Raw genomic sequence first — 56,748 nt, forward strand, 5'->3', positions numbered from 1 at the left:
ACAGCAGGCGCAGCAGTTACAGCAGGAGAGTGAGCAGGCTGATGCCGCGTTGCAGCAGGCCCAGTCCGCATCCCAGGCGGCAGAGACGGACCGCCAGCGGCTGGCTCGCAGCGAACCGGCTGAAAAGCTGCGGATAAAACTGCAGCAGCGCGATGCATTACGCACCGAACAGCAGCAGATCGAGAGCCACTGCCAGCAACTGACCGCATCGGCGCAGCAGGCGCAGAATCAACAGCAGCAGCATCAGCAAAATTACACTGCTGCTCAGACGGCCCGCCAGCAGGCGCTTCAGGAACAGCAGCAGCAGGAGAACCTGCTGACGGAACAGGTATTGCCGCTGGATCAGCGAATCACGACGCTGCAGCAGCACTTTGCAGAGCAACAACAGGAAAATGCCCGCCAGCAACAGCAGGCTGACCAGACGCAGAACAGACTGGCGGAGCAGAAGCGTCAGGTCACGTCAGTGCAGCAGGCGATGACTGAACAGCATCAGTTACGTGAGCAGCTTGCCGATCTGGCGCATTGGGGCGCTTCACTGCCGGTATGGCAGGAGAACTTTGCCCTGCTGGCACAGCGTGAGGCGACGCTGGCCGAACTGCAGCAGCAGTGCGAACAGCAACAAAAACAGATCGACGCCCAGCAGGCGAAACAGCAACATCAGGCACAGCAGGCCCTGCCGCGCCAGCAGGCGGAGCAACAGGCGCAACAGGCGTTGTTGCAGGCGGAGCAGGCACTCACTTCGCTTCATGAACAGCATCCGCCCGCTGCACTGCGGCAGGCATTAAGCCAGTTGCAGACCAGCCGTCCGGCCCGTCAGCAACTGTTGCTGCTCTCCATGCAGTGGCAGCCACTGTATCAGCAACTGGGTCAGCGCCAGCAGCGTCTCACCGCGCTTGAAAAAGGGCATCAGCAGAGTGAAGCGGAACTTCAGACCCTGCGTGAAACGTGGAAACGCGAAAAACAGCAGCTGGATGACGTTGAAAAAATTTGTGCGCTGGAGCAGCAGATTATCGATCTCAGCGATTACCGCGCCCGGCTCACCCCCGATCAGCCGTGCCCGCTGTGCGGCTCCTGCACCCATCCGGCCATTGAAACCTACAGCACGTTGGAAGTGAGTGCTAACCAGCAACGCCGGGCTGCGCTGCAGCAGCAAACTGAGGCGTTGCGTGAAGCAGGAACGGCAAAAAGCGAACAGCTAAAACAATCTGCCGTTCAGCAGCAGACTCTGCGTGACGAAATCGCGGAAATGCAGCGTCAGCTTGACCAGCTTGAGCAGCAATGGCAGGCACTAAGCGGTGAGCTGGCACTTACCTTCACCCTTGCCGACCGCGAAGCGTTAGCCGCGTGGCAGCAGCAGCAAAGCGAACACGAAAGCCAGCTTGAGCAACAGCGACAGGCACAGGAAGCCGCCGAACAGGCACGTCAGGCCGCGAAAGATCACCATCTTCAGCAGTTGCAGGCCTGGCAGCAACATCTGCAGGCAGAGCAACTGGCGCAGCAGTCGCTGATCAGCCTGCAGCAGGCGCTGGATGCGCTGCAACAGCGGAAGCAGCAGGAACAGCAGGCCATGGCGCAATTGCAATCCCGTTTAGCCCAACAGTTCAGCGCCCACAACCTTGCCCTTCCCGATGCTGCGGATCGCGACACGTGGCTGGCGGAACAGCAGAGGCGCTGGCAGCGCTGGCAGGAGAGTGAGCAGTTGCTCGCTAACCTGCAGCCGCAACTGTTAAAAGGCGAAACCCAGCTCACCGCCCTGCAACAGCAGGCAGAGCAGGAACAGCAGCAACTGGCCATCCGTCAACAGCAGCAACAGCAGAACCAGACACTGTTAGGTGAAATGCGTCAGCAGCGTCAGGCGCTGTTTGGCGATCGCGAAGTCACCCTCGCCCGTCAGCAGATGCAGGCCCGTATTCAGCAGTCTGATGAACAGGTGGCGCAGCAGCTCGCTGCCCTGCAGCAGGCGCAGGCTGAGGTCAGTCGCCTGCAGGGTGAGCTGTCGGGACTGGAAAATCAGCGTCAGACGCTCAGCGGCAAACTGACAGAGGCAGAAAGTGCACTGCAGCAGTCACTGGAGAGTGCCGGATTCGCGGATGAAGCCAGCCTGCGCGCGGCGCTATTGGATGAGCAGACCGCGCTGAAACTGCGTCAGCAACTGCAGCAGCTCGATCAGCAATGCCAGCAGCAGCAGGCGCGACTGGCGGATCTGCGCCAGCGGCTCAGCGTTCATCAGCAAGCGAAGCCTGACGCGATGCCGGAATCCGCCGAAGCGCTGGCACAGCAGCTTGAGCAGTTACGGCTGGCACTGCGCGACAACGCCAGCCTGCAGGGCCAGGTTCAGCAGCAGCTGCACAGCGATGCCAGCCTTCGCGCCCGTCAGCAGAGCCTGATGACGCAGATTGAACAGGATGGTGTGGTGCTGGCGCAGTGGAGCCGGCTCAACGATCTGATCGGTTCCGCGACCGGCGATAAATTCCGGCGCTTCGCCCAGGGCTTAACGCTGGATCATCTGGTATCGCTCGCTAACAGGCAGCTCGATCGGTTGCATGGCCGCTATCTGCTGCAACGCCGGGCGCAGGATTTGCTGGAGCTGGATGTGGTCGATACCTGGCAGGCTGATGCGGCACGCGACACCCGCACGCTGTCGGGAGGCGAGAGCTTTCTGGTGAGTCTGGCACTGGCGCTGGCGTTATCGGATCTGGTCAGTCATAAAACGCGTATCGAATCGCTGTTTCTGGATGAGGGATTCGGCACGCTGGATGCTCAGACGCTGGATACCGCGCTGGATGCGCTGGACGCGCTTAACGCCAGCGGTAAAACTATTGGGGTGATCAGCCACGTGGAAGCGATGAAAGAGCGTATTCCGGTGCAGATTAAAGTGCGTAAGATGAATGGGTTAGGCTACAGCCAGCTGGAACTGCCGCAGGGATAACGGGCGCCAGCGCGCCCGTCTGAGTCTGATCAGCGGGCGCTAACCAGCGTGTAGCGTGGGCCGGTAAGTAACCCGCCCTGCTCGTTCTGGGACAGCAGTCGATTGCTGGTCAGTCCGGCCACGGTGTGCGCTTTATCAGTGACGTTGCTGGCAATCTGTTTGATCGCCGCGTTCACCAGCATCCCCACCAGTCCGCCATTGTTATTGTTGTTATCTTCACTGTCGCTGGCAGTGGCCTTACCCTGCCAGATCTCTTTGCCGCTGCGCAGATCCACCAGCCGTGCCTGGGCCGTTACGGTCGTCACGCTGTCAATGACCCGATAGCTGCTGCCATATTCGCTGATCGAGATATAGAGCGCGCTGTCGGCATGGAAAATCTCATTCAGACGCTTCGCGCTGACCGCCTGGGCGTCAGTGGCGCTGGTCACGCCATTCTGCTGAAAGGTCTCTTCAACAACCGCCACCGGGAAGACGTAGTAACCGGCTTCGGCCAGCGGACGCGTCACCAGCGAGTTCAGGCTGTGAGCAGCGTTGATATCCGGTGATTTATTATCCGCAGGCAACACCAGAATTGAGGCGGGCTTGCTGGCACGAAACGCGCTGTAATCATAAGGTTTTTTCGGGTGCGCACAGCCGGTCAGCAACAACACCATCAGCGCGCCGCTCAGGGCAATCAGTTTTTTCACTGAACCACTCCTTGTTTTTTACTCATCAGAAAATCCATGTAAGGTGCCGATTCGGGAAACAGTTGCTTCTCGATGGCAAACTGCTCAAAGGCTTTATTGGTGTTGCCGGTTTTGGCAAAGAGCAGACCCAGCTGGGCATGCAGGCCAGGCGCAACCGGCTGGTTAACAGCACGGGCTTTTTCGATATCCAGATTCAGCGCATCAATCTGCTTCAGCGGATCGCTGCCCGGCTGATAGTAGCTGTAGACCTGCTGCTGATAATCGCCCCAGTAGTAGATCGTCTTCGGCGCTTTTGGCGCACAGCCGGCCAGCAGCGCTGCGGCAATCAGCAGGCTGCTCAGTGTCATCATCTTCATTTACTGCTTCCTTATTTAGCCGGACGCCATGCGCCGTTGTTGATTCCATCCACTAAACGATCGACCGCTTCACGAATCGCCAGATCCATAACTTTGCCGTTCAGCGTTGAGTCATAGCTGCTGGTGCCGCCAAAGCCGATGACTTCACGCGCCGAAAGCTGGTACTCGCCTGCGCCCTGGGAGCTGTAGACCACTTCTGAAGTGGTGACATCCACCACATTCAGATTCACTTTAGCATAGGCGACCTGCGTTTTGCCGCGGCCCAGAATGCCCCACAGCTGCTGATCGCCCACCTCTTTGCGGCCAAATTCGGTGATATCGCCGGTGATGATGTAGTTCGCGCCTTTGATATTCTGCTGGCTGCGTTTGAAACCCGACTCCTGCTGCAGCTCTTTCAGGTTGCTGCGATCCAGCACGCTGAAACGGTTGGTCTGCTGCAGATGGGTAATCAGAATGGTTTTCGACTGATTGCCCAGCCTGTCGACGCCATCAGAGAAGATGCCGTTCATGTAGGAGGAGCGATTATCAAACTGGCCTACCGCAATCGGGCTGCGCACGCCCTGGTAAACCGGCTGACTGGCTGCGCGAACCTGCGGGGCCTGAATAGCGCGGGAAGATTCGGTGGCACAGCCGCTGATCAGCGACGCCATTAACAGGGAGAGTGCCGCAAAGGCATAATTTTTCTGCATTTCTAATCCATGAAGTAAAAGAGATGTAATCCGCGCCAGGGCGGTAAATTCTGGTTCTGTCGACAGTCGGAGTAATGCCATAGCATTCATGATGCCGGTCTGTAGACTGTCGGCAGCAGACAGGAAGATCTTTAAGGAAAATTGGCCAGTTAAATGAATTTAATTAATATGAAGATGAGAATATTGCTGGGGATGATTATTGCAGTGTCGCTCAGCGCCTGTCAGCAACCTGTGACAAAGCAACAGGATAGTGTGGCAAATCTTTGTCAGCCTGCGAAAGGTCCGGACAGCAAATCCTGTCACTGGACTAATCAAATGCAGCCGGTGCTCAACAGGCAGTTCACGGATGCGGCACGTTATGCCGGCCAGCAATGTCTGGTACGGATGGAGTGGCAGGAGCACAGCAGACATTATGCGGTGACCCAGACTCAGGGTGATGAAGCGCTCTGCCTGCGTGCCTGGCAGCTGGTGGCGCAGACCCGCGATCTGCCGCCGCCACCGGAGCCCGGGCAGCCGGCGTGGTTCGGCTTTGCGCCGCGCGGTTAGCTGGCCAGACCTTCCTGACGCCACTGGCGCGGACTGATGCCAAACCAGCGGCGAAACGCGCGTGAGAACGCACTGACTTCCGAATAGCCCAGCAGCAGCGCCATCTCTGAGATCGGCAGCTGCTTTTGCTGCAGATAATACGTCGCCATTTCGCAGCGCACCTGATCCACCAGCGCGGTAAAGCTACTGCCCTCTTCGCGCAGCCGCCGCTGCAGTGACCAGCTCGACAGCCCGAGTTTATCCGCCACCTCTTCCAGCACCGGCTCACCCTGCATCAGCGATAAATTAACCTGCGATCGCGCCTGTTGAATCATGCTTTGCTGTGACGTACCACGATTAAGCCGCCGGATCGCATCCTGCATCACCATTAACAGGATCGGCTCGCTTTCAGGCATTGCGCGTAGCAGATCGCGCTTCGGGATCACCAGCGAATTAAACGGCTGATCGAACCAGACCGGCGCATCAAACACTTTACAGTGATCGTGCCACTGGCCAGGACGCGGATGTTCAAAGTGAACTTCACGAGGTGCCCAGTGCCTGCCTGCCACGTGACGGATCAGATTCATAAACATGCCAAGCGTCAGCTCGGCGTCCTGACGGCGCGACAGGATTGCGCCATGTCGCACCTGATAGTCGAGCCGCCAGCACTCACCCTTATCCACCAGCCGGGTTAAGGTGTCGTGCTGATGCCAGGGAAACGCATTGACCACATTGTGCAGCGCCTGCTCCAGCGTGTCGGAGCACAAGCCGATGTAGCCAATCAGGCCTAATGACTGCGGTTTAAACTGCCTGCCGTAGTGCAAACCGAAGTTATCAAAACCAGAGTGGCGCGCCGCCTCTTCCAGTACCCGACAGTAGTTAACCAGTCCCAGACTCAGCGTCGGGCTGGCCAGGCGCTCGGGATCGATGCCGCTGATGCCGAAGATGCGATCAACATCGCCGCCCTGGGTATGAATAAAGTCGCTTAAGCCGGTCGCCGCCGCTGCCAGCACGCCGTGATTGCCTGCTCCCGCCGCTGCAGAACAGGCCGCAAAGGCATCAGGCTTTATCAGTATGGGATTCATGGTCGCCTCTGTCAGAATTCAGGTGGATCACCCGTCACATGATCAGAGCAAATTCCATACCAGGTCCCCGATGCCTGCCATGCCGCCTGTGGGGGCGTCAGGCTCCGCACGGGCATCGCATCGGGCACTGCGGCGGCGCAGTCACGCCCGCCGCTGGTGCATCAGACGCCAACCGGCAGCTGCTGACCGTCCAGATAGCGGCGGCAAAGACGAACCGAATGGCTGGCCCACTCCGGACCCAGACTGTGCGCCATTTCAGTCTCGGCATGGGATCCCACCCATGCAGTGAGCTGGATGCGACGCTGGATCAGCAGCGCGGGTAACATGGCCATCTCCGCGTCGCTGATATGCGCCACCTGCTCGTAACCGCGAATCCAGTGATCGATCCACTCTGGCGCGCGCGGATGATGCTCAACAAAACTGATCGCCGCCGCCAGATCGTGCAGATACCAGCCAAGTCCGCAGTCATCGAAGTCGATCACCCGCGTTTCACCCTTGTGCAGCAACAGATTGGTGAGTCGCAGATCGGCGTGGATCAGGCCATAACGATCCGATCCTTTGCCAAACTGCGCCATCGACGCACCCACCTGACTTATCGCCTGCTCGACCACGCCGTGATCGGCGGGATTCAGATTGGGCGCATCCTGCCAGCGTCCCCAGTGACTCTCGCTACTCGTCATGGTGTGGTGATCCCAGATAATCCGCTGGAAACCTGCAGGCGGCTGCCACTGTTTACTGTGCTGATGCAGCCGCGCGGTAATCCTGCCCAGCTGCTGAAAAGCGCGGGGATCGACGTCGGTGGTTGGCATCTCGCCATCAATCCAGTGAAACAGCACCACGTAGCGCTCACCGCCATCCGGCAGTCGCAGCGTCAGTACGGTTTCACCCTCTTTGTCCGGCACCGCTTCCGGCACCATAATGCCGGTTTCACGCAGCGCATCGAGCCACAGCAGCTCACTCACAATGTCCGCTTTTTGATGGTAATCGCCGCGATGCAGCCGCAGCGCATAACGCCGGCCTGCTGCCTGCAACAGGAATGTGGCATTCTCTGAGCGGCACAGCAGGCTGAGATCTCCCTGCAACGCGGCGGGATAGCAGGCCAGCGCCTGCTGCGCCATCAGGGTGAGTTGGGAATCAGTCAGGTTGTCATATTGTTTAGCGCTCATCAGTCCGGCTCCTTTTCACTTGCGTTATCTCAGCATGCGTTGCCAGAAGGTGAGCTGCTTGACCTCAGAAGAGACAAAGTTGACCGCAGCGTGCATCCGGCCCGGTTGTTGCCTGTGAGTTGACCGTGGAGGACAGAAGTCACTGCGCCCGCGTCAAGTCGTGGTGAGTAATGCAACGGCATTATCACCTTACTTTAGTCGTAATGGCGGTGTAACGCCGCGTGCGACCAACAACGACGGGGATAACAGTATGACAAACAGACTCAAGCCCACGCTGGGCACCCTGCATCTGTGGGGGATTGCGGTTGGCCTGGTGATCTCAGGCGAATATTTCGGCTGGAGTTACGGCTGGGCTGTGGCGGGCACGCTGGGATTTCTGGTCACTACCGCGCTGATCGCCACGCTCTATACCTGCTTTATCTTTAGCTTCACCGAACTGACCACTGCGATCCCTCATGCGGGCGGGCCGTTTGCCTACAGTCGTCGCGCCTTTGGCGAAACCGGCGGACTGATTGCCGGTCTGGCGACGCTGATTGAGTTTGTCTTTGCGCCACCGGCGATCGCCATGGCGATTGGGGCTTATCTCAATGTGCAGTATCCCCAGCTCAACCCAAAAACTGCGGCGGTCGGGGCTTACCTGGTGTTTATGACGCTGAATATTCTGGGTGTAAAACTGGCGGCGATGTTCGAACTGGTTGTCACCGTGCTGGCTGTCATTGAGCTGCTGGTGTTTATGGGCGTGGTCTCACCCGGCTTTAGCCTGGCGAATTTTGCCGCGCACGGCTGGGCAGGCAGCGATACCTTCGGCATGCCCGCCTTCTCCGGTATTTTCGCCGCCATTCCCTTCGCCATCTGGTTCTTCCTTGCCATTGAAGGTGCAGCGATGGCCGCCGAAGAGGCAAAAGATCCCACACGAACCATTCCCCGCGCCTACATCAGCGGGATTCTGACGCTGGTGGTGCTGGCGATTGGCGTGATGCTGATGGCAGGCGGCGCGGGCGACTGGCGCAAACTCTCAGACATAAACGATCCGCTGCCGCAGGCGATGAAAATGATTGTCGGCGAACACTCTAACTGGATGCATATGCTGGTGTGGATTGGCCTGTTTGGTCTGATTGCCAGCTTCCACGGCATTATTCTCGGCTATTCACGGCAGTTTTTTGCTCTGGCACGCGCGGGCTATCTGCCGCCTTCTCTGGCAAAACTGTCACGTTTCCAGACCCCGCATCGGGCGATTATTCTCGGTGGTGTACTGGGTATCGCGGCGATTTACAGCGATGGCGTGATTAATCTGCAGGGAATGACGCTGACGGCGGCGATGATCACCATGGCGGTGTTTGGCGCGATTGTGATGTACATCATGAGCATGCTGAGCCTGTTTAAACTCCGCCGCAGCGCGCCGGAAATGCCCCGCAGTTTCCACGCGCCGGGCTATCCGATTGTTCCGGGCATCGCCCTGCTGCTGTCGGTGGTCTGTCTGCTGGCGATGCTGTGGTTTAATCCGGTAATTGGCGCACTGTTCTTTGCCATCATGCTTGTCGGCTATATTTACTTCCTCGCCACCAAAGCGCAGCGCGACCGGGCGCCACAGGACACGATGCTGGTGGGCGAATAAACGCGGCGCGGCAGGATGCCGCGCCGTGGGTTACGTTCAGCGCCTGAAATCCAGGCGCTGAACGTCAGCGGATGTGCGGGACACTCAGCCGTTAAGCGGCCAGAGCCACGCGGCACCGCGTACGCCACTGGAGTCGCCATGCTGCGCCTTCAGCACCGGCGTTTCACACTCCCCGCCGAATACCCACTGCTTCATCAGCACCGGCACGGTCTGATAGAGCCGATCCACATTGCTCATCCCGCCGCCCAGCACGATCACATCGGGATCGATCAGGTTCACCACCTGCGCCAGCGATTTTGCCAGACGCAGTTCATAGCGGCTCATTGCCAGTTCGGCGATCGGATCCTGCTGCGCCAGCAGCGAGACGATCTCCGCGCCCTTGCGATGTACGCCGCTCAGCCGCTGATAGTCGATACCAAAACCGGTGCCTGAAACAAAGGTTTCGATACAGCCCTGCTGCCCGCAATAACAGGGCACTTCCTGACGATAACGCAGCTCATCCTCATCCATCCACGGCAGCGGATTGTGGCCCCACTCACCGGCATTACCGTTGCCACCGATGCGCGATTCACCGTTAATCGCGACACCTGCACCCGATCCGGTACCGATAATCACGGCAAACACCAGCGACTGTCCGGCACCGGCACCGTCGACCGCTTCCGATACAGCCAGGCAGTTAGCGTCGTTGGCGATGCGCACTTCCCGGTTCAGCGCCTGAGCCAGATCTTTATCCAGAGGCTGGCCGTTAAGCCAGGTGGAGTTCGCATTCTTCACCCGCTTACTGAAAGGCGAAAGCGAGCCGGGAATGCCCAGGCCGACCGTACCGGTCTCGCCAGTTTTCTGCTCCGCCAGCGTGACCAGATCAACAATTGCCTGCACCGTTGCCTGATAGTCGTCACGCGGGGTATTCACGCGGTGACGGAACAGCTCCTGTCCCTTATCTGACAATGCAATCACTTCTGTCTTGGTGCCACCCAGATCTATGCCTATGCGCAAGGTTACTTCCTCGTTATTCGTTCAGGTGAGAGATACAGTAAAAGGCGGCTGCCTTAAAGGCAATGAAACCACTCCGATGTTTCGCTATCATGCGCGCTGACTCTCGCAGACTTGTGCGCCCGATCGCGCCACGGTAAGGAATCCCGATGTTGTGGTTTAAAAATATGATGGTTTATCGTCTGAATCGTGACATTCCGCTGTCCGCAGATGAGATGGAAAAACAGCTCGACGCCTTCACTTTTTCACCGTGTGGCAGTCAGGATATGAGCAAGACCGGCTGGGTCTCGCCGATGGGTAACCGCAGCGACGCGCTGACCCACGAGAATAAAGGCCAGATTGTGATTTGCGCCCGCAAAGAAGAGAAAATCCTGCCTTCGCCGGTCGTCAAACAGGCGCTGGAAGCAAAAATCGACAAGCTGGAATCTGAGCAGAGCCGCAAGCTCAAAAAGACCGAAAAAGATTCGCTGAAAGATGAAGTGCTGCATAGCCTGCTGCCGCGTGCTTTCAGCCGTTTCAGCCAGACCTATTTGTGGATCGACACGGTCAACAACCTGATTATGGTGGACTGTGCCAGCGCGAAAAAAGCGGAAGATACCCTGGCGCTGCTGCGCAAAAGCCTGGGTTCACTGCCGGTGGTGCCCCTAACGCTGGAAAATCCGATTGAACTGACGCTGACCCAATGGGTGCGTTCAGGCGACCTGCCAGCCGGGTTTGCGCTGATGGATGAAGCGGAGCTGAAAGCCCTGCTGGAAGATGGCGGCGTCATCCGCTGCAAGAAACAGGATCTGGTGTGTGATGAGATCGCCAACCATATCGAAGCCGGCAAGGTCGTGACCAAACTGGCACTCGACTGGCAGGAGCGTATTCAGTTCGTGCTGGCCGATGACGGTTCAGTGAAGCGTCTGAAGTTCAGCGACACCCTGCGTGATCAGAACGATGATATCGACCGCGAAGATTTCGCGCAGCGCTTTGACGCGGACTTTATTCTGATGACCAGCGAACTGGCGGCACTGACCAGCAATCTGGTGGAAGCGTTAGGCGGCGAAGCCCAGCGTTAATCTCTGCCCGGTAAAATCATCCGGACAGAGGATGTTGCCCAAAAAAAGGGCCGCTTAGCGGCCCTTTTTTTAATCTTTATCTTTCAGGTAACGGCAGAGATAAGAACTTGGCTCGCCAACCTGCAGATGAAACTCGCTGTGACCCGGCACATTAAACACCGAACCCGCTTCAAACCATTTCCACTCGGTCTCACCTGGCAGCAACACCTTAAGCGAGCCGCTAACGACAGTCATCTCTTCCGGCTGGCCGGTACCAAATGTGTATTCACCTTCAGACATCACGCCGACGCTGGCACGACCGGTGCTCGCACTGTCAAAACCGATAGATTTAACTTTTCCGTCAAAATACTCACTAACGTTGAGCATAATAGTTCTCCAGAGCACATGTTGTGTGTCTGGCAGTGTAGAAGGGAACCCGCTGATCTGTCACGCGAAATGATGGTCGTTTGTGATCTGTTCCGGCGGGAGAGATCAGACGCGCAGAGAGAAAAAGCGTTAAGCCAGTGTTCCCGGCAGCTATGTTGTGCGTCGGCAAGGGGATGTCGGGAATAAAGTGGTGATGGGCATAACTCAGACAACGTACTGACAAACGGCGAAATGACGCTGAATATCAGGCTGGCCTCCCTGCCAGCCGCAATGCTTTACTCTTTTTCGACGTCTTCGTAGCGCGCTTTAGCATCGTGCGCTTCTTCTTCCGTCTCATGCTCACTGATTAATGAATTCGGTTTGGGATGATCAGCACGCAATTCATAAAAGGTTACCTTATTACCTTCAGGCCCCTTTTCAACAGTCACAATTTTCGCTTCACGCGGGTACGGCGGTCTGGTAGGCATACTGTGTCCCTCTTGTCTGAACAACATTCCACAGGACAGGCTGCTGCCTGTCATAGGATAAGTATAGACAATGCCATCTGAAGCGGGATCAAAGCGGGAAAAATCTGAGGGTTAGCTGGCGCGCGCCAGAGAAAGTGACAGCAGAATCTCTTCCACCACACACTCCGGTGCCTGCATGGCATTCACCTGATGATGGGCCGCCGCCTGGTAAAGGTGCGCGCGTTCACGCAGCACATCACTCATCTCGTCAGCGATCGGACGTCCGGTTAAGGTCGGACGCTGGGCCGCTTCAGGTTCGCTTTCCAGTCGCTCTGCCAGCACCTCAGGTGATGCACTCAGCCAGATCACCTGCCCCTGCTCCTGCATAAAGCGGCAGTTCTCTTCAGCCAGGATCATGCCACCGCCCGTGGCAATGACCGTCCTGGGGGCCGTCACTGCTTTCAGCGACTCCGTTTCACGGGCGCGGAAACCTTCCCAGCCTTCCGCCTCGACAATCTCCGTTACGCTGCGTTGCGTGCTGAGTTGCAGATGGTGATCGGTATCCGTAAAGGCGTAGCCCAGCGCCTGCGATAACGCTTCGCCGACCGTGGTTTTGCCGCAACCGCGAGCGCCAATCAAAAAGATGGGTAGTGACATCAGGGCCGTTCCTCCGCCTGACCGCGCGATGCGGCTGCATGGTTAGCTGATTAATGCGACGCATAATAACTGGAAATTATTATGGCCTCCACCTGTCAGGCATGATTTACGCTTTTTCCTCACCTCAACAGCGATAATCTCTCTATTTTCAAGGGGAAATGCATGCACGTTTTGTGCATCAGGTGAGAAACCGGGCGCTAAAAAACGCATAAAACGGCGGCTAAAATGGGCTGGCAATATTTGCTTACCGCCCGGATTTTACTTTTCGTGTTGACGCCCCCATATACTGATAACAATCGCCACAGGAGAGTCATCATGCAACGCGAAGAACAACAACTGATTGATGGGCTGTTCAGCCGTCTGAAACAGGCCGAAAGCCAGGCCGTGGCACGCGATGCCGCTGCCGAACAATTGATTAACCAGCATCTTCAGGCGCAGCCAGGCGCACCTTACTACATGACGCAGGCAATCCTGATTCAGGAAGCGGCGCTGAAAAAACTCAATGAGAAAGTGTCAGCGCTGGAAAGCCAGGTGGCACAGTTGCAACAGCAGCAGCAGCCTGCACAGAGCAGCGGCGGCTTCCTGTCGGGACTGTTTGGCAGCGGTTCGCGTCAGCAGCCTCCCGTTCAGCAGCCGCAACAACAGCAACAGTCGCCGTGGAACAGTGCGCCGCAGCAACCGGCACAGCAACAGTATGCCCCTGCCCAGGCACCCGCGCCACGCGGCACCGGTTTCCTTGGCGGCGCTCTGCAAACTGCCGTGGGCGTCGCGGGTGGTGTCGTGATGGCCGACATGCTGACCAGCATGTTCCACCATTCACAGCCAGAAGAGATTGTGAATATCATCAATGAGCCGCCGCTGCCGGAGGTGAATGATAATCTCAACACTTTCAACGGTGGCGATGACAATGCCGATAACTTTAACGGCGGTAACGACAGCGCCTTCCTCGACCAGAATACGGGCTGGGACAGCAATTATGCCGACAACAGCGATCTCAACGATTTTGGCGGCAACGATTTCGACGACGACGACAGCTTCGTTTAAGTTGAGCGTTTCTGCTGGGTGAGCCAGCTATCCAGTTCATTCGCAAACTGCTGGCGGTCACGCGGACTCATCGTCGCGGGGCCGCCGGTCTGCACGCCGCTTGACCGCAGTGTATCCATAAAATCACGCATCGTCAGACGTTCGCGTATCGTCGCTGGTGAGTAACGCTCGCCGCGCGGATTCAGCGCCGCTGCCCCCTTCTCAATCACCTCAGCCGCCAGTGGAATATCGGCAGTGATCACCAGATCGCCGGGCTGACAACGTCTGACAATCTCATTGTCCGCCACATCAAAGCCAGCAGGCACCTGCAGCGTGCGCAGATAAGGCGATGGCGGCACACGCAAAAACTGGTTCGCCACAAAAGTGACCGTGGTCGCGGTACGATCCGCCGCACGGTAGAGCACCTCTTTGATCACATTCGGACAGGCATCGGCATCGACCCAGATAAACATCATGATTCCTTACAGTCAGAGAAGCCTGAGATCTTGCCGGGTTCCTCTTAAATGGCAAATTTAATTTGCGCCACGCTTTCCAGCGCGCTTGCAGCTGACTTGTTATTCGGGCTGGCTGAAGTAAGCTAGCTCACTGAGAAAAACGAATAATGTCCTAAGGAGATGGCGATGCTGGCAAAGAAAATCGGATTTATCGGCGGGGGAAATATGGCGAAAGCCATTATCGGCGGACTGGTCAACAGCGGCAAAATTGCCCCATCTGATATCTTCGTTTACGATCGCAAAGCTGAGACCAACCAGGCGATGGCAGAGCAGTATGGCATCAACGCAGCAGAGAGCGCGGATGCGCTGGCGCGTGAAGTGGACATCCTGTTCGGCGCAGTAAAACCGAATGTCATTCTGAAAGTATTAAAAGAGCTGGCAGGCTGCCTGAAAAAAGAGGCGCTGGTGGTGTCGATTGCCGCTGGCGTGACGCTGGACTCGCTCTCATCCGTGCTGGGTTACGATCGCAAAATTGTCCGCGCAATGCCGAATACGCCCTCACTGGTGAGCGAAGGCATGACCTCGGTAACGCCTAACGTGCTGGTTGAGCAGGCGGAGATCGACGAAGTCGTGGCGATTTTTGAGAGCTTCGGCAAAGCGGCCGTGGTGGATGAATATCTGATTCACTCCGTGGTCGGCGTAAGCGGTTCTGCACCGGCCTACGTGTTTATGTTTATCGAGGCGATGGCGGATGCAGCCGTACTGGGTGGCATGCCGCGTGCTCAGGCCTATCAGTTTGCTGCGCAGGCGGTGAAAGGCGCGGCGCAGATGGTGCTGACCACCGGTAAACATCCGGCTGAACTCAAAGATATGGTCTGCTCTCCAGGCGGCACCACCATTGAAGCGGTGAAAGTGCTGGAAGAAAAAGGGATGCGCTCGGCAGTGATGGAAGCGATGCAGCAGTGCATGGCGAAGTCAGAGAAACTGAGTCGCAGCTAACCGGTGAGAAAGTACGCAGGGCGGCCCGTCAGCCTGGTCCGCCCTGCGTGCAGCTTAACTGATTTTCGCCTGACAGCGCGCTACCGCGTCAGAAAGCGTCATGGGGTGCTGCATCTGCTCCACCAGCTCAGCGGTCAGCGTATACATACCGCATGAGCAGATCGCCGCCAGTTGCCCCTGCTGACCATAAAACGCCATAAACTTTTTATCATCCAGCGAACCGATTAGCTGGAATTCATCCCATTCTGCCGCGTGGCCAACATACTCATAACGAGTGCCATACTGGGTCGTCCAGAAGAACGGCACCCGATCAAAAGCGACGTTTTGATCCAGCATATTCCATGCGGCAGTCTGTCCCTGCTGATGTGCAACGCGATAGTGCTCAATACGCAGCGGCCCCTGTGCCGCCGGATATGTGGCGATATCCCCCGCCACCCATATATTATCAGCGACCCGCAACTGATCATCCGCCTGCAGGCTGCCATCCTCTGCCAGCGGCAGATCGTGAATAAAGTCGGTGGCCGGTTTAACCCCGGTCGCGAACAGCACAACGGTAGCATCCAGCTTGCGTCCGCCCTTCAGCTGCACGCCATTTACCTTCTGGTCACCCTGCAGTGCTTCGATCTCGCCCTGCACCCACTTCACGCCGTTTTGCTCATGAAGCTGGTAGAAATAGCGACCAATCTGCTCGCCAAACCGTTTAGCAAAAGGCAGTGCCTGGCGGGCAATGACTGTGACGTCGATATCGCGGTTACGCAGTGCCGACGCCAGTTCGGTACCGATAAAACTGTTGCCGATAATCACGATTTTATGGCTGGCATCCACCGCCTGAAGCAGCTCATCGGTCTGCGCTTTGCTGCGCAGCAGATGAACCCCGTCAAGATCGCTGCCCGGCAAATCGGGAAGAACAGGCGTCGCGCCGCTGGCGATCAACAGTTTGTCGAACGCAAGCGTCCCGCCATCCCCGAAGATTAACCGCTGCTGCTGTGCATCCAGCCGGCTCACTGTAGCCTGGAGTCGTTCAACGTGGTCCATCACATCCGCTTTCAGCAGCTGCGGCACTTCGTTAATATCCATTTTTCCCGACGGCACAAATTTGGTCAGCGCGGTGCGGTCATAAGGTGCATCTGCTTCACGCTCGACCAGTATCAGGCGGCCTTTAAAACCTTCATGACGCAGACGCCATAGCGCTGCGCTACCCGCCGCGCCGCCACCCACGACCACATAGACCGGTGCATCTGCCCCGCTGCCAATGGATGCTGCGGGTGACATCGCTTTGGGGTTTATCAGTACCCGGCCCTCTTCAATGCGAAGCGGGTACTGTTTGAGATCGGCTAACGCCAGCGGTTCACACATTTTGCCATCGGCGATATCAAACGCGGCTTTATGCCACGGGCAGACCAACCGATCGCCGCAGATTGCGCCCTGTTCAAGCGGTGCGCCAGCGTGTGGACATTTCGCCTGAAAAGCACGGACGTTGTCACCGTCGCGAATCAATAATAGATCAACATCGCCGAGCGTCTTTTTAACCGGCTGTCGCTGCGGCAGATCGTTCAGGTCGACGGTAAATTGATAGTTCACGGCATGGCTCCTTTTATTGTTTCTGGTCTTATGCTGCACGGCAAAAAAGCCCGTTGCGCAATCCCCTACAAACAGTAAGTGTGGCAAAGGAACCGGGAAGCCTGATGAGGAATCTGTTTCAGAAAGATAACCTGCTGTTGTGGCAGGTAATTTAATCGGCGTTGAGGGGGAAGTGAATCCGCATCGGGCGGCAGAGAGAAGCGGCCACCTGCGTGGCCGTGGGCATCATCAGCTCTTTTTCAGGCACTGACTCATAAAGGTTTTACGGGCATCGCCTGCCAGTTTTTTATCACCGGCTTCACCGTTACAGCTTTTCATTTTCATCTGCTGCGGTGACATCTGCGACATCTTGCTGTCCTTTTTCAGGCATTCACTCATAAAGGTTTTGCGCGCATCCCCTTTGAGATCCTGTGATTTCGCATGCTGGTTACACATCGTCATTTTCTCCTGCTGCGGGGTCTTCTCCGCCGCACCTGCCAGCCCGCTGACCAGCAGGCCCGCCATCATCATCGCCATTAAACCGACTTTCATCTTGATAACTCCACAGTGGATTGTCCTCTATTATTCTGGCAGCGAATAAGCAAAGCAGAAAATGTTTGAGGTCAAAGTGATGGGAAGATCCCATTCCCGTCCTGTTCCGGGATCAATACTGGCGGGGATGATGGAGCAGTTTTTCAATGTAATTGCGCAGCAGGCGTGCATCGCTATCATCAGCATCAGCCACGTTGTCCATAGCGCTTTCAATGCTGGTGGTGATTGCCAGATGTTGTTGCGGCTCCAGCTTGCGAACCAGCGCAGTGACAACGATCTCCAGTGCTTCAATCTGCGCCATCTGCTCTTTCGCTGTCGCCTCTTTTTCAGCCAGCTTTACCAGTAACTCAGCAATCAGGTTTTTCATGCTGTTGTCTCAGCGGTGGAGAAAAGCTGAAATTATCACCACGCTGGCTAAAAAAACAGAGGGCGACAGCCATTTTTTCAGTGGCTTAGCCCACATTTATCCTATCTGTTCAGCCATTTATGGTTATTTTGCTGGCGAAACGTTTTGGGGTTGCACTGCCGCGGTTAAATATCGCCTGCCTGAAAGGAAACAGAGAAGCTTAACGAGGATTTACGAATCCGTGGCCCGGCCCGCCACCGTGTCCGCCCCAACCGCCGCCGGGAGGCGGGAAAATACATCCACTTAATGCAGTCACTAATCCCACAACAGCCACCAGCTTAATGATTCGTACCATATCTACCTCAGAGTGAAAAAATCGGGCTGAGTGTATGAAGCCACTGGCATGGCAACAAGTGAGATTCCTCTGCTTCAGGCGGCTATTCATCTTTGCTGACCAGACTTAACGTTTTACCGCCAGTATGCCGCCGTATTCTCAACATCCCGGTGAGTTTGTTAACAGGACTATTTGTGTAAATCGGGAGGGTGAACACTTTACAGACTGACGAATTTTGCGCATTGTGAGCGCATTACATTTACAGGATAAAATCATGACTCTCTCTCTGGCTACTTTCAGTGACATCCTCTCCCGGCGCGACTGGGAGAACCCGGTCGTGACCTCGCTGCATCGTCTGGATGCCCATCCGCCATTCGCCAGCTGGCGCGATGAAGCGGCGGCGCGCGATGATCATCCTTCGGCGTCACGGCAGAGTCTCAACGGAGAGTGGGGATTTAGTTACTTTGATCAGCCTGAAGCGGTGCCTGCCAGCTGGTTATTACAGGATCTGCCGGATGCCAGCACGATTCCGGTCCCGGCTAACTGGCAGATGCACGGCTTCGATGCGCCCATTTACACCAACGTACAATATCCGATTCCCGTTAATCCTCCGCTGGTTCCTGCCGGGAACCCCACCGGATGTTACTCGCTCACATTCACGACTGACACAGCCTGGCTCGATTCGGGACAGACACGCATCATTTTTGACGGCGTAAACTCGGCTTTTCACCTGTGGTGCAATGGACGCTGGATTGGCTACTCTCAGGACAGCCGCCTGCCCGCCGAATTTGACCTGAGTCCTCACCTTCGACCGGGCAAAAACCGGCTGGCGGTGATGGTGCTGCGCTGGAGCGACGGCAGCTATCTGGAAGATCAGGATATGTGGCGGATGAGCGGCATTTTCCGCGATGTCACATTACTGCATAAACCGCAGGTACATCTGGCCGACGTTCAGCTGGAAACCCGGCTCAGCCCGGAGTTTACCCGTGCCGAGCTACGCGCCCAGGTCCGCGTCGCCTTACCGCCGGACGCCACCTCGCGCTATCAGCTGCGCCTGACGCTGTGGCAGGGTAAACAGCAGGTTGCGCAGTGTCAGCAGCCGCTGGGCAGCGCGATCATTGACGAACGAGGTCACTATCCTGAACGCGCCCTGCTCAGCCTGCCGGTTGAACAGCCCGCGCTGTGGAGCGCCGAAACGCCCCACCTCTATCGTGCTACGCTGGCGCTGCTGGATGGCGATCAGCAGCTGGTCGAAGTGGAAGCTTATGATGTTGGCTTCCGTCAGGTCACCATCGACAACGGCCTGCTCTGCCTGAACGGCAAACCGCTGCTGATCCGCGGCACCAATCGTCACGAGCACCATCCGGAGCACGGTCAGGTAGTGGATGAGGCGACGATGCGCCGCGACATCGAGCTGATGAAGCAGCACAATTTCAATGCGGTCCGCTGTTCGCACTACCCTAATCATCCGCTCTGGTACCGGTTGTGTGACCAGTACGGGCTTTATGTCGTGGATGAGGCCAATATCGAAACCCACGGCATGCAGCCGATGAACCGGCTCTCCGATGATCCCCGCTGGTTCGCGGCTTACAGCGAACGTGTCACGCGCATGGTGCAGCGCGATCGTAATCACTGCAGCATTATTATCTGGTCGCTGGGCAACGAGTCAGGACATGGCGCCACCCATGACGCGCTCTACCGCTGGGTGAAAAGCAGCGATCCAACCCGTCCGGTGCAGTATGAAGGCGGCGGTGCAGATACCGCCGCAACCGATATTATCTGCCCGATGTATGCCAGGGTTGATGAAGATCAGCCGTTCCCGGCAGTACCGAAATGGTCGCTGAAGAAGTGGATCGGTCTGCCGGGCGAAACGCGCCCGTTGATCCTCTGTGAATACGCGCATGCCATGGGCAACAGTTTCGGCGGTTTTGCGAAGTACTGGGAGGCCTTCCGTCAGTTCCCACGACTGCAGGGCGGCTTCGTCTGGGACTGGGTGGATCAGAGCCTGACCCGCTATGACGATCAGGGCAGCCCCTGGCAGGCTTACGGCGGCGATTTTGGCGATAAGCCTAACGATCGTCAGTTCTGTATGAACGGGCTGGTGTTTGCCGATCGCACGCCACATCCAGCGCTTTATGAAGCGCAGCGCGCCCAGCAGTTTTATCAGTTTACCGTTGATCCCCGCGATCCGCTGAGCGTTACGATCAGCAGCGACTATCTGTTCCGCCACAGTGACAATGAAGTGCTGCGCTGGTCCATTGAGCAGGAAGGAGAGGTGGTAACGGAAGGCGAAATATTGCTGGATATCGCCGCACGGGGTCAGCAGCGGATCACGCTGCCCACACCGCCCGCGTTATACGGCGAATGCTGGCTGAACGTCGCGATTCATCAGATCAACGCCACACCATGGAGCGTTGCTGGCTGGCGCGTCGCCTGGCACCAGTGGGCGCTGCCCTCGGCGCTGGCGATGCCATCACAGCCAGAGGCTGCCGAAGCACCTGTGCTGCATGATGATGCCAGTGACATTGTTGTCACTCATCAGCAGCAACGCTGGCATTTTTCACGCCACAGTGGCGAACTGACGCAGTGGTTTGTCAATGAGGAGCCGACGCTGCTCTCCCCTCTTCAGGACTGCTTTATCCGCGCGCCGCTGGACAATGACATCGGCACCAGCGAAGCGGAACGGGTTGATCCTAATGCCTGGGTTGAACGCTGGAAAACGGCGGGTTATGACCAGATGAGCAGCAGTCTGGTCTCGATCACGGCGAATACGTTGTCGCAGGCAGTGCAGATTGAGACGCTGCATGGCTGGCTCGCCAACGGTGAGCTCGCGTTCATCAGCCGTAAACGTTATGTGATCAACGCGCAGGGTGGGTTACAGCTGCAGCTGTCGGTTGAGCAGTCGCGCGGATTGCCGCCACCCGCACGCATCGGATTACGCTGTGAGCTGGCACACATCCCGCAGCAGGTTAGCTGGCTGGGCCTGGGGCCGCATGAAAACTATCCCGACCGCCAGCTGGCCGCGCAGTTTTCCCGCTGGCAGCTGCCGCTGGATCAGCTTTCAACGCCCTACGTTTTCCCCAGCGAGAATGGTCAGCGTGGCGGTACGCGTCAGCTCGACAGCGGCAGCTGGCAGGTCAGCGGCGACTTCGCTTTCTCGCTGAGCCGCTTCAGTCTGGAGCAGCTGCGGGAGACTTCACACCGCCACCTTCTGCGTCCTGAAACGGGCTGCTGGCTGCATCTGGATGCGTTTCACATGGGCGTTGGCGGCGATGACTCCTGGAGCCCCAGCGTCAGTCCTGAGTTTTTACTGACTCAGCAGCGCTGGCAGGCTGAGCTGACGATTTCTCAGCCAGCGGCAGCTCGGTCTTCGGGCGCCGGTAAAAGCGCTTCAGAAACAGCACATTAATCAGCACCACCACGGCGGTGGCAAAAAAGACCCAGCGGAAACCTGCCACCGCCGACACCGCAGCCCCCAGTAGCGGGCCTGCGACATTGCCGAGATACATAAACGACTGGTTATAGCCAAAGATTCGTCCGGTGATGTTGTCGCGCGAATGACGTACCAGAAGCGTCTGCACCGCAGGCATCATTGCGCCATCGGCGAAGCCCAGCAGAAACCGCAATATCCCCAGCTGTGTCGTGCTGGTCACAAACGACATCGCAACAAACAGCAGCAGCGAGATAACCATTGTCGCCAGCAGGATACGCTGCGTGCCGATGCAATCGCCGAGTCGCCCCAGCCGGGGTGCCGCCAGCAGCGCTGAGACGCCTGGCAGCGCGGCAATCACGCCACTCAGAAAAGCGATATTCTCCGCAGTCGGTGCCAGTTCACGCACAAACAACGTCAGAATCGGGTTCACCGACCCGTTGCACATCTGAATCACCATGGTGGTAAAAAAGAGGCAGAGCATCAGCTTTGGGTTATCCAGCGAGCGGAAAACCTCGCGTCCGCTGAGCTTATCTTTTTTACTGACCGGGATATAACCGGTCTCTTTAATCAGGAACAGCGTCACCAGAAAGCTGACCATCAACAGCACCGCAGTGACAATAAACACCGTACGCAAACCGACCCAGTCGGCCAGCAGCCCGCCCAGCATGGGCCCCAGAATCACCCCGCCAATCTGACCGGTTGAGACACAGCTCAGCGCCCAGCCGCTTCGTTCACGCGGAACCTGAGCCGCCACCAGCGCCATGGCGTTGGGGATATATCCGGAGGTTAGCCCCATCAGGGCACGCAGCAGCAGCAACTGCCAGGCCTCTGTGACAAAAGCCTGCAGCAGGATCACCACGCCCATGCCAAAAGCCGCACGCAGCAGCATCAGTTTACGACCTTTGCGATCGGCCAGGCTGCCCCATAGCGGCGCCACCGCCGCCGAGACCACAAAGGTGATACTGAAGGTAAGACCCGACCAGAGGCTCAGTGATTCGCCACCGGTTACGCCTAGCTGTTCAAGGTAGAGCGGCAGAAACGGGATAATCTGACTAATTGCCAGTCCGGTAAAAAAGCAGCCAAACCAGACCGAGATCAGGTTTATCTTCCAGGGTTCAATAGTGCGTGGCATGAGCAGACGATATAAAGAGAGAGAAGGCTCAGTCTAACGCGCGCATTCTCAGCGTGACCGACAAAACATGGCACAGAGAGTGAAAGAACGGATTCTGCTTTGATTCGGCTCAATTACCGGCACAAATTTCACCGACGCAGGAATTCAGAGTGCGAAGCGCGCGGGACAGACGGCACTGAAACGCGCTTCTTAAACGCGCCCTCATCAATATGGAAAAATATGTCATTCTGTTACTGACAACCCCGCGCCCCGCTTCTATGTTTAAAAAACCGCCAGCCGTGGCGGTGTAGCGATCCTTCTGATCGGTGCGACGTCCTCCGCAAAAAACGGTGCAGACCATCCGGCTACGCTGAGGCAAACCAGCTTATTTCATACAGATACGCCCTTACTCAGCAGTAAGGGGCAGTGGCATGTTTCAGCGGAGGTGGGGAAATGAGAGTACAACCAAATAGCGCCAGCCGTGCAATCAGCGACTATTTTAAAAGCCCGGCCTGGCGGACACCGCCAGAGTCCGATCTGCTGGCGGTGATCCTGCGTGAAATAATGGAAGCGGGCGAGCCCGCCACCAGTAAAGTGCTGATTGCGCGGGTGATCGATAAACTGGAAGTAGAGGGCGATGAAATGCAGTTGCAGCGTTATCGCACCTTACTGGCTCAGTTGATCGACACGCAGCCGGAGCCGTAAATCAACCCGGCGTCTACTTCACCCAGCGTAACTTATCCGCTTCGCTGACGCTGGCACGTCCGCTGCTGCGCTGAAACAGGCAGAGCTCCCGTCCCCGCTTATTTTTCATATGCTGCTGCGGGTAGCGTCCCTCCAGCAACAGTGCACTGTAACCTGTGTTGTCGTCATATTCGATCGGTTCGCCCAGCACCCTGACTTTGCTCAGGTGGCTGGCGTTGACGCACGCCTGAACCATCACCTCGCGGCTCTTTTTCCAGGCGTCTTCACTGGACGCATGCGCCAGTGTGCTGCTGAGTAACAACGTGGGCAGAAATGCCACTATGCGTTTCATCTTCTTCTTCGCTCCTGTTGCGGTCCGCGGACGCTAAAAAAATTCCCGCCGGGGCGGGAATAAACAAGACGAGCACTATCTATTGTGTGACGAGGAAGTTTCTCAAATGCGCAGCTATTCTCGCCTGCCGTTATGACAAGCCTATGACATTCTGGCCGTTAGCCACAATAAACTGAGCTGATATTGCCATTTTTATCGGCCAGGAAATTAAGCCGGTTAAGATTAAAGTCCATGGTGACGGCTGAATTATAGGGGATCGGACGCACCTGCTGTTCGAAGTGCTGACCCTGCAGTGCGGTCAACGGTTTGCCGATATAGTGTTGAAATTGTGAGGCGCCGCAGCGGTCAGCGTCGGGATCCTGCGCCACACGGGCAGTGTCGGGTTGAGAGGCAGATTGACAGGCGGTTAATGCGAACAGACCGACTACCAGCAGCCCTTTTCCATAAAATCTCACGTTTATTCTCCTGTTGGACGTGTAACACCTTGCCCAAGAGTAGCAAAACGCGCCGGCAGACCTGAACCCTCAAAAGGTAAAGTTGTTACAGCAGGATTAAGCCAACTGCTGGGCAGGCGTCCTTTTGAGATTAATCGCACTCTCAGCCAAAAAAAGTCACCGTGAACCCCTACAATTTCTTAAGAATTTTCTTACCCAGCCCCGTGGAGGTCATAATGGAACTGATTATTTTTGTTGTCTGCGCAATGCTAATGACCGCCCTTGCGGTCAAAGTGCGTTAAGCCATCTCAGGCTGATTTTGCGCCGTTCTTTCCAGCAGCGTTCTGAATGCAGCCAGTGGCATCGGCCGGCCAAGGAAGTAACCTTGTCCTTCTTCGCATGAGAGCTGTTTTAGCTGGTTTAACTGCGCTTCTGTCTCAATGCCTTCTGCTGTGATCGTCAGGGCAAAGGCGCGAGCCAGCGCAATGATCCCCGCGACCACCGACTGTGCCTGCTGCGACTCCGGGAAATCTTTCATCCAGGAGCGATCAATCTTCAGGCCATTAAACGGGAAGGTTTTCAGGTAGCCCAGCGCAGCATAGCCGGTGCCGAAATCATCAACAGTCAACCGGACACCCAGCGAACGTAATCCCTGCATGATTTCCAGCGCATGCTGTGGGTGTTCAAAGGTAACGTTCTCAGTAATTTCGAGCTCCAGCCGGGTTGCCGGCAGGCCACTTTTCTCGAGCGCGTTCGCGACTCGTTGCACCAGGTCGCTGGTGCGAAACTCCATTGGCGATATATTGACTGAAACATAGCGTTCGCCGCCCCACCCCAGAGCATCCTCACAGGCGCGCATCAGCACCCAGTCGCTGATGGTGGCGATCAGACCGCTCTCTTCCGCCAGTGGAATGAAGTGGTCGGGCGTTATCCATTGATCCGGGGCAATCTGCCAGCGAATCAGGGCCTCAGCGCCCGCCAGCTGCCCCGTCAGCAGTTGATAGCGTGGCTGATAGTGCAGGCGAAACTCATTGTTCTTCAGCGCTTTCTCAATCCGCCGCGCCATTTCACGTTTATCTTCCCGCTGACTGGTCATCTCATTGGCATACCAGACCCACTGATTGCGTCCCGCGTCACGCGCTTCATTCAGCGCAATATCTGCCATTTCCAGCAGCGCTTCCGGGTGGCTGGCATCCTGCGGTGCGCAGGCAATCCCCATGCTGATGGTAAGATAGTGGACATGCTGGCCGGTGCTGATCGGTTGCTGAACCTCATGCACCAGCTGAGCACAACGCTGATCGACCCGCTCACGGTTCGCTTCACGTAATACCAGCACAAACTCATCGCCACTCAGCCGTGCCACCAGCTCCTGCGGACCAATACAGCGCTTCAGTCGCTGTGCTATCTGGCTCAGCACCTCGTCACCTGCTGCATGACCCCAGGTTTCGTTAATTGGCCGGAACTGATCAAGATCGAGGGTGACCAGCGTCAGCGGCGCGGAGCCATCCGTTATTGCAAGGTGTAGCGTCAGAAACTCCAGCAGCTGCATGCGGTTCGACAGGCCGGTTAAGACGTCGTGACGCGAAAGGAACTGAATGCGCGCCTCAGCTTCCATACCCTGAGTGATATCCGATACCGTACCGCGAAATCCAATGCGTTTCGCGTCGTGCCAGATGGTTTTTGCCACCAGCTGGCCGATGCGACGATTGCCGTGCGCAGACATGAACTGACAGCGCAGCGGCATCTGCTGTCCGTCCTCCTCCTGACGTCGCAGCCAGGCAACCAGCGAATGGCTGGGATGCGTCAGCAGATGATCGATGTGACGCCCCAGCCAGTGCGTAATGTCATGGCCGGTAACGGTATGAAAGCGCGCTGACAGATAGATTAGCCGGCCCTCTGCATCCGTCTCCCAGATCCAGTCTGACGCCGCCTCAGCGAGATCGCGAAACCGCGCTTCGCTGTTGGCAAGCTCCTGCTGACTGATCGCAAGCATAGCGAAACGCCGATCAGAGATAATTGCATTTGAGAGCGCATGGCGACTGACGCGACGGGTAATTATGGCGATGATGATCGCCATCAACATCAGCAGTGGCAGCAAAAACCAGATCAGGCCCATGCCAGGCATCTTTGAGGTCCAGCGCAGCACAATCGGGTCGCCCATCGGCAACGTTAACATCATCCGGGGTTCACGCAGGGCATCCTCCTCACTGGCCGGTGCGCGCAGTTCGCGTACATCCAGCGATGTTCCCAGCGCCTTTAATTTTTCAGGCGTGAACAGACTCACAAATATCATGATGGACGGAGGCCCCGCCACTGGCGTCACCGCCTTCACTTTGCCACTGGTGATTGGGGCAGCGACCACGATGGCGGGCAGATGATTGATCAGCACATCACGATGCATCGCTTTGCTGTTAAGCTGACGTGCCGCCGCAATAAATGCAGAGGTCTCTTTGCCCAGCCAGGCCTCCAGCGGCGTATCCACCAGTTTGCCGTTAATGACTGAATAACGGGTGTGGCCTTTACCATCGACCACGAAAACCCCCTCGTAGTGATACTCCTCATAAAGGCCTGGACCAAAGTTCTCTTCGTCAAACGCCCAGACTTTGTCCACACTGACATGGAGATTTTGCCAGGCTTCGCCCCAGAACGCATAATCCCGGATATCCGTTACCATCGCCTCCTGACGACTTTTCCACGCCTGCTGCATCAGCAGCCGGTCATGCTCAACCGATACGCTGTTTTGCCGCTGCGCAATCGTCAGCACCATCAGCATCGAGAGCACCAGCACGCCAAACAGCAGCAGCGAAAGGACACGCAGGCTGCGCCGCGTAAAGCGGACAGTGCGATCTTCAGCAACATGTCTGAATGGCGACGCGGGTGGCGCCGGAGGATTAAAAGTCATTAAGAGTGCCCACTACACTACCAGGGTTTGAGATGAAAGGCCGGCAATACCACACAGGGTGCCGACCCGATTAGTTTCCTCAGTTATCGGCTCACGCGCTCGGGTGTTTAGTCTGCGGTAAACATTTTGCGCTTAAATATTGTGTTACAGGCTGACTCGACAGCGATCGGGGGCATTGCTACTATGCGCTTACCTTCGCTGGCTGAGTCGCCTATGAACATCAATTCCGACAGAGTGACCCTGACGCTGTTCTACGTCGGCAGCTTTGTGGTCTATTACCTGGTTACCATGCTGATCACCCTGTTCCCTAATTACGGCGTGCTGCGTAATGACGGCCTGCTGGTGCCCGTGCTCTGTCTGTTTGAATTTGCTGTGATCTACCCGCTTTACCGCTTCTACTGCCAGCGCCGTACCGATTTACCGCTGGGTGAACTTTATACCCTGCAAACCCTGCTCTTTACCGGCGCGCTGTTTGTCCTGATGGCAGCACAGATGCAATTTATGCAGCCGGAAGGCTGGCTGGTGATGCAGGCGCAGCAGGGACGTAATTCGCTGCTTATCCTGCTGTTGACCGCCGTGTTGCTGGCGCCGGTTTTTGAAGAGGTACTGTTCCGCGGTTTTCTGTTACAGGGGTTTCTGCTGTGGGCGCCGCGCAGCCGCTTCGCCTGTATGCTGCTCACCTCGCTGCTGTTTGCGGTAATGCATACGCAGTATGTGCACTGGCAGACGCTTATCGCCCTGACGCTGTTTTCACTGCTGCTCTGCTATGCCCGGCTGCGGAGCAACAGTCTGGCGCTGCCCATCTTCCTCCACACCCTGAATAACCTGATTGCGCTGCTGCCCGCCTGGTATTTCGCGGGTTAATGCAGGCATCACTTCTCTTCTTACACGCTGACAGACGCCGGCATGACCCCGCGGACGGACCATAGCTCACACTGACAATGCCGCACCGTCACGTTTGTCTATACTGGATGTTAAAAAGGGATAAAAAGCACCGCAGTCCGTACCACCAGACCGTGCAAAGGAGAGGAACTATGTTGATAGGATTTGTGTTGTTAGTAAGCGCGTGCGGCTACGATGCCTGCGAAGCGCTGCCGGTCTCGGAGCGCATCTATCCGACAAAGGTCGACTGCGAAACGATGGCGAATCGCATTCATAAAGTCAGGCCGAATGTGGTCCTGCTTTGCGGAGAGGTCCATCGCTAATTCAGGACCAGGTTCAATAAAGCGGCGCTGTAACATTGCAAGCTGGCGCTTTAGCGTACAAAATATAAGCTGTTGTTAACCATTACCGTAGTGAATCCCATGAAAACATCACGCCCCCGTCGTCCTGGTGGACGCTGGGTATACTATCTTTTGTATGATGGCATTCTGTGGCCCTGCCCCGTCCGATGGGAGTGGGAGAGCAGCTATGGCGGCTGGTTGCCATTTTACTACACGCCAACCTTTGAATTTGTGGTGGGCGATCCCCGCAAAGCGTATCGCATTGCGCGCAGTGACGTGCGGGCTAAACAACGGCGTGAAGATGCCTTTGTCTGAATAACACGATTACCACGACAGACATGAGGCTGTGAGCAGAGAGAGAGCCCCTTCCAGCGCAATCATCACAATCAAAACGTTGCCCGGCGTGTGACGCCCGGTCCCCTTCATCGACTCATGCCCAGATCATGGCGGCCCAGCGAATCAACAGCAGACCGCCGCAAATGCATAAAAGAACCAGCACCATCTTCCAGTACTTTTTGGCCGCCCGGTATCTTGTCACCTCGGTTTCCTCTCATCAGAAAGCGAAGATGCGCCAGAAGGCGCATCAGTTTCGGTCAGTAACAGGACCGAGGGGATAGCATAACGTCCGGGCCACCAAAAGGTGACCCGTCGCCGGCATCAGTTGTTCAGGGTGTAATCCAGCGTAATTTCCGCATTCAGAACCTGAGAAACCGGGCAGCCTGCTTTGGCTTTATTGATAATCTCGTCGAAAGTTGACGCATCAATACCTGGCAGAGAGATGGTGCTGGTCAGCGCCACTTTGGTGATGGCAAAGCCGTCGCCTTTTTTGTCCAGCGACACGTCGGCCGTGGTATCAATGCTTTCCGGCGGATGACCCGCGTTACCCAGCATCAGCGACAGCGCCATAGAGAAACAGGCTGCATGCGCTGCACCAATCAGTTCTTCCGGGTTGGTGCCTTTACCGCCTTCAAAACGGGTATTAAAGCCATAAGGTTGCTGGCTCAGCACGCCGCTCTCGGTGCTGACGGTGCCTTTACCTTTGATATCGCCTTCCCAGTGCGCCGAACCTTTCTTGTGAATGGTCATGTCATTCCTCCTGTTGGTAAAGAAGCTAAGTATAGACAATACATTCATTTTCGCAGGCTAACTCACCGCACGCGGACGTGGCGTTGTGCTTGCTGGTGCCAGCAACGCCTCCGCCTGGACGAGTGAATCGCGGGTGATTTCACTAATGGATTTTGCGCCGGTCAGTGTCATGGCAACGCGCATCTCTTTCTCAATCAGGTTCAGCAGGTTTTCAACACCGCGCTGGCCGTGGGTCGCCAGCGCATAAATAAAGGCCCTTCCCAGCAGCACGCTGTCTGCGCCCAGCGCGATCATTCTCACCACATCCAGCCCGTTACGAATGCCACTGTCCGCCAGAATCGTGATGTCACCTTTGACGGCATCGGCAATCGCGGGCAGCGCCCGCGCCGAAGAGAGCACGCCATCCAGCTGACGTCCGCCATGATTCGAGACCACGATGCCGTCTGCGCCAAAACGCACCGCATCCCGCGCATCTTCCGGATCAAGAATGCCTTTGATCACCATCGGTCCGTCCCAGAACTCGCGGATCCACTCCAGATCTTTCCAGCTGATCGAAGGATCAAAGTTGTTCGCCAGCCAGCCGATATAATCTTCCAGCCCGGTCGGCTTACCCAGATAGGCGGAGATATTCCCCAGATCGTGTGGACGCCCCTGCAGGCCCACATCCAGTGCCCATTGTGGATGAGTAACTGCCTGCCAGTATCGACGCAGCGCCGCATGATTACCGCTCATCCCGGAGTGCGCATCGCGATAGCGTGCACCCGGCGTCGGCATATCCACGGTAAACACCAGCGTTGAGCAACCGGCGGCTTTGGCGCGTTCCAGCGCATTGCGCATAAACCCGCGATCACGCAGCACATAGAGCTGGAACCACATTGGGCGGTTGATCTGCGGGGCCACCTCTTCAATCGGGCAAACCGAGACCGTCGACAGCGTAAACGGAATGCCTTTCAGGGCAGCTGCGCGCGCGGCCTGTACTTCGCCCCGGCGGGCATACATGCCGCACAGACCGACCGGTGCGAGCGCAACCGGCATCGACAACGTTTCATTAAATAATTTTGTCTCAAGGCTCAGTTCCGACATGTTCTTCAGGATGCGCTGACGCAACGCCACGTCAGACAGGTCCTCCACGTTACGTCGCAGGGTGTGCTCGGCGTAGGCACCGCCATCAAGATAGTGAAACAGGAACGGCGGCAGGATACGTTGCGCGGCGGCGCGATAGTCACTGGCAGCTGAGATAATCATCAGTCAGATTCCTTAGGGTTGCGTATGTCGTTATCCGGTAAACGGGTGATGCGCGCCTGGCGCGCTTCATCTTCATGCAGGCTTTTCATGGTGGTGTGCACAAAACCCAGATGGTGCATCGCCGCCTGACGGGCCGCTTCGGCGTCGCCCGCAAGGATCGCATCAAGCAGCGCCTGATGCTGTTCCGTCAGGCGGCCGAAAATCGCAGGCTGGGTGTACATGCGCTGACGGGTCTGCATCACCGATGACTGCAGCAGCTCAAAAAAACCGCGCATGGTCTGCAGCAGCACCACATTGTGCGACGCCTCGGCAATCGCCAGGTGGAAGCGCACATCCGCCTGCGCGGCGAGATCGGGATCGTCACTCTCCTTGAGTTTCAGGGTGGCGTCGAAAGCGAACTGCAGCTTCTCTTTGTCGCTGTCGGTGGCGCGCAGTGCGGCATGCCAGGCGGTGCTGGCCTCGATGGCATGCCGCGCTTCCAGAATGTCGTAGCGGTAGTCGGGATCGTCGCGCAGTAACTGACGAATCGGCTCGACGATGCGTTGCTCCGACCAGGGTGCCAGCTGCTGACGGAGCCAGGTGCCGCCACCACGTCGGCTGATCAGCATTCCGCTGCTGATCAGCTGCTGTATCGCTTCCCGCAGCGAGGAGCGGGAGACGCCAAGCTCCGCAGAGAGCTGACGTTCGGCGGGCAGTCGCATACCCGGTTCAAGCTGATGTTCGGTGATATACGCCCGGAGGCGCATCACCAGCGGATCGACATGACTGTTCATGGGATCATCCACGGGAAAACATAGGCCTGAAGTGTGGTAATCACACCGACCATACAGGTGAAAATCAGGCTGTGTTTAACGGTAAACCGGAACAGGTCGGACTCTTTCCCCACCAGCCCGACCGCTGCACAGGCGATGGCGATCGACTGCGGCGAGATCATCTTACCGGTCACGCCGCCGGTGGTATTCGCTGCCACCAGCAAAATATCGGAGACGCCAATCTGCTGGGCAGTGGTGGCCTGTAACGCGGCAAAGAGTGCATTCGATGAGGTATCTGATCCGGTCAGGAAGACACCCAGCCAGCCGAGGAACGGTGAGAAGAAGGTAAATGCATGGCCGGTGTGTGCCAGCGCCAGTGCCAGCGTCGCAGAGAGGCCGGAATAGTTGGAGATAAACGCAAACGCCAGCACCATTCCGATGGAGTAGATTGGCAGCGCCAGCTCTTTCAGTGTTTCACCAAAGGTCTGCAACGCCGCCTTTGGTTTCATACGCAGGAACAGCATAGCGATGATGGCTGCGATTAAAATGGCGGTACCCGTGGCGGAAACCAGATCCAGTTTATAGATTGCCGGATAAGGCGTCGCACTGCTGACGACCGGTGGCATCCGCGCCACCAGCTCATTCAGCATCGGAACCGGCACAGCCAGCACCCAGTCATAGAGCGCACCGCCTTTGGCAAACAGCGCTTTAAACGGCGGAATGCTCCAGAGCGTGACGGTGGCAGTAAGAAACAGGAACGGCATCCAGGCACGGATCACCTGGCCCAGCCGATACTTCTGCGGAGGCAGCAGCGGATCGCCCTGCTTCGCCTCTGCATCGGCAAACCGAAAGATACGCACCGGTTTCCAGACCCGCAGGAATAGCGTCAGCGAAACCAGCGAGGCGAGTGAAGAGATAATATCGGGCAGTTCAGGTCCCAGGAAGTTGGAGCTGAGGAACTGGGCAATGGCAAATGATCCGCCCGCGACAACCACCGCTGGCCAGGTCTCTTTCACGCCTCGCCAGCCATCCATGATCGCCATGATCCAGAACAGCACAATCAGGGTCAGCAGCGGCAGCTGGCGTCCAGCCATCTGACCGATGGCAAAACTGTCCAGTCCGGTCACCTGGCCCGCCACGATAATCGGAATGCCCATCGCACCAAAGGCGACCGGCGCGGTGTTGACAATCAGGCAGAGGCCGGCGGCGTAGAGTGGATTAAAGCCGAGTCCCACCAGCAGCGCGGCAGTAATCGCCACTGGCGCACCAAAGCCTGCAGCGCCCTCCAGGAAAGCCCCGAATGAGAAGCCGACAATCAGCATCTGCAGACGCTGATCGGGCGTAATCGAGAGGATAGAGGCGCGAATAATATCGAACTGGCCGGTTTTGACCGAGATCTTGTAGACGAATACCGCCGCGACAATAATCCAGGCAATCGGCCACAATCCATAAAGAAAACCATACCCCACGGCGGCCAGCGCCTGTGCAACCGGCATCTGATAGAGAAACAGCGCCACCAGCAGCGCCAGCACCACTGTAGTGGTAGCCGCCAGATAGCCTTTCATCTTCAGCTTAATCAGCGCAAAGAAGAAAAAGAGAATCGGGATCAGAGCAACAAGGCTTGAGAGCCAGATATTACCCAGCGGATCGTAGTTTTGTTGCCAGATCTGCATGCCAGTATCTCCAGAGGAAGAGGTGACGAAGCATGTAGCCGCAGCGCTGCATGCCCTGTGCCCCGAATTGGTCAGACCAAAATGCTTTATCGGAGCTTATGGCAAGAGATAGTTAATGTATTGTTAATCCGTGGCAATAGAAGTTGCGCGAATATTCCTGGAGTGTGAACCAGAGAAAATTATTGCTGTGATTGGTCCGACCAAAATCAGCTACTCATGCCAGGAAAGGCCCGCTGATAGCTGCGTGGATGGAAACGCAGAGTCAGGACGACCAGCAGCAGCGTAACCGCCGCCTGCAGAATCCAGATGCTGCCGAACTGGCCGGTGAACGCATGCAGCTGGCCGGCGATGAACGGCATGCTGCCCGCAATAATAAAGCCGACGCCCTGCATAAAGGCCACCAGCCGTGCGCCAGTCTGGGGTTTATCAAGATGATCCAGCGCCAGCACCAGTGCCAGCGGAAACGCCCCGCCCAGTCCGACGCCCGCAATCCCCGCCCAGAGCCACGGCGCCCCTTGTGGCGCAAGCAGAAAGCCGAGCATGCCGCTGAGCTGCATCGCCAGCGTAAACAGCAACAGCGGACGACGATCGCGGCCCCGAGCCAGCAACGGCAAGAGCAGCGCACCCGCGACCTGACAGGCGATCATCATACCAAGCAGTGAGCCGCCCGCCTGTGTGCTCCAGCCGAGCTGATGATAAAAGTCAGGCAGCCAGGCAACACAGATAGCATATCCTCCGTTCACCAGTCCAAAGCTCAGCGCCAGCGTCCAGGCTCGGGTTTTTCGCCACAGCGAAGGCATCTCTGCTGCCTCTGTCCGGGCTGTGGGCGGCGCGGTGGTGATAAACAGCCAGACCAGAATAGCCAGCACCACCGGCAGCGCCCAGCTACTCAGCGCGCCCTGCCAGCCAAAGTGTGCGTTCAGCCACGGCGAGATCGCCGCGCCAATTCCGCCGCCACCCATCAGCGCGGCGGCCCAGAGTCCGGTCACGCCGGCGCTCCGGCTGCCAAAACGCTGACGGATCAATCCCGGCATCGCCATCTGTACAATGCCAATGCCTGCCCCACCCGGCACGGCAGTCAGCACCAGCCAGCGGCCATCAGTAACCAACAGCCGACTCACCAGCGCCAGCAACAGCAGCACCAGACCGCCGAGCAGCAGTCTGCGCACCGCAAAACGCTGCATCAGTGGGGCGCTGATTAACGCAATAGCGCCCATCATCATCATCGGCACCGCAGGTAGCAGCGATGCCGCCAGTGACGACAGACCCATGCTCTGCCGCAACTGGCCGAGTAACGGACTGACCGAGGTCATCAGTGGTCGCATATTGAGTCCTGCCAGCACCAGCGCCGCCAGCAGCAGATTGTTCTCTCTCTTCATCTGAGATCCACGCAGTTAAAGGTTGCCAGCCTGGCAGCAGTCGCTACTATCTGGAAATGAAATATTACTCTGCCAGGTAGTGGAAAAATGAATCGTCAGCCCATGTTTACCCCGCAGCAGTTGCTTAGCTTTGTGGCGGTGTGTGAAACCTTTAGCTTTACCCGCGCCGCCGACAGAGTGCACCTGTCGCAATCCACTGTCAGCCAGCAGGTGCGGCGTCTTGAAGAGATGTTAGGAAAGGAACTGCTGGTTCGCACCTCGCATCAGGTGCAGATCACCGAAGAGGGCGAAAAACTTTTAGGCTACGCCCGCCGGATTATTGCTCTGAATGGCGAAGCGCACGATGTGCTGAGTGACCAGTGGCGCGACGGCGTGTTGCGCCTTGGCGTGCCGGAGGATTTCGCTGCGCCCACTGCCGGCCTGCTGGCGCACTTCAGCCGCGACCATCCACAGTTGCGTCTGGATGTGATGAGTGGCATGCAGGTGGAATTGCGTCGCGCCTGGCAGCGTGAAGAGCTCGACATCATGCTGATCAAGCAGCCTTACGGCGAGCGTCCAATGGCGTCGCGTCCCGAACCCCTTTTGTGGCTCGACAGCGCGGAGTGGCCCTGCTTTGAACAGACGCCGGTGCCGCTGGTGCTGTTTCCCCAGCAGGGGCTCTATCGTGACGAGGTGTGCCAGACGCTGGATGCGCTGGGTCGAAGCTGGCGCATTAGCTACAGCAGCGCCAGTCTGGTCGCGCTGGCCGCCGCCAGTGCTCAGGGACTGGGACTCACGTTACTGCCCGCCAGCTGCCGCCTGCCGCAGCACCGTGTGCTGGGTCCTGAGCAGGGACTGCCGTTGATTGATACCTTTGAACTGGCACTGTTCTGCCGCCAGCCGCAGGATCCGTTGCAGCGCGAACTGGCAGAGTCACTGGCGGCCTTTGGGCAGCTGCGCTGGCAGTGAGATATCGAATAGTCGTCAGTGGAAAATAACGCAGCAGGGTGAAGCGTCGTTTGTCAGATTAATGTCTTGTTCACTTTGCAGGAGCCTCTGATGCCTATTTCCTCTTCACCGAGCCGCCGCGATTTCCCTGGACAAGGTGTTCGCTGGACCGCCGCAGGCGGCTTACTGGCCGCCGGTTTCGGTCAGGCCAGTGCCGCCACGTCCTCATCTTCACCCGCTCTCAATCCCGACCAGCCCACCGCCCTGCCACAGCAGGATCATTACCTGCTGCGCAATGTGAGGCTGGAAGAGGGCTTTATCCGTGAGGATGACGAAATCGTCGCGACCCGGACCGGACGTTACGACATCAGCGTACGCGACGGTAAAATTGACCAGCTGGTCCCCGCAGGCCAGGGCGACAGCACGCTGCCGTCGTGGGACGCACAGGATGCCCTGCTGCTGCCCGCCACGCAGGATATGCACATTCACCTGGATAAAACCTTCTACGGCGGCCCGTGGCAGGCACCGCGTCCCCGTCAGGGCAAAACCATCATGGATATGATTGCGCGTGAAGAGGTGTTGATTCCGCAACTGCTGCCGCACTCCGAGGCGCGCGCTGAAGCGTTGATCGCTCTGCTCCATGCCAAAGGCACCACCCGCGCCCGCAGCCATTGCAACATCGATCCGGTCAGCGGCCTGAAGAGCCTGGAACATCTGCAGGCGGCATTAGCCCGGCACCCCGATTTTTCCTGCGAGATCGTTGCTTTCCCGCAGCACGGCCTGCTGCACTCGCAGGTTGACGGACTGATGCGCGAAGCAATGCAGCACGGCGTAGAGTATGTCGGCGGGCTGGACCCCACCAATGTCGATGGTGCGATGGAGAGGTCACTGGATGCGATGTTCCAGATTGCGCTCGATTACCAGCGCAGCGTGGATATTCATCTGCATGAAACCTCCCCTGCAGGCGTGGCGGCGATAAAGTACATGATTGACACCGTGGCGAAGAATCCGGTGCTAAAAGGCAAAGTGACGCTGAGCCACGGTTTCGTGCTGGCGACCCTGACCGGCAGTGCGCTGGACAGGATGATCGAAGGGCTGGCGGAGCAGCAGTTCAGCGTCGCCTCCACGCTGCCGATCGGCAAGCTCACCATGCCAGTTCCGCAGCTACAGAAAGCGGGTGTGAAAGTGATGACCGGCACAGACAGCGTCATCGATCACTGGTCACCCTTTGGCACGGGCAGCATGCTGGAAAAAGCGAATCTTTACGCACAACTCTATCGCGGTTCGGATGAATTCTCGCTGTCGCGGGCGCTGGCGATTGCCACAGGCGACCGGCTGCCACTCTCTGCTCAGGGTAAACGCCAGTGGCCCGTGACGGGCGATGACGCGAGTATGATGCTGGTGGCAGCAAGCTGTTCCGCCGAAGCCGTAGCCCGAATTTCGCCCGTAGTCGCGACCTTCTCGCGCGGTAAACCGGTGTTTGCGCTGGCCTCCACCTGACACAGCAAAACCGCATTGGGTTCACAGACGACCACCTGACGTGAAGCGATGAGAGCCTGCGCCTGAAGCAAAGCATCGCGGGCCTCCACCCGTTGAGCCAGACTCAATTGGCCGCGAGCCAGCCCTCCCCCAAAACAACAGAGCCTCCACAAGGGAGGCTCTGCATTTACCTGAGCGAAGTGCGGGTTACGCGCTTTTGGCCCATTGATTATTCGACATTAGTTCCATTGCCAGCGCGTATAAGCGACGATCTTCCTGATCACAGGGCTCATCTTCCGCATAACACGCAATCATCGAAGCGATCTTATCAGCCGATAAGCCCTCTCCATGAATATGCAGTGTCAGTACGGCGCGGCCTACTATTTTAAGCACATTTTCATGTGGTCCCTGGATGCGATTACTCAATGCAAATACCCTCTACCGGTCGTTGTACCAGGAATATGGCGCGCTAAATATAAAGCAATTAGCTCAGGATTTTTATCGGCACGGAGAGTGATATTTTTTAATGATTAATTCTATTACTGGAGTGATTATTAAGGAATCATCTGATTAACAATGAAATAAATATTTAAAAACGGAGGCTTATATAGCAATGCATGGTCCTGGTAAATTATCACCTTGAAATGAAAAGCTTTACATTCAGCGAATCGATTAAAAAAAACCGTCTTTTCCAGGCAAACTTCAGTCTATTCCTAAGCGTACCGGCAGAGATAGTTTCATACCGTTAACCATCGAGGTTCCCGTTGCTGTCAGGCGTGCTTTCTGCCAGACTTGCCCCGCAATAATGCCCTACACTTTTAGCCTCAGAGGCCGCGCCCGTGACCGCTTTTTCTACCCTCAATTCGCTTCCCGACAGCCAGCTCGATAACCTGCGCGAGATGGGCTACACCAGCATGACGCCCGTGCAGGCTGCTACGCTGCCCGCCATTCTGCAGGGACGCGACGTGCGTGCGCAGGCGAAAACCGGCAGCGGTAAAACGGCTGCATTTGGTATTGGTTTACTGCACCATATTGACAGCACCCGCTTTCAGACTCAGGCACTCATCCTGTGTCCAACCCGGGAACTGGCCGATCAGGTGGGCAACGTGCTGCGCCAGCTGGCCCGCTTCACCCGAAACATCAAAGTCCTCACCTTGTGTGGCGGACAACCGATGAGTGCACAGCGTGACTCGCTGGTGCATCCACCGCATATCGTGGTCGGCACGCCGGGTCGTATCCTCGACCACATCAACCGCGAAAACCTCAAACTGGACCAGCTCAACACGCTGGTACTGGATGAGGCAGATCGGATGCTGGAGATGGGTTTCCTCAATGATATGGAAACTATCATTGAGGCGACGCCCGCCTCGCGGCAGACGCTGCTCTTTTCCGCTACGTGGCCCGACGGCATCACAGCCATCAGTACCCGCTTCCAGCGTGATGCGCTGAGCGTGGTAACCGAGGAAGTCAGCGAACTGCCTTCAATTGACCAGCAGTTCTTTGAAGCCAGCCACAATGAAAAACTGGGTCTGCTCATCGCACTGCTGAGTGACCGTCAGCCCTCATCCTGTGTGGTCTTCTGCAACACCAAACGTGAATGTGACGATGTCGCTGCGGCGCTAAACGCGCGTGATATCAGCGCCCTGCCATTGCATGGTGACCTGGAACAGCGCGATCGCGAACGCGTGCTGATCCGTTTTGCTAACGGCAGTGGACGCGTACTGGTTGCCACCGATGTCGCCGCGCGCGGACTGGATATCAAATCACTGGCGATGGTGGTCAACTACCAGCTCGCCTGGGATCCTGAAATCCACCTGCACCGCATCGGCCGTACCGCACGTGCAGGCGAACATGGCGTTGCCGTCAGCCTGGTTGCTGCCGATGAGATGGCGCGCGCACATGCACTGGAGGATTTCCTGCAGCAAAAACTGCCGTGGGTTTCTGCCAGCACGCTGAAAAAAGGCAGCAGTAAGCCGCTGCCTGCCGCCATGATGACATTGTGTATTGATGGTGGTCGTAAAGCCAAGATGCGTCCCGGAGACATTCTGGGTGCGCTGACCGGTGAAGCGGGTTATCGCGCCGATCAGATCGGTAAAATCGTTCTGACCCCAACCCATGCCTACGTGGCGATTGAAGCGAACCACGCTAAAGCGGCACTGGTGAAACTCAAGCAGGGCAAAATCAAAGGCAAAACCTGCCGGGCGATTCTGCTGAAGGACTAAATAAAAGCGGGCGAGGTTATTACCTCGCCCGATTTCTTATGGTTCTTCGATTTGTGTCACATGCAGAATGGTTTTATCCCCTTTGCCCTGTACCTTGCCACTGACACGTACTTTGTCTTCCGCAGTGTAGGTTTTACCATCAAAGGTCTTCTTCGGTGCGATAATCGGTAACGTACCGGTGTTGTCGCGGAACTGATAGCGCTCGCCCTGCTCTTTCTTTACGATGTAACCTTCCAGCGTCACATACCCGCCCTGACGGAAATCGCGGATCTGATCAATATGCGTCTGACCGGTATCTTCTGAGCCTTTATAACCGGCATCCTGCTTGTGCTGTGGCGGTGGCGCATCGCCCGCTTTGTATCCGCCCTCTTCAGCTGACACACCCGCGCTCATCATCACCAGCAACGACGCTAAAATCACTTTTTTCATTTCACACTCCTTTATTGGAAAGGTGTCCATGTTGAACCTTCAGGGTTAAGCCTGGCACAATAATTGGCGTCCGTTTTATTTCGCGCTTCTCATCTCACCTTTTTCCATTCGCTGCCGATAACCTTTTCACACCCTATTTCACCAGCTGCGTTAATGCAGAGGCAACCATGGATAATTTTCAGAAAGAGATCGATGAGAGAGCGAACCTCGCATTATCGAACAAGTTTGAGCTGTTGCTGTTTCGCTTAGGTTCCGATCAGCTTAAAGGCAAGTCTGAGCTGTTTGGCATTAACGTCTTCAAGCTGCGTGAAATTGTACCGATGCAGACCATCACCAAAGCCGCGGGTATGAGTTCGCCGCTGCTGGGTATGGCCAGTATTCGCGGTCAGTTCATTCCGGTCATCGACCTGCCTGCTGTGGCGGGTTGTGTGCCGGAAACGGGCCTTAACCTGCTGCTGGTCACCGAGTATGCCCGTAACACCCAGGCGTTTGCGGTGGAATCCGTTGATAACATCGTGCGCCTTGACTGGAGCCAGGTCCATACCGCTGAAGCCGGTATCGGCGGTCGCAACATTACCAGCATCGCCTGCCTGGACACAGACCAGCAGGGCAGCGAGCTGGCAATGGTTTTGGACGTTGAGCAAATCCTGTATGACATCATCCCGTCGTCGCGTGGTGTCGAGCCTGAAGAGGCCAAACCGCGCGCCTTCAACTATCGCCCGGGTGCGGTAGCGATTGTGGCAGAAGATTCCAAAGTCGCGCGTCAGCTGCTGGAACAGGGACTGAAGAGCATGGGCATCCCGACGCTCATGTTTAACACCGGCCTTGATGCCTGGGAAAAAATTAAACTGATAAGCCAGGAAGTGCAGGCTTCAGGCGGGTCAATTCACGACAAAATTGCCCTGGTACTCACCGATCTGGAGATGCCGGAGATGGATGGCTTTACGCTGACCCGCAACATCAAGCGTGATCCGATTCTGAAAACGCTGCCGGTTGTGATCCACTCCTCACTCTCTGGCAGCGCCAACGAAGACCACGTTCGCAAAGTGGGTGCCGACGGTTATGTGGCGAAGTTCGAGCTAAATGAACTTTCAGACGTGATTTTCAACGTTCTCGAGACTGCCCGCTAAGCGAATGCGGGCCGCGAAGAATGCCCGCGCGTTTTTACTTTTTAAACAGCGGAATCGCTGACCTGACCCGGAACCGACTATGCACATTGAAACTTTACCTGTTACGCCAGCACCTGCTACCCCTTCTCCTCAAAAGGTATTGCGTGGCCGTTTACGTCAGCTGGCCTGGATTAGCGCCATCAGTTTAAGCGTCGCGTTCTGGGTAGGCCTCTACTTCTTAGTTTTCTGAATCCATTCATGTTTGTCTGGATCGGGCTGTCAGCATCACTGCTGACAGCCCTTTTTTTTGCCTGAATTTCCCCTCCGCTCATTTGTTAACCCTTTCTGATGGTTTTCAGTGATTATTTATTCACGCAGCGTTATTACTTAAAAATTATTAAAGGTACAACTGCGTGCTCCGATAACTGTATGCGCGAGATCACCTTTTTGCCTGCGGCTGTGACCACAGACATCAGCAAGGCACTGCGCACAACAGCAGGGAACCTGAACGTTGCTAACAAATTGATTAATATTATAGCGGGGAAGAGAACATGTTCAGCATCAGGAATATGAAGGTCGGAATGCGGCTCGCAGCAGCCTTCGGTATTATTGTGACGTTACTGATAGTGATTGGTGTGACATCCATTACCAGAATTAACAATATTAATACGGCGATCTCCTCGATCGTCGATGATCGCTATGTAAAAGTACGACTGGCATTTGATGTGCGCGATGGCGTTAACGATCAGATTAAATACCTGCGCGGCATAGTGATCGACACGACACATCCGGAAAATAATGTGAAGCGTTATGGTCAGCTGGATGAAGCCACACAACGCACCAACCGCGCCATGAAAAAGATTGAAGATATTCAGGTCACGCCAATCGGTAAGAAAAAGATCGCCGGTCTGCTGGCCTCTTCTCAGGCATTTGAAAAGGTCAAAGCCGAATTAATTACCCTGGTAAAAACGGGCAACTTTGATGCAGCAAGCATCTATGTGTTGAAATCAATGACGGCTACCCAGAATAAATTCCTTCAGGATGCTGAAAATTTTGCCAACTCTCAGGATGCACAGCTGCGGACTGAAGGTCAGGGTATTGTGGAAAATGGCCAGTCTGCTATTTCTATCACACTGATTTTCTCCGCACTGGCCATTCTTGCTTCTATTATGCTGGGCTACTTCCTGACCCGTTCAATCGTGCGTCCGCTGGTTACAGCTGTTGATGTCGCTGAACGTGTGGCGGCCGGCGATCTGAGTACCCAGATGCAGGTGACCTCACGCGATGAAACAGGTGTTCTGATGCAGGCATTGCAGCGAATGAACGATAACCTGCTGTCAATTGTAACGGAAGTGCGTACCGGCTCTGACACTATCGCGGTCGCGTCTACGCAGATTTCCAGCGGCAACCTTGATCTCTCAACCCGAACTGAGCAGCAGGCCAGTTCGCTGGAAGAGACCGCCTCCGCTATGGAGCAGATGACGTCGACGGTGAAACACAATGCCGACAACGCGCGTGAAGCCAATCACCTGGTTTCCACCACCTCCAGCGTGGCACGTGAAGGTGGCGTGGTAATGGAGCAGGTCATCGAGAAGATGGAAGCCATCGCTCTCTCTTCACGCAAAATTGTCGATATTATCAGCGTCATCGACTCGATCGCCTTTCAGACCAATATCCTGTCACTGAACGCCGCCGTAGAGGCAGCGCGCGCGGGTGAACAGGGTCGTGGCTTTGCCGTCGTGGCGAGTGAAGTGCGTAATCTCGCACAGCGCTCAGCTTCCGCGGCCAAAGAGATTAAGGTTCTGATTGAAGATTCTGTCGCTAAAGTCGATGAAGGCAGCAAACTGGTGACGCATGCAGGTTCAACCATCGGTGAAGTGGTGAACAGCGTACAGAGCGTGGCAAACATTATGAGCGAAATCACGATCGCCAGCAGCGAACAGAGCAGCGGCATCCATGAAATCAATCAGGCGATTACTCAGATGGAAGCGGTAACGCAGCAGAACGCCGCGCTGGTGCAGGAAGCGTCAGCCGCCTCTCAGGCCTTACAGGATCAGGCTGAGCGCATGGCGCAGGCAATGAGCGTATTCAATACCGGCAAGCTTTCTCTGCAACCTGTACTGCGTTAATCCTTCTTAACGGCCCGCCCCGGCGGGTCTTTTTTTTGGCGCGATGATGGATAGCGGACAGATTTCAGGCTGTTAACCCTGTTTCCGATATAAAGAAAGCTGACGTCACCCGACACGTGCAGGAAGGGTTTGAGGTTTGAGGTTTGAGGTTTGAGGTTTGAGGTTTGAGGTTTGAGGTTTGAGGTTTGAGGTTTGAGGATAGGAATAGCGGACACAAAAAAGGCCGCCAGAGGCGACCTTTCATTACTATAAATGCAACAACGCTATAAAGCTCACTAGCCTTTATCAGAGCGCGCGAAGCTGGCTCTGAGTTGCAATCCTTGCCATGTTCACCTGAACGACGACAGATTTGCAGAAAATGCATTTCGCTCCATGCGGATTGGCTCTTGTAACATCAAAATGTGATGTACGAAACTGTGAGCCATTACAGTGAGGACACTTAAAAGTAATTTTCAGTCCTTAGAGACCAACAACGTTCGCAGCAGCTGGGCCTTTGGCGCCATTTTCTACTGTGAATTCAACTTGCTGACCTTCATCTAATGAACGGAAATCGGTGCCCTGGATTGCAGAGAAATGTACGAATACATCTTTGCTGCCGTCTGCAGGAGAAATGAAACCGAAGCCTTTCTCTGCGTTAAACCATTTAACGGTACCGCGAATTTTGTTAGACATGCTTAAATCCTTAATATATCGAGCCTTCCGGCATAATGGCCTGAGAACAGATTTTAATCAGAACGTAAGAGAAGACTCAAAAAGAAGGGATGTCTCGCGACAAACTTAGAGATGAGAACTGCTTTGGTTACTTACTTTGATAGTGTCTGTTAATCAAACCGACGATTCATTAGGCCACACTTCTCACAGTGACGCAACTCCTAATTCAAATTAATCGCAATCCGCCGACTGAAGAACATGAAAGTGCGAGACTCTCTCAGGGAAGCAGCCTGGCTGGGCGATGCGTTTCTGATGGCATAAAGAGAAGTGGAGATACCCACAGATCAAAAAAGGGCGAGGCTCACGCCTCGCCCAAAACATGCCGATCATCAGTCGTAGTAAGGAACCTTGCGATCCACGCCGTTGATATTGATCAGCACAAAACCGGTCGGCGCGGTCTTGTTAGCTGGTGTACCCGCCGCAGTCGCCAGCGTCACCACCCCTTTCTCGTTGGCACCGATACCCGCCAGTCCATTGTGCATGCCGAAACGTGCAGCGGGTTTCAGGTTGTTGATGACATTGGTCGTGTCCGTCACTACCGACATATCCGCCTGGAACAGCGAGCAGGAACCGGTATCAAACCGGGTTGGACCCGTGGTCTTCAGGTTGAACATGGTCTCGCCGCTTCTGGCTTTCAGCTTGACCCAGATTACGGCATAGGTGGTCCCTACCCGACCATAACGAATGTCCAGCACAGAAGGCTGCCCCATATGATAAGCATCGGCCCAGACCGTCTCCAGTCGCTGCAGGTTGATCAGGGTTTTGCCCGAGGCAGGCATATTTACCGGTGAACCGGCGGTGCCGGACGGCGTGGTGGCATCCGCTTTACCGATCAGTTCCATCACCCATTGCTGATTAGGTGCAGGGAAAAAGAGCTGGCCCAACCGATACCAGTTATCGGTATCGGTGTTGTTCACGACTTTATATCCGCTGTAATAGCCCGCACGCAGTGAACCGGTCATGAACGTGCCGTAGTTCTCATCCCGACGGTAGCCATATTCAAAAGTGGATAACCATTTGTTTCCGGCAATATCATTCGTGATTTTCGCTCCCGCCTGCAGGTTAATCTGACGCATCACCACGCGGGCATTGTTCAGATTGAGCGGCGCGACACAATCTTCAATGTTGAGCGTATCAATAGTCCAGCCACCGTCCGACAGGTCCCCAGGGTTAACAGAATGCTCAATCCAGACGTTCCGTATGATCCCCTGCGTCATGCGCGGCATATAGAGAATTGCATCACCGAAGCCAGACTGGAAGTTGGCATTACACAATTCAATCGCGGTGGAGTGATCCCAGTTTCCCTTCGCGGCATTTGACCAGCCCACATCGAACACCCGAGCAAATGAGTTCGAGGTGTAGATCTGATCAAACTTACTGTCGAGGGTATCCTGCAGCTTAAAGACTGTGCCACCCGAGCTTTGCGATTTGAAGCAGTAGATGTTGACGACCTGACCGCCGGTAATCGTATTTTCAAAGAATGGCTGAATATTGCTGCACTGCTCAGGCAAAATGGTGGTTTTGGCAGAGACATCGGCATTGGCCTGCCCGTGCCACGCGATCCCCTGTATTGCAATTCGGCGCGCCATCACCTTAAACACCGGATTAGGACTTTTGTCAGAGACAATGGTGGTACGCGGTGATGATCCCTGTTCCATATCATCCCCTGACAGCCCAAAAAATGACAATTCCGTATCGGTGAGATCGATAGGTGAAATCAGGAAGCGTCCACCCGGAAAACGAACCGGAATTGCCTTTGCATAGGTGTTGTAGGTCTGGGTCCATGCCAGCATCCGCTTGAAAGCATCAGTATCATCAGTGACGCCATCCCCTTTCGCGCCAAAGTGCAGGACATTCACTTCCGCAGGATCGTTGATGGTGCGCTTCCAGTAGAAACCGTTACCCACCGCTACCGTACCGCCATCATCTTTCAGCGGTGTCGTGCTGAGGAAACCGACAAAGTCTGCGCCACCCCGGAAGCTGGAGTCCTTATCGTAATAGCGTTTAAGGCTGGCGACTTCACCTGATTTTGGTGGAACAGTGGTACGCAGTTCAGCAAAAGAGTTAACTTCGATCATAGAATCCTCCTCAGGATCACAGAGATATCGCGCTGAAATCAGCGCACTACTTAGCCGCAGCCGGATGGCCGCAAAGGGAGTCCCACATGTCGTTGTGGGTGTTGATGGCGCGCACCGTACGAACGTCCATTTTTTGCGCGTCATCGCCGTAGGTATAAAGAGGGGAAAAAAGTACGCAGGCAGAGTCGGTAATCGCTACCGGCTCAGGGTTTGTGGTATTTCGACTGCTGCAGCTTGTCGCGAGCAGCAGCGTCATCAAGGCTATGGTTGTCGGTCGCCACACGGTTAGCCTCCTCGCGGTTGTGTTGTTGCTGTTGCGCCACCGCGCTAACGCGGGACGCCTCCTGTTGCGCGTTATCGACGTCAGAACGTGCTTTTTGCTGCACTTTGCCGATTTTCTTGCCGCCGAAATAACTGGCGCCCAGCGCCGCAATCACGCCAGCGAGTGCGGCCAGCCAGTGCCAGCTGCCGCCCAGTAAGGTGGTAATGAGAGTCATGGTTTCGCTCCTCCCGCCTGCTCCTTCGCGGTGAGCAGGTTTTTCTGACGAACAAACTGGGCAATTACTCCCATCGCCACCATGAATGCGCCGACCAGTCCCAGGTAGTTGTGGGGCAGAATCGATTTCACGTCCTCCGGCAGCACGTTCCAGGCATCAACGGCGGCAGAGGGGAATGACTGCGCCCAGGCGCTGAGCATGGAACCCAACGACGCAAGCCAGACAGACCAGGTTTTGAAGAGCAGGCGGGCATGAGAGACAAACTGCAGGGTGGTAAAGCGCTGCAGCAGCAGCAGAATGATGATTGCCGTCAGCACGGCAATGAGAAACATGAGCCATCTCATAGCAGCCCCCTGTAAATCGCATAAGTGCCGGTGCGCATCATCTCCGCATGACGCCGGGCCCGGCCCGGCGTCTGACGCGCCCAGAGGCTGTTCATCATCGCGTCAGCCGCATCACTAAACTGTTCAGCGATGATGGCGGTGAGCATGTTTTTGAACTGCAGGACGCCCTCCACGCCCAGTTGATACGTCATGCTCAGCAACACATCGGTGCGAGCGTCATTGCACTTCGTCAGCGCATTGCGCAGCAGCTCCCTGCCCTGCATCTCCTGAACTTTGTTTTCCAGAATGCACTGCTTCCAGACATCACCGACGCGCCGTGGCACGCGGAAGGTGTAATTACTGAGCGACGCCCCTTTTGGCCCAATGCGTATGCCGCCCGCCACTGTGGGGAAACCCAGCGTGTCGAGATAAGGTGTGTCGACATATCCCTCTTCAAAATTCAGTACTGCGATGATCTGGCTCATACGGACTCCTCAATGACGAATTAAGGCCTTCAGCCTTGTGAAAATAAATACATAACGCACGCTGATCATTAACAAGCCCGGCACAGCAAAGGGCCTTGCTGAAGCTGCAGCAAAACTAAACAGTAATTCAGCAGATTGCGCCCAATGAGAGCTGGAGATAACAAAGCGTTAGCCGGAACGAAAAACGGCGCGCGCTTCGCGCTTCAGCTCACGGCGTAGAGATGAACATGCGGAAGACAGCAATTGTCGAAACTGGGTGTTTCCTGACTGGTCACGCGGGGTGTTGTGATTGCGCGATCAACGCGCGGGGCGACCTGACGCTGGCAGATTTGCTCTGCACGCCTCAGGGTTGGTGGTTCAGCTGGAAAGTTCAGTGCCTGGTCGATGCTCTGTTGCAGGCTGCTGAGAGGCTGGCGCCGCCGATGGCGACGCGTACGTGCGTTGCCAGTGAAAACGCTTTTGCCATAGTGAATAATCGCCATAACTCCTCCTGTGAATGAGTATTTGGCGATGGGGTGGCAGGCGCGAGCTTTCGGGAAACCGAACGGACCCGAATGTCGTATATCGCGGTCGCACGCTCACCGCCCGGCTGCGTAAGCAGCCAGGTGGAAAGTAAGCGAGGGGAAATAAACGGCATCTGACGACGCTGCATTTGCGCATCCACCCCATCCCAAAGTTCACTGACTTTTGGGTGGTATGATTCGCGCTTGTGCAGCGCCTGAATTGTTTAAGAGCGGGTCATCCCTGAAAAGAACGTCTTCGTTCATCCATGTCCAAATTATTAACAGGTTCTTATGCTTTATCAAACACTGTTGGTTAATTTTTTATTTACCACTGGTTAAATTTATGAATTTATGCCGATTATTTTTTTGCAGCTCTCCGGAGAAAAGCGGCAGAAACGGCTTTAGCCGAGAATTTGATAGTGTCGCGCCTGGCTCATAATCACTTTTGCGAGCACCTTCAGGCTGGTGACCTCATCACGATTGAGATACCACGTTTCATAGCGTTTATTATCTGATATCACTGCAATTTTTTTATGCTGCAGCTGCAGGCGTTTGAGGTAGAGCTGCTCGTCGAGGGTAAAAATATAGATACCATCGCCGTCAAACATCTGCACGCTGATATCCACAAACAACTGATCGCGCGGTGCAAAGGTGTCAGCCATAGAATCACTGTTGATAGCGATCAACCGAATGTTTTCCGCCGGACGGCCGTTGAACAGAACCCGTGCCTCATCCAGACCATATTCAATCGCCTGGATAGTCTCGACAAACTCATCGCGCGCGGGCAGGCCCGCAGCACTGCGCTGACCAATGTCGAGGCTATCAATACGAAACACACTCTTTTGGCCAGTGAGTGTACTCATCGCTACAGGTTCAGTGGATTGCTCCATGCCGTACTGGAGCCACTCTACCCTGACACCCAGCAATTGACTGAGTGCCAGTAAATTGCCGCCATCAGGCACTGACTGCGCGTTAAACCACTTCCACACGCCTGGCGTTGAAATTTTACAGCCTTGCTGCTGCAGAGCTCTGGCAACCTGTTTGTTTCGTCCATGTCCGACAATGCCGGCACTCTCACAGGCCGCTATCAGCCTGGCGGTGAAAGCTTGTCTTGTACTTTCTTTTTTAACCATTAGTTAATAATCAGCCATAGAAGAGATACTGGATGTTATTTTCGTTATTGCTACCAGTTCATTTTATATTACCGCTCGTTTACTACCTAACCGCTTTATCAAGCATTGCTAACTATCATTATCCGCTTCAGCCTGCGGCTGAACAAAAAATATTGCCTCAGGCCGCTTGCAGCCCCGGCTTTCAGGAATGTTCCGTATGAAATTGCGTGAATATCAAGCAGCATAATTGCCAGGGATGACGAGAACAGAACAGAAAATGATCTGATGCGCAGAAAATTCTATCTTTCACTGGTCCGAAAAATCGGGATAAAAAAAACGGGAGCCTTTGAAAGACTCCCGCTTTGTTAAAAATTATCGTAGTTATGGGCGGAGCGTATCGTCTCCCCACGCTATCCATTTATAGGTGGTCAGCGCCTCTAACCCCATGGGGCCACGAGCATGCAATTTCTGTGTACTGACCGCCACTTCCGCGCCCAGACCAAATTGACCACCGTCGGTGAAGCGGGTGCTGGCGTTAACATAAACCGCTGACGAGTCGACCTGACGAACAAAACGCGCGGCATTACGCGTATTACGGGTGAGGATAGCATCTGAGTGCTGTGTGCCGTGCGTACGAATGTGATCGATCGCCTCATCCATATCCGCCACCAATTTAACGTTAAGATCCAGCGACAGCCACTCGTCATTGTATTGCTGAGGACTCACGAGTTTAACCGGGGCGGGGCCAGGCTGAAGTTGTGCCAGCACGTTGCTGTCAGCATGCAGCGCGATTCCTTCCTGCGCCATTCGCGCACTGAATGCAGGCAGGAAACGCTCGGCCATCGCCTGGTCCACCAGCAGCGTTTCCAGTGAGTTACAGGCGCTGGGACGCTGTTTCTTGGCGTTGACGATCACATCAAGTGCCGGTTCAATCTCCATCGTCTCATCAATGTAGATATGGCAGACGCCAATGCCGCCGGTAATCACCGGAATGGTGGAGTTTTCCCGGCACAACTTGTGCAGCCCGGCTCCGCCACGCGGGATCAGCATGTCGACGTAGCGATCCAGCTTCAGCAGCTGATTCACCAGCTCGCGGTCAGGATTTTCAATCGCCTGCACAATGGCTACCGGTAAACCGTGCTGCTTCAGCGCGTTCTGAATGACCCGAACGGTGGCCGCATTGGTGCGCCAGGTCTCTTTACCGCCACGCAGAATAGCGGCGTTGCCGGTTTTCAGGCACAGACTGGCGACGTCAACCGTCACATTAGGGCGCGCCTCATAAATTACTGCAACGACGCCCAGCGGCACGCGACGGCGTTCAATGCGCAGGCCGCTGTCGAGCTGACCACCGTCGATTAACTGCCCTACCGGATCGGCCAGCTGACAAACCTGGCGCACATCGCTAGCGATGCTGCTGAGGCGTTGCGGATTAAGTGTCAGTCGATCTAATAACGCGGCGCTCATGCCGTTCTGACGCGCATCGGCTAAATCCAGCTCGTTAGCCGCCAGAATGTCAGCGCTCTCGGCTTCCAGCCGGTCAGCAATGGTCATCAGAACATCGTTCTTTTCTGCCGTTGACAGATCGGCCACGGTATACGCTGCGGCACGCGCCGCTTTTCCCATCTCTTCAAGCATTGTCCGCTCCTTAACTGACGATCATGTCGTCGCGGTGAACCGCCACCGGGCCATATTCATATCCCAGGATCTCGCTGATCTGCTGACTGTGATGACCGGCGATCATTCGCATCGCGTCGCTGTTGTAGCGTGAAACGCCGTGAGCGATATCCCGGCCCTGCAGGCTGCGAATGCGGATCACTTCACCGCGCGAAAAATTTCCCTGGATCGCCCGGATCCCTTTCGGCAGCAGCGAACTGCCACGTTCGATAATGGCCGCCAGCGCACCGTCATCGACGGTGATTTCACCCGCCGGTGGCGCACCGAAAATCCAGCGTTTACGGTTTTCCAGCGGCGATTGCTGCGCATGGAAGCGCGTACCGACCGGCTTGCCATCAATCACATCGCTGATCACACCGCTGCGGCTGCCCGAGGCGATGATCACATCGATACCGGCACGACAGGCAACATCCGCCGCCTGAAGCTTGGTGGACATGCCGCCGGTGCCGAGCCCGGAAACACTGTCACCTGCCAGGGCGCGCAACGCATCATCGATGATATGCACATCACTGATCAGCTCAGCCTCAGGATTGTTACGGGGATCGGCGGTAAAAAGCCCCTGCTGATCGGTCAGGAGCAGCAGCTTGTCGGCGCCGCCGAGCATCGCCGCCAGCGCCGAGAGATTGTCGTTGTCGCCCACTTTGATTTCAGCGGTGGCGACAGCATCGTTCTCATTAATCACCGGCACAATATGGTTATCCAGCAGCGCACGAAGCGTGTCACGGGCATTCAGAAAGCGTTCGCGATCTTCCATGTCGGCACGGGTCAGCAGCATCTGACCAATATGAATACCGTAGATAGAAAATAACTGTTCCCACAGCTGAATCAGACGACTCTGCCCCACCGCAGCCAGCAGCTGCTTTGAGGCGATGGTCGGTGGCAGTTCGGGGTAGCCCAGATGTTCGCGTCCGGCGGCCATTGCGCCAGAAGTCACGATCACAATGCGGTGGCCTGCGGCGTGCTGCTGCGCACACTGACGAACCAGTTCCACCATGTGCGCCCTGTTCAACCGGCGAGATCCGCCGGTGAGAACGCTGGTACCCAACTTGACCACTAAGGTCTGACTGCCACTCATATTTCCTGCCGTAGAGAAAAATTTTTACGAAAGGACGTTTTAACAGGAGTCGATAAGGAAGCCAACAGCCAGCGGGGGAAAAGCACGAAATTACGCGGACAAGGAGGTAGACCAAAAGTTCATGGTTAACAAGAAATCATGAAAAGTGTCATAAAAAGTTCATCACTGACGGGTAAAAAGTCCGTGTTTTACAAAAACTTTCATTTTTTTACGTTGTTCACATTGGGATTGATAGCAAATGAAGAAAAGCACACTGGCCATGCTCCTCTCCACGCTGACGCTGGCTTCTGCCGCGCAGGCTGCCGAAATCTATAACAAAGATGGCAACAAACTGGATTTGTACGGCAAAGTTAAAGCTGAGCACTACATCAGCGATAATGCCAGCCAGGATGGAGACAAGTCCTATACCCGTATCGGCTTTAAGGGTCAGACACAGATTAACGACCTGATGACCGGTTATGGTCAGTGGGAATATCAGTACAACGTTAACAACTCCGAAGGCAGTGATGCCAACAACGGCAACAAAACCCGCCTCGGGTTTGCTGGTCTGAAATTCTCTCAGTATGGTTCGGTAGATTATGGCCGTAACTACGGTGTGCTGTATGACGTTGAAGCCTGGACTGACGTATTCCCGGAATTCGGCGGTGACGGTACAGCCCGCTCTGATAACTTTATGACCCAGCGCGCCACCGGTGTTGCGACTTATCGTAACAATAACTTCTTTGGTCTGGTCGATGGCCTGAAATTTGCGTTGCAGTACCAGGGCAAAAATGACGCGTCCAGCACCAACACCCGTACTGATATTAACCGTCAGAATGGCGACGGCTACGGTGCTTCTCTCGGCTATGCTCTGGGTGATTCTGGTGTGAGCCTGATGAGTGCCATCACCTCATCTGACCGCACCAACCAGCAGCAGGCGCGCGCTTATGGCCGCGGTGACCGTGCGGATTCCTGGGGCGCAGGCGTGAAGTATGATGCTAACAGCGTCTACCTGGCCGCAATCTACACTGATACCCGCAACATGACGCCAATTAGCGGCACCAACCGTACCACCGGCGCAGCCGTCGCGGGTGCAGCCAATAAAGCGCAGAACATCGAACTGGTGGCGCAGTATCAGTTTGATTTCGGCCTGCGTCCGTCAATCGGTTACGTACAGACCAAAGGCAAAGATATCGAAAACGGTATCGGCGATGCGGATCTGGTGAAATATATCGATGTGGGCGCGACCTACTACTTCAACAAAAATATGTCCGCCTTCGTTGATTACAAAATCAACCAACTGCCTGACGACAATGCGCTGTCGCTTAACAACGACGATATTGTGGCGATGGGTGTGACTTACCAGTTCTGATTTCAGGCTCGCAAACCGGGCAGATTTGGAGCTGGCAGCAACGCATAAATTCAACACGCAGGGAACACGGTCAGAAGAGGAAAGCGTCCCGCGCTAGGACGGCGCGGGCCGAGCGTGCCATGGATGGCGGCTTTTGCGTCTTTCCGATCTGACCGTGTTCTCTGAGAAGGCTCGATCCAACAGCGGGTCAGACTTCAACAAAAATGGCGAGTTTTTAAACTCGCCATTTTTTTCGTCTTTATTTCACTACACTACCCTATCAGGCGCTCAGCTTCACCGGTTTCTCATCGAAATCGCTGGCTGGGATCAGATCCAGCTCGAACTCTTTCAGCATCGCTTTCAGACGGGTATGGAAATTCCGTAAGGTCTCTTCCACACGCGCCGTGTTCTCTTTCCCTTTGATGGTTGCCACCGACCAGTCACCCTCTTTATCGAACAGACCGATATGGTAGACATAGGTAAAGTGGTCAGCCTGTGCTTCCAGCTCCATCCACCAGCCCCAGAACTCTCGCAGTTCCGGTGCCGGTTTCACATTGACGCAGGCAGCCAGGCAGTCGAAGAAGAAACGGGTTTCGCCACATTTCCCATCGCGAATATAAGGCCCAAGCTCCGTAAAGCGCTTAAGCAGGCGACTGCGGGGATGACCACTTGGTAACGTCATGCTGATTCTCCATAGGTTTTGACCGCTATATAGCCTTGATTTCCGGACGGCCAGCGCGACGCCACACCACATGGGTCCGATGACGTCATATTTTACTTAGCGGCAGCCCGGAAGAATTCCGCTACTAGTTGTAGCAAATACTGTAAATTTTGCCAGTCACCTTTTTAAACGCTTCTCCAGCCAGTCACAAATTTCATTCAGCGCCTTATCAAAACTGGCCATCACCGGCTTCACCGGAATCCGCAACGCTTTGCCGTCTGAGGAAGAGTTTGCGATAAGCCTGCTCTCCTCTTCCGGGCTGAAGAGATCGTTTTGCCAGTAGCCCGACAGCATCGGCGTGGGCGTCCGGCGGCCCAGTAATCCCTGGGTTTTAAGCGAATAGCGGTTGAGTTCAGTGCGCAGCGCACTGTCGGAGGCGGTTGCCATACCCAGCCGGCTCGCCAGCATATCCATATACATATCCGGGATCGCATCCTGCAATGCCGTCTGGGTCAGCAGTGCATGCACAATCGGGCCCAGGCAGGCGACCCCACGCAACCGCTGCGATTCCAGATAGGCCAGCCGCACGGCCACGTTAGCGCCAAAGCGATAACCGAATGCCGCCACGCGGGTATGGTCGACCCAGGGCACATTGATTAGATCGCGCAGCACCTGCTGATGCAGAAAACTGGTGTCCTGATTCAGCGTCCATTTCACCGAGTTGCCCACTGATGGCACGTCAATCGTCAGCATAGCAATGCCACGCGGGGCGAGGTAATCATGGAACAGGCGATAGTGATCGCTCTGTAACGAGTCGAGTGCGCCGCAAAACAGTACGGTGGGATAAGGCGCTTCAACATCCGGCGGCATATGCAGAAAGCCGCTGACAGGACTGCCGCCCGGAATAGCAAACGTCAGGATTTTCAGTTCGCCAGGCAACCGCTGAGTCGCCTCTTCATAGGCACGATTGGCCAGCGTCTGTGCCTGGTCAGCCAGTTCATCGCCTTTTATATAGGGATAAGCCGCAACGCTATAAAGATGGGCCGCATGTAGCCAGTCGTCGCCCGCATCGCTGTCGTCGGATGCCTCCAGCGCTTTCTGCTGCCAGATGCCCGCCTGCTTACACCATTCGAAATGCCAGTTGCCGCCGCGAAAACCAATCACGGTGTCGAGCAGCGTCTCATCAGTATGTTCAGCGTTGCTGATGGCAATACGTGCCAGCACTTCACTGATCTCCTGCGGCGTCAGGCCTCGCCATGTCCACATCAGCTTATTCAGCATGCGATACCAGCCGCGCTGGCTGTCACCCTCCAGGGCAGAGTGGACATTCGGGGTAGCGTGATGTTGGCGGCGAACCAGGGAAGAGGTTTCAGGATGTTTGAAGCGCGGCTTGAATAGCTCCTCGCTGAGATTTTTGCTCGACATACTCACTTCTCCTGCAACAGAACGGCGATGGCTAAGTGTACTGTACGGCAATTCGGGGTGCGAGGCTCAGAATGCACAACGCCCGGAAAACCGGGCGTTGTCTGATGTATATCAATCAGTTTTTTACAATCGGCGGGATATAAACGACACCCATATCCCACGGCTGCTCGATCCAGGTATCCTGCGGAATATCGACGATGTAATCATCAACCAGTGAACGACCGGCGGGTTTAGCGAAAATGGTGCAGAAACGCGCTTTCGGATACATTTCGCGAATCGCCTGCGCGGTGCCGCCCGTATCGACCAGGTCGTCGATTACGATAAAGCCTTCACCGTCGCCTTCTGCGCGCTTCAGGACTTTCATTTCACGCTGATGATCGTGGTCATAGCTGGAGATGCAGACGGTATCAACGTAGCGGATACCCAGTTCACGTGCCAGCAGCGAAGCCGGTACCAGACCGCCGCGGCTCACCGCGATAATGCCTGTCCACTGTTCAACAGGGAGCAGACGCTGGGCCAGTTTGCGGGCATGAATCTGAAGCATGTCCCAGGTAACGACGTATTTTTCGCTCATAAATAGAAATCCCAGCCAACCGAGGTGGCGTAAAAATGTGCAACGGGGAAAAGGTTGCGCGAGATTATAAGGAGTTGACGCACTAAAAACCAGCACCCGTGCGCCGGTTGCGGCTTTTTAGCGCGTCTGAGAGCGCACCCGGTAAAAAACAGTGATATTCTCAGGACTGGCTCGTCAGATTCTCTGACGGCGATTTTTCACTGGAAACTCGCGATGTCCGGCCTCGCCGGTACACTGACACAGGAGACCTGTCGTGTCTGAATTGTCTCAACTCTCTCCACAGCCGCTGTGGGATATTTTCGCTAAGATCTGCTCTATTCCCCATCCCTCTTTTCACGAAGAAGCGCTGGCGAACTACATCACTGGCTGGGCTAAAGAGCAGGGCTTCTGGTGTGAGCGCGATCAGGTCGGCAACATCCTGATTCGTAAGCCCGCCACTGCAGGCATGGAAAACCGTACTCCGGTCGCGCTGCAGGCGCATCTGGATATGGTGCCGCAGAAAAATAACGACACCGTTCATGACTTCACCAAAGATCCTATTCAGCCGTGGATTGACGGCGAGTGGGTGAAAGCGCGCGGCACCACGCTGGGCGCCGACAACGGCATCGGCATGGCTTCTGCGCTGGCGGTACTGGCTGATAGCAGCCTGACGCATGGCCCGCTGGAAGTGCTGCTGACCATGACCGAAGAGACCGGCATGGATGGCGCTTTCGGACTGCAACCCAACTGGCTGCAGGCTGAAATCCTGATCAACACCGACTCTGAAGAGGAAGGTGAGATCTATATGGGTTGCGCAGGCGGTATCGATTTCGTCTCCACCCTGCCGCTGACCCGTGAAGCCGTGCCTGCTGAGTTCCAGACTCTGAAGCTGACGCTGAAAGGGCTGCGTGGCGGTCACTCCGGTGCCGATATTCATATGGGCCTGGGCAACGCCAACAAACTGCTGGCGCGTTTCCTGGCGGCCCACGCGGCTGAACTGGATCTGCGTCTGCTGGCGTTCAGCGGCGGTACGCTGCGTAATGCAATTCCGCGTGAAGCCTTCGCTACCGTCGCGGTAGAAAGCCACAAAGCGGATGCGCTGAAATCAGCGGCAGCGCAGTTCCTGAGCGCCATCAAAAACGAGCACGGCATCAAAGAGCCGAACATTGCACTGGTCACCGAGCCGCTGGCGCATCAGGGCGATGCCCTGAGCACTGACAGCCGCGATCGCTTCCTGAACCTGCTGAACAGCACGCCAAACGGCGTGATCCGCAATTCAGACGTGGCGAAAGGCGTCGTCGAAACCTCACTGAACATCGGTGTAGTGACGATGGAAGCCGATCACGCAGAGATCAACTGCCTGATTCGTTCGCTGATCGACACCGGCCGTGATTATGTGGTGCAGATGCTGACCTCGCTGGGCCAGCTGGCCGGCGCGCAGACTAAAGCGAAAGGCGGCTACCCAGGCTGGCAGCCGGATGCAGACTCCGCCATCATGGCGCTGACTCGTCAGACGTATATTGCGCTGTTTGATAAAACCCCTAACATTCAGGTGATTCACGCCGGTCTGGAGTGTGGTCTGTTCAAAAAGCCGTATCCGGACATGGATATGGTCTCGATTGGGCCAACCATCACCGGGCCGCACTCGCCGGATGAGCAGGTTCACATCGAAAGCGTGGGTCTTTACTGGAAACTGCTGACCACCCTGTTGAATGTGGTGCCAGAAAAGTAATTCTGTCACAAAAAAGTCAACCAGGCTCCGGCCTGGTTTTTTATGCCTGTGACTTTTCACCAGCATAATTCGCTACCTTTTTCGCGCTTTCCCCTACTATTCCGCCACGTTCTCACGCTTCGCTAGTCACAGCCGCCATTATGTCCAGATGTCTGGATGGCTAATAAGATTTCGTGC

56 protein-coding genes (1 of these 56 cut by a window edge) are annotated in these 56,748 nt (G+C 55.9%); 19 read left to right on the forward strand and 37 right to left on the reverse strand.

Going from position 1 to position 56,748, the window contains the following annotated elements; genetic code table 11:
* Positions 1-2,929: the 3' portion of an AAA family ATPase gene (locus tag P2R09_RS06865; protein WP_275768326.1), read on the forward strand. The gene continues 746 nt to the left of window position 1, outside the view; the window shows 2,929 of its 3,675 coding nt (coding positions 747-3,675); its start codon lies beyond the left edge, outside the window; the stop codon is at positions 2,927-2,929.
* Between the two features lie 29 nt (positions 2,930-2,958).
* Here the strand turns inward: P2R09_RS06865 and P2R09_RS06870 are convergent, their stop codons facing one another.
* The 3 genes from P2R09_RS06870 to P2R09_RS06880 are packed head-to-tail and all read right to left on the reverse strand — an operon-like array spanning position 2,959 to position 4,660.
* A complete protein-coding gene (locus P2R09_RS06870; RefSeq protein WP_275768329.1) occupies positions 2,959-3,615 on the reverse strand; it encodes a DUF799 domain-containing protein in 657 nt (218 codons plus the stop codon).
* Entirely contained in the window at positions 3,612-3,971 is a 360-nt protein-coding gene (locus tag P2R09_RS06875; protein WP_275768332.1) for a DUF4810 domain-containing protein, read from the reverse strand. Before P2R09_RS06875 ends, P2R09_RS06870 begins: the two co-directional genes overlap by 4 nt.
* Before the next feature lie 11 nt (positions 3,972-3,982).
* On the reverse strand, positions 3,983-4,660 hold the full coding sequence (locus P2R09_RS06880) for a CsgG/HfaB family protein (protein WP_275768335.1): 678 nt from the start codon (positions 4,658-4,660) through the stop codon (positions 3,983-3,985).
* 168 nt (positions 4,661-4,828) lie between these two features.
* Between P2R09_RS06880 and P2R09_RS06885 the strand changes: the two genes are divergently transcribed.
* A complete protein-coding gene (locus P2R09_RS06885) occupies positions 4,829-5,206 on the forward strand; it encodes a cell envelope integrity TolA C-terminal domain-containing protein (protein ID WP_275768338.1) in 378 nt (125 codons plus the stop codon).
* Here P2R09_RS06885 and P2R09_RS06890 read toward each other — a convergent pair.
* Positions 5,203-6,270 carry an AraC family transcriptional regulator gene (locus P2R09_RS06890; protein ID WP_275768340.1) on the reverse strand — a complete coding sequence of 356 codons (1,068 nt, stop codon included), beginning with the start codon at positions 6,268-6,270 and terminating at the stop codon, positions 5,203-5,205. The two genes, P2R09_RS06885 and P2R09_RS06890, sit on opposite strands and share 4 nt — an antisense overlap.
* Positions 6,271-6,431: 161 nt before the next feature.
* Positions 6,432-7,436 carry a phosphotransferase gene (locus P2R09_RS06895; protein WP_078804148.1) on the reverse strand — a complete coding sequence of 335 codons (1,005 nt, stop codon included), beginning with the start codon at positions 7,434-7,436 and terminating at the stop codon, positions 6,432-6,434.
* Positions 7,437-7,686: 250 nt separating this feature from the next.
* On the opposite strand from P2R09_RS06895, the gene eat reads away from it, so the two are divergent.
* The gene (gene eat / locus P2R09_RS06900; protein ID WP_275768347.1) at positions 7,687-9,051 is read left to right on the forward strand and encodes an ethanolamine permease; all 1,365 of its coding nucleotides are present in this window, start codon (positions 7,687-7,689) and stop codon (positions 9,049-9,051) included.
* 84 nt (positions 9,052-9,135) lie between these two features.
* Here eat and mak read toward each other — a convergent pair whose 3' ends face one another.
* Positions 9,136-10,047, reverse strand: coding sequence for a fructokinase (gene mak, locus P2R09_RS06905; protein ID WP_275768349.1), 912 nt, complete (start codon positions 10,045-10,047; stop codon positions 9,136-9,138).
* A 146-nt stretch (positions 10,048-10,193) separates the two neighbouring features.
* Between mak and rdgC the strand changes: the two genes are divergently transcribed.
* Positions 10,194-11,105, forward strand: a complete 912-nt coding sequence (gene rdgC, locus P2R09_RS06910) for a recombination-associated protein RdgC (RefSeq protein ID WP_003850053.1) — start codon at positions 10,194-10,196, stop codon at positions 11,103-11,105.
* Positions 11,106-11,174: 69 nt separating this feature from the next.
* On the opposite strand, the gene ppnP is transcribed toward rdgC, so the two are convergent.
* From ppnP to aroL, 3 genes are all read right to left on the reverse strand, one after another.
* Entirely contained in the window at positions 11,175-11,471 is a 297-nt protein-coding gene (gene ppnP, locus P2R09_RS06915; protein ID WP_003850060.1) for a pyrimidine/purine nucleoside phosphorylase, read from the reverse strand.
* Positions 11,472-11,746: 275 nt separating this feature from the next.
* Positions 11,747-11,938 (reverse strand): YaiA family protein, encoded by a 192-nt coding sequence (locus P2R09_RS06920; protein ID WP_003850063.1) that lies wholly within the window; start codon positions 11,936-11,938, stop codon positions 11,747-11,749.
* Positions 11,939-12,049: 111 nt separating this feature from the next.
* Complete coding sequence (aroL, locus tag P2R09_RS06925) at positions 12,050-12,574, reverse strand: shikimate kinase AroL (RefSeq protein WP_003850067.1); 525 nt, start codon at positions 12,572-12,574, stop codon at positions 12,050-12,052.
* Positions 12,575-12,889: 315 nt separating this feature from the next.
* On the opposite strand from aroL, the gene P2R09_RS06930 reads away from it, so the two are divergent.
* Positions 12,890-13,618: a DUF2076 domain-containing protein gene (locus tag P2R09_RS06930; RefSeq protein WP_275768354.1), complete on the forward strand. Its 729-nt coding sequence runs from the start codon at positions 12,890-12,892 to the stop codon at positions 13,616-13,618.
* Here the strand turns inward: P2R09_RS06930 and P2R09_RS06935 are convergent.
* Positions 13,615-14,070, reverse strand: a complete 456-nt coding sequence (locus P2R09_RS06935; RefSeq protein ID WP_003850071.1) for a YaiI/YqxD family protein — start codon at positions 14,068-14,070, stop codon at positions 13,615-13,617. The two genes, P2R09_RS06930 and P2R09_RS06935, sit on opposite strands and share 4 nt — an antisense overlap.
* A gap of 168 nt (positions 14,071-14,238) precedes the next feature.
* Between P2R09_RS06935 and proC the strand changes: the two genes are divergently transcribed.
* Positions 14,239-15,051 carry a pyrroline-5-carboxylate reductase gene (proC, locus tag P2R09_RS06940; protein WP_275768356.1) on the forward strand — a complete coding sequence of 271 codons (813 nt, stop codon included), beginning with the start codon at positions 14,239-14,241 and terminating at the stop codon, positions 15,049-15,051.
* A gap of 54 nt (positions 15,052-15,105) precedes the next feature.
* On the opposite strand, the gene P2R09_RS06945 is transcribed toward proC, so the two are convergent.
* From P2R09_RS06945 to iraP, 3 genes are all read right to left on the reverse strand, one after another.
* Positions 15,106-16,632 carry an FAD-dependent oxidoreductase gene (locus P2R09_RS06945; RefSeq protein WP_275768358.1) on the reverse strand — a complete coding sequence of 509 codons (1,527 nt, stop codon included), beginning with the start codon at positions 16,630-16,632 and terminating at the stop codon, positions 15,106-15,108.
* A 228-nt stretch (positions 16,633-16,860) separates the two neighbouring features.
* Positions 16,861-17,163, reverse strand: a complete 303-nt coding sequence (locus P2R09_RS06950; protein ID WP_003850074.1) for a PsiF family protein — start codon at positions 17,161-17,163, stop codon at positions 16,861-16,863.
* Between the two features lie 112 nt (positions 17,164-17,275).
* The gene (iraP, locus tag P2R09_RS06955) at positions 17,276-17,530 is read right to left on the reverse strand and encodes an anti-adapter protein IraP (protein ID WP_275768360.1); all 255 of its coding nucleotides are present in this window, start codon (positions 17,528-17,530) and stop codon (positions 17,276-17,278) included.
* Between the two features lie 587 nt (positions 17,531-18,117).
* Between iraP and P2R09_RS06960 the strand changes: the two genes are divergently transcribed.
* Positions 18,118-21,252, forward strand: coding sequence for a beta-galactosidase (locus tag P2R09_RS06960; protein WP_275768362.1), 3,135 nt, complete (start codon positions 18,118-18,120; stop codon positions 21,250-21,252).
* Here P2R09_RS06960 and P2R09_RS06965 read toward each other — a convergent pair.
* Positions 21,137-22,408 carry a multidrug efflux MFS transporter gene (locus P2R09_RS06965; RefSeq protein ID WP_275768364.1) on the reverse strand — a complete coding sequence of 424 codons (1,272 nt, stop codon included), beginning with the start codon at positions 22,406-22,408 and terminating at the stop codon, positions 21,137-21,139. The genes P2R09_RS06960 and P2R09_RS06965 overlap by 116 nt on opposite strands.
* Positions 22,409-22,840: 432 nt before the next feature.
* Here P2R09_RS06965 and P2R09_RS06970 point away from each other — a divergent pair, with 432 nt between their 5' ends.
* The gene (locus P2R09_RS06970) at positions 22,841-23,092 is read left to right on the forward strand and encodes a biofilm development regulator YmgB/AriR family protein (RefSeq protein WP_003850078.1); all 252 of its coding nucleotides are present in this window, start codon (positions 22,841-22,843) and stop codon (positions 23,090-23,092) included.
* A 13-nt stretch (positions 23,093-23,105) separates the two neighbouring features.
* Here the strand turns inward: P2R09_RS06970 and P2R09_RS06975 are convergent, their stop codons facing one another.
* The 3 genes from P2R09_RS06975 to P2R09_RS06985 form a co-directional block, all read right to left on the reverse strand.
* Entirely contained in the window at positions 23,106-23,423 is a 318-nt protein-coding gene (locus P2R09_RS06975; protein ID WP_003850079.1) for a hypothetical protein, read from the reverse strand.
* 158 nt (positions 23,424-23,581) lie between these two features.
* Entirely contained in the window at positions 23,582-23,878 is a 297-nt protein-coding gene (locus P2R09_RS06980) for an I78 family peptidase inhibitor (RefSeq protein ID WP_003850080.1), read from the reverse strand.
* Between the two features lie 277 nt (positions 23,879-24,155).
* On the reverse strand, positions 24,156-26,759 hold the full coding sequence (locus P2R09_RS06985) for an EAL domain-containing protein (RefSeq protein ID WP_275768368.1): 2,604 nt from the start codon (positions 26,757-26,759) through the stop codon (positions 24,156-24,158).
* A 213-nt stretch (positions 26,760-26,972) separates the two neighbouring features.
* On the opposite strand from P2R09_RS06985, the gene P2R09_RS06990 reads away from it, so the two are divergent.
* The 3 genes from P2R09_RS06990 to P2R09_RS07000 all read left to right on the forward strand — a co-directional run bounded on the left by P2R09_RS06990 (position 26,973) and on the right by P2R09_RS07000 (position 28,297).
* Positions 26,973-27,623, forward strand: a complete 651-nt coding sequence (locus P2R09_RS06990; protein WP_003850082.1) for a type II CAAX endopeptidase family protein — start codon at positions 26,973-26,975, stop codon at positions 27,621-27,623.
* Positions 27,624-27,793: 170 nt separating this feature from the next.
* A complete protein-coding gene (locus P2R09_RS06995) occupies positions 27,794-27,964 on the forward strand; it encodes a hypothetical protein (RefSeq protein ID WP_003850083.1) in 171 nt (56 codons plus the stop codon).
* 99 nt (positions 27,965-28,063) lie between these two features.
* A complete protein-coding gene (locus P2R09_RS07000; RefSeq protein WP_008924857.1) occupies positions 28,064-28,297 on the forward strand; it encodes a hypothetical protein in 234 nt (77 codons plus the stop codon).
* A gap of 115 nt (positions 28,298-28,412) precedes the next feature.
* Here the strand turns inward: P2R09_RS07000 and yniD are convergent, their stop codons facing one another.
* From yniD to P2R09_RS07030, 6 genes are all read right to left on the reverse strand, one after another.
* Positions 28,413-28,520, reverse strand: coding sequence for a small membrane protein YniD (yniD, locus tag P2R09_RS07005; protein ID WP_085980552.1), 108 nt, complete (start codon positions 28,518-28,520; stop codon positions 28,413-28,415).
* 119 nt (positions 28,521-28,639) lie between these two features.
* Positions 28,640-29,068, reverse strand: coding sequence for an OsmC family protein (locus tag P2R09_RS07010; protein ID WP_003850085.1), 429 nt, complete (start codon positions 29,066-29,068; stop codon positions 28,640-28,642).
* A gap of 57 nt (positions 29,069-29,125) precedes the next feature.
* A complete protein-coding gene (lldD, locus tag P2R09_RS07015) occupies positions 29,126-30,313 on the reverse strand; it encodes an FMN-dependent L-lactate dehydrogenase LldD (protein WP_275768377.1) in 1,188 nt (395 codons plus the stop codon).
* Complete coding sequence (lldR, locus tag P2R09_RS07020) at positions 30,313-31,086, reverse strand: transcriptional regulator LldR (protein ID WP_105099451.1); 774 nt, start codon at positions 31,084-31,086, stop codon at positions 30,313-30,315. Before lldR ends, lldD begins: the two co-directional genes overlap by 1 nt.
* A complete protein-coding gene (gene lldP, locus P2R09_RS07025) occupies positions 31,083-32,738 on the reverse strand; it encodes an L-lactate permease (protein WP_003850089.1) in 1,656 nt (551 codons plus the stop codon). Before lldP ends, lldR begins: the two co-directional genes overlap by 4 nt.
* Positions 32,739-32,944: 206 nt before the next feature.
* Positions 32,945-34,117: a cyanate transporter gene (locus tag P2R09_RS07030; RefSeq protein ID WP_275768380.1), complete on the reverse strand. Its 1,173-nt coding sequence runs from the start codon at positions 34,115-34,117 to the stop codon at positions 32,945-32,947.
* An 87-nt stretch (positions 34,118-34,204) separates the two neighbouring features.
* Here P2R09_RS07030 and P2R09_RS07035 point away from each other — a divergent pair, with 87 nt between their 5' ends.
* The 3 genes from P2R09_RS07035 to dbpA all read left to right on the forward strand — a co-directional run bounded on the left by P2R09_RS07035 (position 34,205) and on the right by dbpA (position 38,745).
* The gene (locus P2R09_RS07035; RefSeq protein WP_003850092.1) at positions 34,205-35,065 is read left to right on the forward strand and encodes a LysR family transcriptional regulator; all 861 of its coding nucleotides are present in this window, start codon (positions 34,205-34,207) and stop codon (positions 35,063-35,065) included.
* A 90-nt stretch (positions 35,066-35,155) separates the two neighbouring features.
* Positions 35,156-36,544, forward strand: coding sequence for an amidohydrolase family protein (locus P2R09_RS07040; RefSeq protein WP_275768382.1), 1,389 nt, complete (start codon positions 35,156-35,158; stop codon positions 36,542-36,544).
* Positions 36,545-37,362: 818 nt separating this feature from the next.
* Complete coding sequence (gene dbpA / locus P2R09_RS07045) at positions 37,363-38,745, forward strand: ATP-dependent RNA helicase DbpA (protein ID WP_008924852.1); 1,383 nt, start codon at positions 37,363-37,365, stop codon at positions 38,743-38,745.
* A 36-nt stretch (positions 38,746-38,781) separates the two neighbouring features.
* On the opposite strand, the gene P2R09_RS07050 is transcribed toward dbpA, so the two are convergent.
* Positions 38,782-39,174 (reverse strand): NirD/YgiW/YdeI family stress tolerance protein, encoded by a 393-nt coding sequence (locus P2R09_RS07050; protein WP_192378133.1) that lies wholly within the window; start codon positions 39,172-39,174, stop codon positions 38,782-38,784.
* 167 nt (positions 39,175-39,341) lie between these two features.
* On the opposite strand from P2R09_RS07050, the gene P2R09_RS07055 reads away from it, so the two are divergent.
* From P2R09_RS07055 to P2R09_RS07065, 3 genes are all read left to right on the forward strand, one after another.
* Positions 39,342-40,304: a chemotaxis protein gene (locus tag P2R09_RS07055; protein ID WP_275768386.1), complete on the forward strand. Its 963-nt coding sequence runs from the start codon at positions 39,342-39,344 to the stop codon at positions 40,302-40,304.
* 79 nt (positions 40,305-40,383) lie between these two features.
* On the forward strand, positions 40,384-40,533 hold the full coding sequence (locus P2R09_RS07060) for a hypothetical protein (RefSeq protein ID WP_275768388.1): 150 nt from the start codon (positions 40,384-40,386) through the stop codon (positions 40,531-40,533).
* 301 nt (positions 40,534-40,834) lie between these two features.
* The gene (locus P2R09_RS07065) at positions 40,835-42,412 is read left to right on the forward strand and encodes a methyl-accepting chemotaxis protein (protein ID WP_275768390.1); all 1,578 of its coding nucleotides are present in this window, start codon (positions 40,835-40,837) and stop codon (positions 42,410-42,412) included.
* Positions 42,413-42,697: 285 nt separating this feature from the next.
* On the opposite strand, the gene P2R09_RS07070 is transcribed toward P2R09_RS07065, so the two are convergent.
* The 10 genes from P2R09_RS07070 to proB form a co-directional block, all read right to left on the reverse strand.
* On the reverse strand, positions 42,698-42,868 hold the full coding sequence (locus P2R09_RS07070; RefSeq protein ID WP_085980553.1) for a cold-shock protein: 171 nt from the start codon (positions 42,866-42,868) through the stop codon (positions 42,698-42,700).
* A gap of 3 nt (positions 42,869-42,871) precedes the next feature.
* Positions 42,872-43,084, reverse strand: coding sequence for a cold-shock protein (locus P2R09_RS07075; RefSeq protein WP_003854408.1), 213 nt, complete (start codon positions 43,082-43,084; stop codon positions 42,872-42,874).
* Between the two features lie 368 nt (positions 43,085-43,452).
* Positions 43,453-45,201 carry a glycosyl hydrolase family 28-related protein gene (locus P2R09_RS07080; protein WP_275768396.1) on the reverse strand — a complete coding sequence of 583 codons (1,749 nt, stop codon included), beginning with the start codon at positions 45,199-45,201 and terminating at the stop codon, positions 43,453-43,455.
* A 203-nt stretch (positions 45,202-45,404) separates the two neighbouring features.
* Positions 45,405-45,698 (reverse strand): hypothetical protein, encoded by a 294-nt coding sequence (locus tag P2R09_RS07085; RefSeq protein ID WP_039390758.1) that lies wholly within the window; start codon positions 45,696-45,698, stop codon positions 45,405-45,407.
* Positions 45,695-46,042, reverse strand: a complete 348-nt coding sequence (locus P2R09_RS07090) for a hypothetical protein (protein ID WP_008924848.1) — start codon at positions 46,040-46,042, stop codon at positions 45,695-45,697. The genes P2R09_RS07085 and P2R09_RS07090 overlap by 4 nt, the downstream gene beginning before the upstream one ends.
* Positions 46,039-46,506 (reverse strand): glycoside hydrolase family protein, encoded by a 468-nt coding sequence (locus tag P2R09_RS07095; protein WP_275768400.1) that lies wholly within the window; start codon positions 46,504-46,506, stop codon positions 46,039-46,041. Before P2R09_RS07095 ends, P2R09_RS07090 begins: the two co-directional genes overlap by 4 nt.
* A gap of 203 nt (positions 46,507-46,709) precedes the next feature.
* On the reverse strand, positions 46,710-46,988 hold the full coding sequence (locus P2R09_RS07100) for a hypothetical protein (protein WP_003854417.1): 279 nt from the start codon (positions 46,986-46,988) through the stop codon (positions 46,710-46,712).
* 422 nt (positions 46,989-47,410) lie between these two features.
* Positions 47,411-48,142: a S24 family peptidase gene (locus P2R09_RS07105; protein WP_275768403.1), complete on the reverse strand. Its 732-nt coding sequence runs from the start codon at positions 48,140-48,142 to the stop codon at positions 47,411-47,413.
* A 360-nt stretch (positions 48,143-48,502) separates the two neighbouring features.
* Entirely contained in the window at positions 48,503-49,756 is a 1,254-nt protein-coding gene (gene proA, locus P2R09_RS07110; RefSeq protein WP_275768405.1) for a glutamate-5-semialdehyde dehydrogenase, read from the reverse strand.
* 10 nt (positions 49,757-49,766) lie between these two features.
* On the reverse strand, positions 49,767-50,870 hold the full coding sequence (proB, locus tag P2R09_RS07115) for a glutamate 5-kinase (protein WP_008924844.1): 1,104 nt from the start codon (positions 50,868-50,870) through the stop codon (positions 49,767-49,769).
* A 238-nt stretch (positions 50,871-51,108) separates the two neighbouring features.
* On the opposite strand from proB, the gene ompC reads away from it, so the two are divergent.
* Positions 51,109-52,221, forward strand: a complete 1,113-nt coding sequence (ompC, locus tag P2R09_RS07120) for a porin OmpC (protein ID WP_275768408.1) — start codon at positions 51,109-51,111, stop codon at positions 52,219-52,221.
* A 259-nt stretch (positions 52,222-52,480) separates the two neighbouring features.
* Here ompC and crl read toward each other — a convergent pair whose 3' ends face one another.
* The 3 genes from crl to gpt form a co-directional block, all read right to left on the reverse strand.
* The gene (gene crl, locus P2R09_RS07125) at positions 52,481-52,882 is read right to left on the reverse strand and encodes a sigma factor-binding protein Crl (RefSeq protein ID WP_003851176.1); all 402 of its coding nucleotides are present in this window, start codon (positions 52,880-52,882) and stop codon (positions 52,481-52,483) included.
* A gap of 156 nt (positions 52,883-53,038) precedes the next feature.
* The gene (gene frsA, locus P2R09_RS07130; protein ID WP_275768412.1) at positions 53,039-54,286 is read right to left on the reverse strand and encodes an esterase FrsA; all 1,248 of its coding nucleotides are present in this window, start codon (positions 54,284-54,286) and stop codon (positions 53,039-53,041) included.
* Between the two features lie 115 nt (positions 54,287-54,401).
* Entirely contained in the window at positions 54,402-54,860 is a 459-nt protein-coding gene (gene gpt, locus P2R09_RS07135; RefSeq protein ID WP_003851171.1) for a xanthine phosphoribosyltransferase, read from the reverse strand.
* A gap of 253 nt (positions 54,861-55,113) precedes the next feature.
* Here gpt and pepD point away from each other — a divergent pair, with 253 nt between their 5' ends.
* Positions 55,114-56,571, forward strand: a complete 1,458-nt coding sequence (gene pepD, locus P2R09_RS07140; RefSeq protein ID WP_275768415.1) for a beta-Ala-His dipeptidase — start codon at positions 55,114-55,116, stop codon at positions 56,569-56,571.
* Positions 56,572-56,748: the final 177 nt, after the last annotated feature.

The sequence above is a fragment of the Pantoea sp. Cr_R13 genome, from assembly GCF_029222565.1.
GTDB classification, from domain to species: domain Bacteria; phylum Pseudomonadota; class Gammaproteobacteria; order Enterobacterales; family Enterobacteriaceae; genus Pantoea; species Pantoea eucalypti.

What these genes read in the sequence shown, in the direction of transcription:
- P2R09_RS06875 (WP_275768332.1), bottom strand. Translation starts at nt 3,971, where the DNA reads ATGAAGATGATGACACTGAGCAGCCTGCTGATTGCCGCAGCGCTGCTG.
- P2R09_RS06880 (WP_275768335.1), bottom strand. Translation starts at nt 4,660, where the DNA reads ATGCAGAAAAATTATGCCTTTGCGGCACTCTCCCTGTTAATGGCGTCG.
- P2R09_RS06885 (WP_275768338.1), top strand. Translation starts at nt 4,829, where the DNA reads ATGAAGATGAGAATATTGCTGGGGATGATTATTGCAGTGTCGCTCAGC.
- P2R09_RS06890 (WP_275768340.1), bottom strand. Translation starts at nt 6,270, where the DNA reads ATGAATCCCATACTGATAAAGCCTGATGCCTTTGCGGCCTGTTCTGCA.
- P2R09_RS06895 (WP_078804148.1), bottom strand. Translation starts at nt 7,436, where the DNA reads ATGAGCGCTAAACAATATGACAACCTGACTGATTCCCAACTCACCCTG.
- eat (WP_275768347.1), top strand. Translation starts at nt 7,687, where the DNA reads ATGACAAACAGACTCAAGCCCACGCTGGGCACCCTGCATCTGTGGGGG.
- rdgC (WP_003850053.1), top strand. Translation starts at nt 10,194, where the DNA reads ATGTTGTGGTTTAAAAATATGATGGTTTATCGTCTGAATCGTGACATT.
- ppnP (WP_003850060.1), bottom strand. Translation starts at nt 11,471, where the DNA reads ATGCTCAACGTTAGTGAGTATTTTGACGGAAAAGTTAAATCTATCGGT.
- P2R09_RS06920 (WP_003850063.1), bottom strand. Translation starts at nt 11,938, where the DNA reads ATGCCTACCAGACCGCCGTACCCGCGTGAAGCGAAAATTGTGACTGTT.
- aroL (WP_003850067.1), bottom strand. Translation starts at nt 12,574, where the DNA reads ATGTCACTACCCATCTTTTTGATTGGCGCTCGCGGTTGCGGCAAAACC.
- P2R09_RS06930 (WP_275768354.1), top strand. Translation starts at nt 12,890, where the DNA reads ATGCAACGCGAAGAACAACAACTGATTGATGGGCTGTTCAGCCGTCTG.
- P2R09_RS06935 (WP_003850071.1), bottom strand. Translation starts at nt 14,070, where the DNA reads ATGTTTATCTGGGTCGATGCCGATGCCTGTCCGAATGTGATCAAAGAG.
- proC (WP_275768356.1), top strand. Translation starts at nt 14,239, where the DNA reads ATGCTGGCAAAGAAAATCGGATTTATCGGCGGGGGAAATATGGCGAAA.
- P2R09_RS06950 (WP_003850074.1), bottom strand. Translation starts at nt 17,163, where the DNA reads ATGAAAGTCGGTTTAATGGCGATGATGATGGCGGGCCTGCTGGTCAGC.
- iraP (WP_275768360.1), bottom strand. Translation starts at nt 17,530, where the DNA reads ATGAAAAACCTGATTGCTGAGTTACTGGTAAAGCTGGCTGAAAAAGAG.
- P2R09_RS06960 (WP_275768362.1), top strand. Translation starts at nt 18,118, where the DNA reads ATGACTCTCTCTCTGGCTACTTTCAGTGACATCCTCTCCCGGCGCGAC.
- P2R09_RS06965 (WP_275768364.1), bottom strand. Translation starts at nt 22,408, where the DNA reads ATGCCACGCACTATTGAACCCTGGAAGATAAACCTGATCTCGGTCTGG.
- P2R09_RS06970 (WP_003850078.1), top strand. Translation starts at nt 22,841, where the DNA reads ATGAGAGTACAACCAAATAGCGCCAGCCGTGCAATCAGCGACTATTTT.
- P2R09_RS06975 (WP_003850079.1), bottom strand. Translation starts at nt 23,423, where the DNA reads ATGAAACGCATAGTGGCATTTCTGCCCACGTTGTTACTCAGCAGCACA.
- P2R09_RS06985 (WP_275768368.1), bottom strand. Translation starts at nt 26,759, where the DNA reads ATGACTTTTAATCCTCCGGCGCCACCCGCGTCGCCATTCAGACATGTT.
- P2R09_RS06990 (WP_003850082.1), top strand. Translation starts at nt 26,973, where the DNA reads ATGAACATCAATTCCGACAGAGTGACCCTGACGCTGTTCTACGTCGGC.
- P2R09_RS06995 (WP_003850083.1), top strand. Translation starts at nt 27,794, where the DNA reads ATGTTGATAGGATTTGTGTTGTTAGTAAGCGCGTGCGGCTACGATGCC.
- P2R09_RS07000 (WP_008924857.1), top strand. Translation starts at nt 28,064, where the DNA reads ATGAAAACATCACGCCCCCGTCGTCCTGGTGGACGCTGGGTATACTAT.
- P2R09_RS07010 (WP_003850085.1), bottom strand. Translation starts at nt 29,068, where the DNA reads ATGACCATTCACAAGAAAGGTTCGGCGCACTGGGAAGGCGATATCAAA.
- lldD (WP_275768377.1), bottom strand. Translation starts at nt 30,313, where the DNA reads ATGATTATCTCAGCTGCCAGTGACTATCGCGCCGCCGCGCAACGTATC.
- lldR (WP_105099451.1), bottom strand. Translation starts at nt 31,086, where the DNA reads ATGAACAGTCATGTCGATCCGCTGGTGATGCGCCTCCGGGCGTATATC.
- lldP (WP_003850089.1), bottom strand. Translation starts at nt 32,738, where the DNA reads ATGCAGATCTGGCAACAAAACTACGATCCGCTGGGTAATATCTGGCTC.
- P2R09_RS07030 (WP_275768380.1), bottom strand. Translation starts at nt 34,117, where the DNA reads ATGAAGAGAGAGAACAATCTGCTGCTGGCGGCGCTGGTGCTGGCAGGA.
- P2R09_RS07035 (WP_003850092.1), top strand. Translation starts at nt 34,205, where the DNA reads ATGAATCGTCAGCCCATGTTTACCCCGCAGCAGTTGCTTAGCTTTGTG.
- P2R09_RS07040 (WP_275768382.1), top strand. Translation starts at nt 35,156, where the DNA reads ATGCCTATTTCCTCTTCACCGAGCCGCCGCGATTTCCCTGGACAAGGT.
- P2R09_RS07050 (WP_192378133.1), bottom strand. Translation starts at nt 39,174, where the DNA reads ATGAAAAAAGTGATTTTAGCGTCGTTGCTGGTGATGATGAGCGCGGGT.
- P2R09_RS07055 (WP_275768386.1), top strand. Translation starts at nt 39,342, where the DNA reads ATGGATAATTTTCAGAAAGAGATCGATGAGAGAGCGAACCTCGCATTA.
- P2R09_RS07060 (WP_275768388.1), top strand. Translation starts at nt 40,384, where the DNA reads ATGCACATTGAAACTTTACCTGTTACGCCAGCACCTGCTACCCCTTCT.
- P2R09_RS07065 (WP_275768390.1), top strand. Translation starts at nt 40,835, where the DNA reads ATGTTCAGCATCAGGAATATGAAGGTCGGAATGCGGCTCGCAGCAGCC.
- P2R09_RS07075 (WP_003854408.1), bottom strand. Translation starts at nt 43,084, where the DNA reads ATGTCTAACAAAATTCGCGGTACCGTTAAATGGTTTAACGCAGAGAAA.
- P2R09_RS07080 (WP_275768396.1), bottom strand. Translation starts at nt 45,201, where the DNA reads ATGATCGAAGTTAACTCTTTTGCTGAACTGCGTACCACTGTTCCACCA.
- P2R09_RS07085 (WP_039390758.1), bottom strand. Translation starts at nt 45,698, where the DNA reads ATGACTCTCATTACCACCTTACTGGGCGGCAGCTGGCACTGGCTGGCC.
- P2R09_RS07090 (WP_008924848.1), bottom strand. Translation starts at nt 46,042, where the DNA reads ATGAGATGGCTCATGTTTCTCATTGCCGTGCTGACGGCAATCATCATT.
- P2R09_RS07095 (WP_275768400.1), bottom strand. Translation starts at nt 46,506, where the DNA reads ATGAGCCAGATCATCGCAGTACTGAATTTTGAAGAGGGATATGTCGAC.
- P2R09_RS07100 (WP_003854417.1), bottom strand. Translation starts at nt 46,988, where the DNA reads ATGGCGATTATTCACTATGGCAAAAGCGTTTTCACTGGCAACGCACGT.
- P2R09_RS07105 (WP_275768403.1), bottom strand. Translation starts at nt 48,142, where the DNA reads ATGGTTAAAAAAGAAAGTACAAGACAAGCTTTCACCGCCAGGCTGATA.
- proA (WP_275768405.1), bottom strand. Translation starts at nt 49,756, where the DNA reads ATGCTTGAAGAGATGGGAAAAGCGGCGCGTGCCGCAGCGTATACCGTG.
- proB (WP_008924844.1), bottom strand. Translation starts at nt 50,870, where the DNA reads ATGAGTGGCAGTCAGACCTTAGTGGTCAAGTTGGGTACCAGCGTTCTC.
- ompC (WP_275768408.1), top strand. Translation starts at nt 51,109, where the DNA reads ATGAAGAAAAGCACACTGGCCATGCTCCTCTCCACGCTGACGCTGGCT.
- crl (WP_003851176.1), bottom strand. Translation starts at nt 52,882, where the DNA reads ATGACGTTACCAAGTGGTCATCCCCGCAGTCGCCTGCTTAAGCGCTTT.
- frsA (WP_275768412.1), bottom strand. Translation starts at nt 54,286, where the DNA reads ATGTCGAGCAAAAATCTCAGCGAGGAGCTATTCAAGCCGCGCTTCAAA.
- gpt (WP_003851171.1), bottom strand. Translation starts at nt 54,860, where the DNA reads ATGAGCGAAAAATACGTCGTTACCTGGGACATGCTTCAGATTCATGCC.